The following is a 57,671-nucleotide window of genomic DNA, read 5'->3' on the forward strand; positions in this document are numbered from 1 at the left end:
TACCTGAATAAACGGGAAGACAAGAAGGTATTCTGCTTTACCAAGTGCAATACTAGCGATACAGATAAGTCCTAGTAAGAAGGAGTAAATCGTTTTGATGAGAAAGATAGGTGCGATATGGGCAATATTATTCACCACGCGCCGTCCTTCAAAGAGAATTTCAGGAATATCGCGAAACTCGGACTCTAGCAGAACTAGATTGGCGATTTGTCTAGTTGCAGGATCTCCTTCTGCCATGACAATGGAACAATCAGCCTCACGTAGAGCTAGAATATCGTTGACCCCATCTCCTGTCATCGCTGTTGTATGTCCCTGAGCTTTGAAGGTTTGGATGAGTAATTTCTTTTGATGAGGAGAAACCCGACCAAAAATAGCGGTTGCCTCAGCCTGAGCTACTAACTCCTCGTCGCTGACCTTAGAGCAATCAATATAGCTAGCGTAATCTGTAAAGCCGGCTTCTTTAGCAATATGTGATACTGTTACAGGATTATCTCCAGAGATGATTTTTAAGGTAACCTCTTGCGAGCGTAGGTAGGCGAGTGTTTCTGCTGCATCTTCTCGAATCGGATCGGCAATTTCTAGGAGGGCAAGTGGTTCAATATCTTGAGGTAATTCTCCTTTAGTCGAGTGGAGGTTTGTCTGGCTAAGGGCTAAAATCAATACACGAGATCCACGTGTCTGAGCCTCATGAACAGCCGGAGGGTTTTCTGTTAGCAGCATCTCAGGTGCGCCAAGAAAGACTTGACCGACTCCTTCAATCATCATAGCTCCCCATTTTCTATCACTAGAAAATGGAATAAGATGACTGGCTGTATAGGAGTGTTGCAACTGTCCGTAGGCATTCCGGATAGCCTGAGCGGTAGAATTGTTATCTTCACTGGTCTGGATGTAGGCTGCTAAGATGTGCTGGATTGTATCTAGGGAATAGCGATTGGCTAAGGGAAGGAGCTTGTCAACAGTCATTTTTCCTTGGGTAATGGTTCCAGTTTTATCCAGACAGAGTACATCAACTCGAGCCAACGTTTCTACAGAATACATTTCTTGAACGAGGATATTTTTCATCCCTAGCTTAATAACGGCTGTTAGGAGCGAGGTAATTGTCAATAAGGCAATTCCTTTTGGTAACATACCTAAGAGAGCGGTTGAACTGGTGACAACAGAGTCTTTTAGTGGGAGTAACTTGATGAAAAAGGCTTCTAGGAAAAGAGCGAGTCCGAAGGGAATGATAATTTTTCCTGTAAACTTGGCAATTTTATCCATATTGTAAAGGATACGAGAAACGATAGGTTTGTGGGTCTTCGCTTCTAGCATGAGTTTATTGGCGTAGTTATCTGCACCGACATGAGTTACTTGAGCATAAACCTGCCCACTGACTAGGTAGCTACCGGATAATAATTCGGTTCCTTGATTTTTTAGGATCAGATCGCTTTCTCCAGTTAGCATTGCTTCATTGGCTTCGGCAGTTCCTTGAATGACTAGAGCATCACTAGGCACTTGCTCCCCAGCAGATAGCAGGAGAAGATCATCTAAGACAATGTCTTCGGGATCTATGGAAACTATTTGTCCATCCCGTACTACTCGCACTAAATCTTTATTCATAAGATTGAGTTTGTCAATCATTCGTCGGGCACGCCATTCTGTTAAAATGCCTGAAAAGGCATTGAGGACGATAACCCCGAAAAAGAAGAGATTGGACCAAGCTTGAACAGCTAGTAGTGCCAAAAAAATAGCAAAGTTTAAGGCATTAAAGGATGTAAAGACATTTCTTCTAAATATTTCCCAGTTACTGGCGCTACTTTTGGTTTTAAAGTGATTGGTTTGCCGAGCCTGGATACGTTCTTGTACTTCTTTGTTTGATAAACCTTTTATATGCTTATTCATGATTCTCTAACTTTCCTTTTCTAAATACATGAAATGAATCTCTCATTTCTATTGTAGCATATTTATAATACAATAGCATAGTTCTTGGGACTGATTCTTCAATTGTTTGAAAAATTCCTTTATTTCCGATATAATAAGAAAGTTGTAGGAGTGGTCCTCTTTCTTTCCTTTCAAGATATGCGAAAGAGGAATTCCTTCTGCTAGAGATAAAAATGAAGAGTTTATAAGGAAAAGCAATGTCATTACAAGAAGAAATTAAAAAACGCCGCACTTTTGCCATTATTTCCCACCCGGATGCAGGTAAGACGACTATTACAGAGCAGTTGCTTTATTTTGGTGGTGAGATTCGTGAGGCAGGTACGGTTAAAGGTAAGAAAACAGGGAATTTTGCCAAATCTGACTGGATGGATATAGAGAAACAACGTGGGATTTCGGTGACATCGTCTGTCATGCAATTTGACTATGCAGGTAAGCGAGTCAATATCCTTGATACTCCGGGGCATGAGGATTTTTCGGAAGATACCTATCGGACCTTGATGGCGGTGGATGCGGCTGTTATGGTGGTAGATTCTGCCAAGGGGATTGAGGCTCAGACTAAAAAGCTTTTTGAGGTTGTTAAGCATCGCAATATTCCAGTCTTTACCTTTATAAATAAGTTGGATCGTGATGGTCGTGAGCCGTTGGAATTACTAGAAGAATTGGAAGAAGTCTTGGGCATTGCTAGCTATCCAATGAACTGGCCGATTGGTATGGGAAAATCCTTTGAAGGTCTCTATGATCTCCACAATCAACGTTTAGAACTCTATCGCAGTAAAGAGCGTTTTGCTAGCTTGGAGGAAGGGGATAGGCTGTTTGGGAATAACCCTTTTTACGCACAGGTATTAGAAGATATTGAGCTGCTATTAGAGGCTGGAAATGAGTTTTCAGAGAAAGCGATTTTAGCAGGTGATTTGACACCGGTATTTTTCGGATCAGCTTTGACCAACTTCGGTGTACAGACTTTTCTTGATACTTTCTTGGAATTTGCTCCAGAACCACATGGGCATAAGACAACAGATGGAGATGTTATTGATCCACTCAATAAAGATTTTTCAGGTTTTGTTTTCAAAATTCAAGCCAACATGGATCCTCGCCACCGTGATCGGATTGCGTTTGTTCGTGTAGTATCAGGCGAATTTGAACGTGGGATGGCAGTCAATCTTCCTCGTACAGGCAAGGGAGCTAAGCTGTCAAATGTGACTCAATTTATGGCCGAGTCACGTGAGAATGTGGAAAATGCAGTAGCGGGTGATATTATTGGTGTCTACGATACAGGTACCTATCAGGTTGGCGATACCTTGACTGTTGGTAAAAATAAGTTTGAATTTGAACCACTACCAACCTTTACTCCAGAGATCTTTATGAAGGTAGCTGCTAAGAATGTGATGAAGCAAAAATCCTTCCACAAAGGGATTGAGCAATTGGTCCAAGAGGGAGCTATCCAGCTCTACAAGAACTACCAGACTGGCGAGTATATGCTAGGAGCTGTTGGCCAACTCCAGTTTGAAGTCTTCAAACACCGTATGGAAGGGGAATACAACGCAGAAGTTGTTATGACACCGATGGGGAAAAAGACGGTTCGTTGGATTAGACCTGAAGATTTGGATGAACGGATGTCCTCAAGTCGCAATATCCTTGCGCGTGATCGGTTTGATCAACCAGTTTTCCTCTTTGAAAATGATTTTGCCCTTCGTTGGTTTGCGGACAAGTACCCCGATGTTGCGTTGGAAGAGAAGATGTAGTAAATATCTGAGACTTTTTACTAGTTGGAGATATGGAAAGTCGTAGAGTGTCAACCTTAAATATAAAAAGTGAACATACTGGGATTTGTTTGATAAACATGCCAATATGTTCACTTTTTAGTTCATTTAATGAGCTAATCAAGATGATAATAGGGGACTTTTAAACACTGAAAATCTTTTTGTACCGATATTTCAACTTCAAGCAGGGTGAGTTAACGGAGTAATAAAAGGTAAAATGCAAATACCACAAAAGCCCATTAGAGTAAATCTAAGGGCTTTTGTCTATCTCAAGAGAGTATTATTCTCTCAAGTTGTTTTGTTTATGAAAGTTGTTATGCCTATTTCCTCTTTCGGTAAATCGCTTGAGCACTGATAGTCGCGGCAAGTGCTAGTCCGACAAACGTCAGTCCTAGTCCGCTGAGACTTCCTGTTGATGGCAGTGGAGTCGATTTTTTCTTCTTAGGAGGAGTGGTTGGCTTGTAGGTGTTGGTAATGGTGACATTTCCGTTTTCAACTTTTCCTACAGATGCTGTGTATCCATCAACCACTGAAACCTCTTTGACCGTATAGACAATATCTTTCTGGTTTGCTTTCTTGTCAAGTCCTGTCCAAGTATGCGTCCACTTGTTATCAGCAGTCAGGGTTACAGGTTCGCCCAACTTTTCACCGTTGGCATAGAGTTGAACTTGGATAGCTTCAGGACGTTTACCGTCTTGATTATTGTTATCCTTCCAGACCTTGGTAACAGTGAGACTCGTCTGACCAGGTGTGTAACTGTTGGTAATGTTGTGACCATCAATGGTTGTTGTATAGTTATCAACGGCATTCTCAGTTACAGTGTAGACGATTTCCTTCCCGTTAGCGTACTTCGGTAGGTTAGTAAAGGTATAAGTCCAATTCGTATCGGCAGAGACTTTCTGACTTTGAACGACTTCACCGTTAGCCAAGAGGTTTACGGTAATAGATTTCGGACGTTTACCGTCTTGGTCGTTGTTGTCATTCCAGGTCTTAGCACCTGAAACTTCCGTTGTTTCTGGAGTGTGGGTGTTAGTGATGGTGGTTCCTTCTACAGATGAGGTATACCCGTTTGGTGTGTTCGCCTCTTCCACAGTGTAGGTAATTTTCTTGCCATTTTTGTATTCAGGCAAGTCTGTGAATGTGTAGTTCCAATCACCGTTGGCATCTGGTTTGATGGTTGTTGTAGAAACTACCTGACCATCTGCCAGAAGGTTGACGATAATAGAAGTTGGGCGTAGACCATCTTGGTTGTCCTTATCTTTCCACACCTTGTTTACCTTGACAGAGGTTGTACTTGGTGTGTAACTGTTTGTGATATTGTAGCCATCCACCTTCATCTCATACCCGTCTACTTTTTCTTCTGAAACAGTGTAGACGATTTCCTTCCCGTTAGCGTACTTCGGTAGGTCGGTGAAGGTATACTTCCAGTCGTTTTCAGCAGTGACTTGTTGGCTCTTGATGACCTTACCATCCGCCAAGAGGTTTACGGTAATAGATTTCGGACGTTTACCGTCTTGGTCATTGTTGTCATTCCAGGTCTTAGCACCTGCAACTTGCGTTGTTTCTGGAGTATGGGTATTGGTGATGTTGGTTCCTTCCACCTTCATCTCATACCCGTCTACTTTTTCTTCTGAAACAGTGTAGACGATTTCCTTCCCGTTAGCGTATTTCGGTAGGTTAGTAAAGGTATAGGTCCAATTCGTATCGGCAGAGACTTTCTGACTTTGAACGACCTCACCGTTAGCCAAGAGGTTGACGGTGATAGATTTCGGACGTTTACCGTCTTGGTCATTGTTGTCATTCCAGGTCTTAGCACCTGCAACTTGCGTTGTTTCTGGAGTATGGGTGTTGGTGATGGTAAAGTTATTGGTTGATGTTTGAGTTACTTTTGAAGTATAGCCATCAATAGCAGAGACTTCTTTGATGGTGTAGACGATGTCCTTTTTGTTTGCTTTCTTGGCAAGCCCTGTCCAGGTTGCTTTCCAGTTGTTCTCTTCAGAAAGGGTTTGAACCTGTCCAGTGGCAACACCGTCTGCGTAGAGTTCTAGTTTGATTTCCCTGCGCAGTCCGTCTTGGTTGTTGTTGTCTTCCCAAACTTTTGTGGCAGTGACACTTGTTTCTCCCGGTGTGTAGCTGTTAGTGATATTGTAGCCATCATAGGTTGTAGTGTAATCTGCGACTGCTTTTTCACTAATCGTGTAGGTAATGGCAGCTCCATTTTTCTTAGCAGGTAGGTTTGAGAACTTGTAAGCCCAGTTGTCGTCTGCGGTGACGATTTTGCTTGCGACCGGTTGACCGTCTGCCAAGAGGTTTACGGTAATGGATTTTGGACGTTTACCATCTTGGTCGTTGTTATCGTTCCAAGTCTTGGTACCTGCAACTTCTGTTGTTTCTGGAGTATGGGTGTTGGTGATGGTAGTTCCTTCTACCGTTGTTTCGTATCCCTCTACCTTTTCTTCTGAAACGGTGTAAGTGATTTTCTTGCCATTTTTGTATTCAGGCAAGTCTGTGAAGGTGTGGCTCCAATCGCCATCAGCATTTGGTGTGATCGTTTCCGTCTTAACAACTTCACCATCCGCCAAGAGGTTGACGGTAATGGAAGTTGGGCGCAGACCATCTTGGTTGTCCTTATCTTTCCAGACCTTGTTTACCTTGATAGAGGTTGTACTTGGTTTATAGGTATTGGTAATGGTGACATTTCCATTTTCAACAGTTCCTACAGTAGTGGTGTATCCCTCTACTTTTGAGACTTCTTTGACGGTGTAGACGATGTCTTTTTTGTTTGCCTTCTTAGCAAGTCCTGTCCAAGTGTGTGTCCATTTGTTGGCTGCTGTTAGTGTCACGACCTCGCCAGATTTCTGGTCGTTAGCATAGAGTTGAACTTGGATAGCTTCAGGCCGTTTACCGTCTTGATTGTCCTTGTCATCCCAAGCCTTGGTTACTGTGAGGCTAGTTTGACCAGGTGTGTAACTATTGGTGATATTGTACTTATCGTAGGTTGTGGTGTAGCCTTCAACAGCGTTTTCTGTCACAGTATAGACGATTTCTTTTCCGTTAGCGTACTTCGGTAGGTCGGTGAAGGTATACTTCCAGTCGTTTTCAGCAGTGACTTGTTGGCTCTTGATGACCTTACCATCAGCCAAGAGGTTTACGGTGATAGATTGTGGTCGTTTACCGTCTTGGTCGTTGTTGTCTACCCATTTTTTTGCAACAGGAATAGATAGTTTTTCCCTAGTATTTTTGATGGTACGAATGATACCGCTTTCGCCCAAAACCACTTCAATTGGAGTAGGGTCTAAAACATATCCTCTAGGTGCTTTAATCTCCACAATTTTAAACTTACCCTTAGCAGCTTCCGTGGCTGAGTACACTTTCGATTGACCAACGCCATCTTCTCCAATTGTGACAATCTCTTTTTCTCCACTTGGTGATGTGATTTCGAATTCTGCTCCATTAAGCAAATTACCTGTTTCAGCATCTTGTTTATATAGTGTGATACGATAGCCTGTTTCTAGCTGAATAGTACCACCTGTTGTAATTTTTGTGGAACGTGTCACACGATTTACGGTCGTTGTTCTTTCTGTACTAGTGGTTAAAACTTTTTCTCCACCAATCATTGATAATTCATTAATAACATTTGTTCCGTTTGCAGGAGAAGTGGTAGAGTAATAAACATTGTAGGCTGATGGCTTGCCATTAGATGCTAAGCGAGCGGAAGTGTTTAGTAGTTTTAACTCAAAGGTAGTATAAGCACTATTATATTCTATAACGTAATCTTCCCCTACTTTCAACTCCTGTTGATCTGTTAGGTTAAGATTCGAATTAAAATAGCCTGCATAGACCTTTAACTTCTCAGGAATGTACTGCATAGGAGCGGAATCATCTGGAATAACATCTTTAAGACTAATGGAATCATAAGTAGATTGGTTCGTATTTATTCGTAAACTCCAGTTATGAATGTATTCTCCACTTTTATTTAGAATCTCAGAACTCCAAGACTCTTTTGTCATAACGCCACGGAATTTCACAAAGTTCTCTTTTTTGATACCTTCGGTGTAATTTGATGAGCTTCGTTCTTTTATAGAGATACTATGCGTTATTTCTTTTGTAGTTTCTGCCTTTTGGTAAGTCAGTGTTTCACTTTCAGAGGCTTTAGTTACCTTGAATTCGGTATAAAAAGTTCCTTTTACACCTTGAATTTGACTTCCTCCCTTTTTGGTAAGATAATTTTCTAAGTTTTTTAGAGTAACGGTAACCGTCCCTCCTTGACTTTCTCCATTTGATGTAACAACAGCTGTCCCTACATCTACGTTTGTTTCCTTATCTCTTAAGTCGAAACTAGTATTTTCAACTGTAACTGGAGCTGGGATAGTAAATGTAAAATAATCTCCGTCCTTCAGCTTTCCATCATACTGAGATAAATCAAAAGTGGTTTCAAACCGATACCTATTATCCCTAACCAAAGTATGGATGCCTGCACCATTTGGTTGTAGGGTTTCTCCGTTATCAACATCCCATAATGAAATGTCTGTAATAACCTTGCTTAGTTCATTCCCGCCAACCGAATGAACAACTTGCCATGGTGTTAGTAATCCTACAAGCAAGACTACTGGAGTAAACAGTAATAGGAAATAATTTCTAATTTTTTTCATATCAGAAACTCCATTCTACATAATATTGAATGCTTAAATGTCCTAGTTTGATGAGAAAAAAATATCTCTCTATTTTTTTCTAGGTCATTACTTTTTTTTTTTAGCATTTACGATAAAATTTTACCACTTAAACTACAGGAAGTTAAGAACAATCGGTTGACACTGTGTGGACTTACTTTTTAGGGTTTTTAATCTTTAAAATGAGAGCCTCTTCTATATTTTTTATTGATTTAACTTATTTTTTAAGCAAAAAGAAAGACAAATATAAAGTTGTTATTTGGATGCGTAAGAAATTTTTATATTTTTCCTTGCCAAAAAGTTAAATAAACGATATACTAGTTAAATGTTAACTAGTTAATAAAAAGGAGAAATTGATGCAAAAGAAAACAACTCTGTTTGCTCTAACAGGTATTATCTTATCTTGCCACCTTTGTTTGGCAGCATGTCAGAAGGAGCAGAAACCAGCAAGTCCTCAGCAGGAGATGCAAAGTAGTGTAGTTGACGAAAAAATGGTCGTTGTCTCTGAGATTAAAGCTACTGGCTATATGCGTTTACATGGTGAGGAATCTTATTTTGTAGAGGGAGCTATTCCTTACACAGCATATTTTCTAAAGGACACTCTAGCTCCATCCAGCTACAAGTTTGATAAAAAAGATGTCCAATACCAGTTGGAAAATGGGTATATAGTCAAAATAAAAGACAATTACTTCTACTATCCCAATAAGAAAGATGCGAACGTTATCTCACTTACGGAAGCTAAGAAAATCACGAAAAACCAAAAGAAACCTGCTAAGCAGCAAGAAAAAGGCGTTGCAGGTGTTCATTTTCCGACAGATGATGGTTTCTTATTTGAAAATGAGAAACAAATTCTCTCCAGAACCTCTGATGGTTTGGTCTTAGAACACAATGGACATTCTCACTTTATCTTTTACAAAGATTTGAAAGAAAGTAAATGGGCATACCTAGTTCCTAAGGATAATGTAGATAAGAGTCAACCTGCTTCACAATCAAGCGAGAAAAAAGTAAATATTGTTCATTCTTTGGATGATGGCTATGTTTTTGATCCGAAGGATATTGTGGCTGAGGATGCGAATGGGTATACGGTACGACATGGTGATCACTATCACTATATCTGGAAATCTAGTTTGCAGAGGGGGAATCAACAGGCACGGACAGGGCATGCAGAGACCAGCCCACTTATAAATATCCCACAGGCCTCTCCTATCTATAGACCGAATATTGTAGAGCCTAGATTTGATGAGGAAGCAGGTGGAAGTTCAACTACTCCTACTAACAAGAAGCGTTTCCCAGGTGTTGACTATCCGACAAGTGATGGTTTCCTCTTTGATGGTAATCATGTACAAGGGACATCAGAATTAGGACTTATCGTTGGTCATGGTACCCACACCCACCTCATTCCGTATGCTCATCTAATCGCTAGTCCTTGGGAATCTTATATCCCAGCAGCTTATTTAGAGAAAGCTAGAGCAGAGTATCTGGCTCATTCTTCTGGTCAAGATGAATCAAAAAAACCGCAAGAAGATAAGAAGCCAGAAGTACCTTCTGAAGACGAAGCACTAGCAGCTAAAAAAGCCTATTTGGCAGAGAGCTTGCACGTGTCGCCAGAAGCTATCAAGGTGATTCAAACAGATGCAGGACCAGCTTTTGTCTATCCGCATGGAGATCATTCTCATACAATTTTAGTTGAAAAGGTAGAAATCGGTAAGCCAATCGAAGATCCTCATGGAGATCCTCATGCTCACCAAAAAGTTGGTAAGGCTACTCTCAAACAGTTGGGATTTGATGATGAGGTGATTGAGGATATTCTACACGCTACGGCTGACACACCTTTCCCAGCAGATGAGACAGATCCTGAAAAAATGAAAGAATGGCTCAAGACGGTTAAACACCTCAATATTGGCCAGCGAAAAGACCCTCTCAAGAGACCTGGTTTACATTTGATGCCAAATATTGAAGTCTTGGGAATTGGTTTTACACCGGTTAATGATGTAACACCAGTCCTTCAGTTTAAGAAATTGAAACAATTGTGGATGACTGGTACAGGCATCAAAGATTATTCGTTCTTGAAACAAATTCCAACTTTGGAAGGGATTGATATATCGCAAAATGAAATCTCTGATTTGAGTTTCTTGAAAGACTATCCTCATTTGAAAGTTGTATCGGCGGCAGGAAATGGCATTAAAGATATCAGTACACTAGCAACATTAAAAACATTAGAATCCTTAAACTTGGATCATAACGAGGTTTCAGATTTATCTCCGCTGTCAGATTTGTCTTATTTAACAGCTATCAGTCTTGACAATAACCGACTTTCAGACCTATCAGCGCTTCAGAACAAGAAGAACTTGACTCGTTTGTATTTGTCCAAGAACCCTGATTTAAATCTTTCAACCTTGAAGACTGAAAATCTGGAAGAACTGACAGCCAATGAGAGCAATGTCAAGGATGTTCAGTTCTTGAAAAATAATCCAAATCTAACCAATGTAACCCTGAAAGACAATAAGATTTCCAATCTAAAGGGAGTTGAAGGAGCTAAGAAGTTAGTAAACCTAGATGTTGAAAATAACCAAATAGACTCTCTGAAAATAGATGACAAGCAAGAATCTGTTGCGCATCTGAATGTTTCTGGTAATAAATTGAAGAATTTGGAAGGAATCAATGACTATAAAGCTTTAGAGAACATAAATGCTTCCAAAAATGAGATTGAAACTCTAGCTATTGAGAAGCCAAATACCACTCTAAAAACAATTGATGTCAGTGAGAACCATATTCCTAAAGAAGAATTGAAGTTTAACGAGAAAAATATACCAGTCGCTATTGCAGAACACTTCCCAGCTGTCGAAGGCGGAAGTATCGAAAATAATCATCCAAAAGATAAAGTTGTTGAAAAAGCTGCGGAGTAAGGTTGAGTGATCATAATCATTTAAATCTTGAGAAAAATTCAGACATTTTCGGATAAGTGAGTCCACTTTTATGCTATACTATTAGAAAACGAAGAAGGAGTGCATATATGGGTTTATTCTCGGGTTTACTGGGTAATGCCTCTCAGGTCGAAAATGATAAGATTGAGCGTGAACTGGAGCATATTCTATTGGATGAAGAACAGGTGGATATGGCGTTCAGTTTGGTAAGAGACCTAATCGTTTTTACAGCCTATCGCTTGATTCTGGTTGACAAACAAGGTTTATCTGGTAAAAAAGTATCCTATAAATCGATTCCTTATCCTTCCATTTCTCGTTTTACGATTGAAACTTCAGGCTATTTTGATTTGGATGCTGAACTAAAAATCTGGATTTCATCTGCTACAGAACCTGCTGAAGTCCTTCAATTTAAGAGTGATAAAAGTGTTATTGCTATTCAGAAGGCTCTAGCGGCAGCAGTTTTGGGAAGATAGGAAGAAGTAGAAAGTAGTTAGCTGCTTTCTACTTTTTTGATATACTAAGGTGGATTATCTGTTGAGGAGAATATATGTCAGAGATAAAATTGAGAGATTGTTTATTGATTTGTTTTGGAGCGGTTCTATATGCTCTCGTATTAAATATGCTCATTATTCCTCATGAATTTGGAGAAGGTGGCATTACTGGAGTTACTCTATTGTTGTATTATATGGCAGGGATAGAGACAAGCTTATCCAGTTTTGTTTTGAATGGTATTTTGATTATTTTAGCTTATCGTTTTTTGAGCAAGCTGACGGTTTTCTATACCTTCTTAGCGGTAGCGGTCATGTCCTTGACCATGCATTATACAACGTTTCTGCAAGCACAATGGCTACCGTTGGTTCCTTCTGCTTGTCTAGCGGGACTGGTGACAGGGCTATCTATGGCTCTAGTCATTTATGGGAATGGTTCAACAGCAGGTAGCGATATTATTGCCCTACTCTGCAATAAATATTTCAATTGGAAGATTTCTACGGTTATTCTTTTATTTGATCTTCTTGTTGTGACACCACTTTTCTTTAGAATAGGCCTTGTAAAAACCTTTTGGACTGTGGTGATGGTGGTTATCATCAGCAAGAGTTTGGAGTGGTTTTTGCAAAAATTGAAGCAAGCGGATATGTTATAAAAGAGAAGGTCTTCATACTAGAGGATTAGAATCTCTTTGAAGATGAAGTCTTTTGGATTTTACATTGAAAACATGGATATTTTAATGAAAACGTATTATTTAACCTTATTAAGATAAATACCTATCTTAATTTCCAGTTTGTGTTATACTAAAGGAGTTGCAAATTTACTGTCAGTGGTTCGACCCTGACAATCTTGTTACAAAAAAAGTTAGATAAGGTAGCTTCGTACTGCCTTGTAAAAGAAAGGAAATGCGTTAAGTATTTTAGTTGGGTTCATCGAGATTATACTTGAATCTACACTAAAAATAGTATGAAAAAAGTAGATACTAACACCTATAGAATGGGCATCGGTCTTCTCTTTTCATTTTGTTTTCTTAACGAATTTGGTATTATAATTGAAATTTACAGAATTACAGTTGTCGGAAGACATTTTACTCGCTGTTGAAAAGGCAGGTTTTGAAACGCCGTCACCTATTCAGGAACAGACGATTCCTCTCGCGTTGGAAGGAAAGGATGTTATTGGACAAGCTCAGACAGGTACTGGTAAAACCGCAGCTTTTGGTTTACCGACTCTCAATAAGATTGATACAAATAATCAAGCCATACAGGCACTTGTCATCGCGCCAACACGTGAGTTGGCTGTGCAGAGTCAGGAAGAATTATTTAAATTCGGACGTGAAAAAGGAGTGAAGGTACGCTCTGTTTACGGTGGTTCAAGCATTGAAAAACAAATCAAGGCTCTTCGTTCAGGCGCTCATATTGTTGTCGGTACACCAGGTCGTTTGTTGGATCTCATCAAACGCAAGGCCTTGAGATTAGAAGGCGTTGAGACGCTTATCCTTGATGAAGCAGATGAAATGCTCAATATGGGCTTCCTAGATGATATTGAGGCTATTATTGAGCGGGTACCAGTCACTCGTCAGACTTTGTTGTTCTCAGCAACTATGCCAGAACCAATCAAACGTATCGGTGTTAAGTTCATGAAAGAACCTGAGCATGTTAAGATTGCGGCTAAGGAACTAACGACAGAGTTGGTAGATCAGTACTATATTCGTGTTAAAGAACATGAAAAATTTGATACGATGACCCGTCTGATGGATGTTGAACAACCAGAATTATCCATCGTTTTTGGTCGTACAAAGCGTCGTGTAGATGAGTTGACACGTGGGCTGAAATTGCGTGGTTTCCGTGCAGAAGGAATCCATGGAGATTTAGATCAAGGCAAACGTCTCCGTGTTCTTCGTGACTTTAAAAATGATAATTTGGATGTGCTCGTTGCAACAGATGTTGCAGCACGTGGTCTAGATATTTCAGGAGTGACCCATGTCTACAACTACGACATTCCGCAAGATCCAGAAAGTTATGTGCATCGTATCGGTCGTACAGGTCGTGCAGGTCAATCAGGTCAGTCAATTACCTTTGTCTCACCAAATGAGATGGGCTACCTAGCCATTATCGAAAATTTGACAAAGAAACGCATGAAAGGGCTCAAACCAGCAACTGCACAGGAAGCCTTTGAAGCCAAGAAAAAGGTTGCTCTCAAGAAGATTGAACGTGAGATGGCTGATGAGACCATTCGTAGTAACTTTGATAAGTTCAAGAAAGATGCAATTCAGTTAGCAGCAGAATTTACTCCAGAAGAATTGGCGCTTTATATCCTGTCCCTGACTGTTCAAGATCCAGAAAGCTTGCCAGAAGTAGAAATTGCGCGTGAAAAGCCATTACCATTTAAATTTGCCCCAGGGCAAGTCAAGGGTAAAGGGGGACGTAGCGGACGTGATCGTGGTCGCCGTGATGGAGATCGTGGTGGACACCGTGGTGACCGCAACCGTCGTGATGATAAGTTTAGACGCGATAATCGTCGGCAAGATAATAAGAAACCACACCAGCGTACTTCAAGCGAGAAGAAAACAGGCTTTGTGATTCGCAATAAGGGCGAAAGATAAAGCATTTTATTACATTATTCAATCAGATCACAAGTAGTGGTCTGATTTTTTGTAAAGGATTTGGAAATACTGAAAAATTGCTAGATATGACGGGTATTTGATACGATGTCTTTCAGAGCATAGAAAATGTATCAGTTGTTTCACTCTCTTCTGATATAGGGCTTGAACGAAGATGGTGATAAACACCAAGTATTTATCGGATAATCAGGTAGCTTCCATACGATTATTTACTAAAAAAAGAATGTTGGATTACAATGATGTTATAGATTTCTGTACTTGCCTTGCTTGTTTTTACTTTTATCGTTATTTCCAAAATGTTTTGTGATGGAAGTTTAGTTTGTTATACTATGATTAGTGGAACAAGGAGGTAACACCATGGGTATTTTGACAATGGAAAAAGTCTTTGTATTCTAAAATTTGAACACAAAGGAGAACATCATGATTACTTATAAACAAAATCCTCAGCTTGATTTTCAAGCTATCTTAGAACTGTACGCCTCTGTTGGCTGGACAAATTATACATCTTGTCCAGAAATGTTAAAACAAGCCTTGGAAAAAAGTCTTTTTCTCTTAGTTGCCTTTGATGGCGATCGTTTAGCTGGCTTATTGCGAGCTGTTGGTGATGGATATTCCATTATTTTTATCCAAGATATTCTAGTAGCACCAACCTACCAGCGCCAAGGGATTGGTCGAACACTCTTGAAGCAGACACTGTCCCATTTTCCAGATGTTTACCAACTTCATCTCTTGACCGGTAATGAGGAAAAGACCAAGTCTTTCTATGAAGCACTTGGTTTTACAGAGGTGGGAGATTTGGATTGTGTCGCCTACACTTACTTTAAAAAGTAGGTGTTAAATGTAGAAAAGTACTTGAAGGTTTCAGAACAGTCTCTCAGCCATCACTGAATTTTTTATAAATGTTGATAAATCAATATTTCTGAGAGTTTCTCTTTTGGGACAAAAATAAAAAAATTGAAAATCTTGTTCAAAATAAACTTTTTCTTCCATCTGGGAGATTGGTTCCGTTTTTTACTTTGAGCAGATGAGTTGAAATTCAAAACAGATAGGATATAATACTTTTATCAATTATTAGTGAGGAGAAAAGACATGGCAACTCTATTGGTTGTAAAAGCTCATCCTCTTGACAGTCAAAAGTCCTATGCTTTGCGGGCTATGGAGGAGTTTCAAGTACGTTATGCCAATTTGCATCCTGAGGATGAAATAGAAATAGTGGATGTCTTTGAAGACAAGATACCTGTTTTGGATAAATCCTTGTTGGAAGCCATGACAGCCACTAAAAAAGGGATGGAAATCAGCTCAGAACAGGAAAGATGCTTAGAACACTACAATGCATTTACTCAGCAGTTTTTAAAAGCAGATAAGATTGTTATTGCCAATCCTCTCTGGAATCTCAATGTTCCTAGTCAGTTGGTATCCTGGATCAATACAATCAATGTGGCTGGTTTGACCTTCAAGTATGGACCAGAAGGTGCGATTGGCTTAGTGAAGGATAAAAAACTCTTACATATCCAGTCCAATGGCGGTGTCTATGCAGGTCAGGATCCTGCTGCCCAGTACATCAAGTCCATTTTTGAATTCCTCGGTTTTAAGGATCTGTATCAAGTCTTTATTGAGGGACAATCTGCCAATCCAGATCAAGCTCAGGCAATCTTTGACGAGGCGCTGGCTGAGATTGATAACATTTTAAAACTATTTTAAAAAATCAACCTTGCTCCAGATGAACAACCTCCAAGTGTTAGATTTTGTATCTAGTTTTTGGAGGTCATTCAAGTGGAACGAGGTTGTTTTATCATTTCTGCGATATAATCTAATTTACTTTGACGACTGCGTTTTTTAAAGAGAGCTTCGGCAGACATGGCTTCCTGCTTACTGTTAAAAGCTTCTTGATAGAGCAAGGTCACGGGTAAACGTCCGCGAGTGTACTTGGCTCCTTTACCGCGATTATGTGTCGCAATCCGCTTTTCCACGTTAGTCGTATAGCCTGTATAAAGACTTCCATCAGAGCACTCTAAAACATAAAAATAGGCTTTATTTTCCATAGTAAATCTCATGAATGGCAGGAGTGTAGTCGCCATTTTCCTCGTGGACAACCAGAGGTGGCAGGATTCGGAAACCATCAACTGCTCCATCCTTGATGGCCTCAATCAGGAGCATGTTAGCCTCTTTGCTAGCCTTAGGATAGACAAATTGAACACGTTTGGGCGCTAGTTTGTATTTTCTCAGTGTGTCTAAAATATCTAAAAATCGATCTGGTCTGTGAACCATGGCCAGGCGACCATTAGATTTGAGTACTTGCTGAGCAACGTGACAGATACTATCTAAATTGGTTGCAATCTCGTGCCTAGCTAGTAGGTAATGTTCGCTGTCATTGAGATTTGAAGTTTCGTCTACTTTGAAATAAGGAGGATTGCAGAGGATTAAATCCACCTTAGAACGTGGAATGTGATGGGTGAGATTGGCCAAATCATCATTGATGACTGATACCTGTTTTTCCAAATGATTGAGCAGGATAGACCGACGGTTCATGTCTGCTAAACGTTTTTGCAACTCTACTTGGATAATCTGTGCCTTTGTACGCGTTGATGCGAAGAGTCCAACTGCACCATTTCCACTACAAAGGTCAACAACAATACCTCTTTGTACGGGCATTTTGGGAAAGCGAGACAAAAGAACACTATCAACCGAGTAGCTAAAAACCTCACGATTTTGAATAATTTGTACATCTGTAGAGAAGAGCTGGTCAATTCGCTCTCCTTCATATAACTTTATTGTTTGCATGATACTATTATACCATCTTGTACACTATCTGTCTGTCCAATGTGATGAGAGAAGCTGGTATGGAGTTAAGAAAGATGGGAGATAGAACTCTGGATAGTGAGAGTGAATTTTTCTAAAACCTTCTATCAGAATACATAGGTGAGAAATTCTATCCAAATTCCTAAATTTAACAGAACGACACAGAGCCAAATTTTTCAATTTTCTTTGATATTTGACCTCTTACTTTAGAAAGCTTGATAGATGGTAAAGGGGAGAGGACAGATGAATAGGATAGTCCAGATGGATATACCTTTTCTTAAATACAGACTGAGATTAGTCAATAGAAAAAGAATCGTTTCATAAAAACTCAAACTTCGATAACATTTCTTATTACTTTCTCTAAACATAGGAATCTTCATTTTCCAAGTCAGTGAGACACTATCACATGGGATCCAGACTGCTCATCTTAAAAGGCGTAAATAGCTTACCAGCAAAATAAGCCCTATATGGAAGATAAAACCATACTTGGATAGCTCTTTTTCATCTTTATAAAAGAAGGCTCGGTAGGCATGGGTAAGTAGGATGGGGATAATCAAGATATCAAACCATAGATATTTTTTGTCAGAAAATGCACTTGATATGGGAAGGAGAAAAAGACTCCAAAAAAGAAATTGATAAAAATGAGAATAGCGGTAAAAGCGTCTATTAAATGAGAATTTCATAGGGTTCACCTCCTGAAATTATTATACAGAATCGCTGATAGCAAGTAAAGCAAGTATATGTAGTTTGTCTCAGTTAGGTATAGGAAATAACTATAACGGAGAAGGATAATTTTCTATAAGTCATTTAAGATATTTTCATCAAAAAATGAGCATTTTCATGCTAGACTAGAAACAAAGCAAAGGGGGATTTGTTATGATAGATTATAATTTGGATACGATTTTAGCCCATGCAGGCATTAACAATGATGAGAAAACAGGAGCACTTGTTTCTCCAATCCATCTATCTACCACCTACCAGCATCCTGAGTTTGGTCGGTCTACGGGGTTCGACTATACCCGAACCAAGAATCCGACCAGAACTAGTCTAGAAAAAACATTAGCAGCTATTGAAAAGGCTGACTATGCTATAGTGACTAGCTCTGGTATGGCTGCTTTAGTGTTACTATTTAATGGTTTTCCGGTGGGAAGTCACATTATTGCAGCCCGTGATCTTTATGGAGGTAGTTTTCGCTGGTTCAGTGAGCAAGAAAGTCTAGGGAGATTTCAGTTTACCTATGTCAATGACGAAGAAGAACTACTTGCTGCTATCACTAATCAGACGGATTATGTTTTCCTGGAGACACCAACCAATCCACTCATGGTAGAATTTGATATTGCAAAGATTTCGGCTATCGCCCATACCAAGGGTGCCAAGGTGATAGTTGATAACACCTTTTACAGTCCTATTTACCAAAATCCACTGATTCTGGGAGCAGATGTTGTTCTTCATTCTGCAACCAAGTACCTATCGGGGCATAATGATGTTCTGGCTGGGGTGCTTATGACAAATGATCAGATCCTTTATGACAGACTCTTCTATGATCAAAATACAACAGGTCCGACCTTGTCACCACTGGATGCTTATCTATTGATGCGTGGTTTGAAAACCCTATCTCTTCGCATGGAAAGAGCAACTCAGAATGCTCAGAAAATTGCTGCCTATCTAGAAACCAACTCAGCAGTGAAACAAGTTTATTACACCGGTAAAGGAGGAATGATTTCGTTCAAAGTGGTTGATGAAAGCAAGATTCCCCATATATTGAATAATCTACAAGTTTTCACTTTCGCAGAAAGTTTGGGAGGAGTGGAAAGTCTTATTACCTATCCTGCTACTCAGACCCACGTAGATATTCCAGTAGCAACCAGGCATTCTTACGGCTTGACAGATGACCTACTTCGTCTGTCTATTGGTATCGAGGATGTTAATGATTTGATTGCTGATCTGAGAGTCGCCTTGGAGGGAGAAGATGAATAGATATGATTTTACTCGTAGACCCAATCGCCTCAATCATCATGCTGAAAAGTGGAAAAAGACGGAAGGAGATTCGGAACTCTTGCCCTTGTGGGTAGCCGATATGGACTTTGAGCCTTTACCAGAAATTCGTCAGATTATCCGTGACTACGCAGATCAGCACATTTTTGGATATTCTTATGCTAGTGATAGCCTATATCAGTCAATTATTGATTGGGAGAATAAGCAGCATGGCTATAAGGTTACTAGAGAGTCTATTCTTCTTGTCGGGGGAGTCGTTCCTGCTCTGTCGATTGCTATTCAAGCACTGACCAAGGAGGGAGAGGCTGTTCTGATTAACACTCCAGTTTATCCACCATTCGCCCGTACGGTTAGGTTAAATAATCGTCATTTAGTGACAAATTCGCTCAAGCTTGAACAGGGGAGATTTGTAATTGATTTGGAAAAATTGGAGCGCGACATTGTAGAAAATAATGTTAAACTTTATATTTTTTGTAATCCCCATAATCCAGGTGGTCGGGTTTGGACGAAAGAAGAAGTTCTAGCCATTGGGCAATTGTGTCACAGGTATGGTGTTCTACTTGTCTCAGATGAAATTCATCAAGATTTAATCTTATATGATCATCGACACCGTTCGTTTAATACAGTTAATGAAGCTTTTAAGGATTTTTCTATCATTCTATCGTCTGCCACTAAGACCTTTAACATTGCTGGAACAAAGAACAGTTTTGCTATTATTGAAAATCCGGTCATTCGCAAAGCTTTCTACAAACGACAACTAGCCAACAATCAGCATGAAATTCCAACTATCGGCCTCTTGGCTACGGAGACGGCCTTTCGATATGGAGACGATTGGTTAAAAGAGTTGAAAATAGTTCTTGAAACCAATATTGATTTTGTCGAAGAATACTTGAGGCGCCACACCAAGATTCAAATGATGAAGCCGCAAGGTACCTACTTAGTATGGTTGGATTTTTCAGCCTACGATTTAGATCATTCTGAGCTAATTGACCTCTTACAAAATCAGGCTAAATTGATTTTAAACGATGGACTCAGTTTCGGTAAGGAAGGAAGGTATCATGTTCGTCTCAACGTAGCTGCCCCATTTGAAACGATTAAAACTGCCTGTGAACGAATTGGGAAAGTTTTTGGGCAGGGTGTCCAAATGGATGGACTTTCAGATGATGAGCTACGATATAGGAATCAAACAAAGTCATCTAATATAAATATTATAACAAGAATCTCAAGATAAATATTTATTTTGAAAACACTATTACAACAGTTCATTTTGATTTGTATAAAAAAGCAAACATACTTAAAATTCTGATAAACAGAAAGTTACAGTTGTTTGCTTTTTATAATTTAAAAGGTAGAACCTTTGAAATTGCTGAAGTAGAAGAGAGAAAAATCACAACTATTGAGTTATAATATAAACATAATGGAAAGAGGAGGTTCCTCTTTTTCTTGCGTAAGTACACATTGTGTAGAAAGGACACGAATTATGTCAGAACAAGTAAAAACAGATTGGTGGAAAAAATCCGTTATCTATCAAATATACCCACGTAGTTTTCAGGACTCCAATGGAGATGGTATTGGAGATATTAGAGGTATAGTGGATCGTCTCGATTATCTGAGTGAGTTAGGAATTGATGCTATCTGGCTTAGTCCAGTTTATCAATCTCCCATGGATGATAATGGCTATGACATTAGCGATTATCAGGCTATCTCACCTGAATTTGGTACCACGGAAGATATGGAAGAGTTGATTGCGGAAGGGCATAAGCGCAACATAAAGATTGTGATGGACTTGGTACTCAATCATACTTCGGATGAACATTTCTGGTTTCAAGAGGCTCTCAAAGGACCGGAGAACCCTTATTACGACTACTATGTATGGGCAGATGAGCCAAATCAGCTTCGTTCAACATTTTCAGGCTCAGCATGGGAATATGTACCTCACTTGAATAAGTATTACTTACACCAATTTTCTGTCAAGCAGCCAGACTTAAATTGGACAAATCCTAATCTCAAGCAAGAAATCTGGGACATGATTAACTTCTGGATTGCTAAAGGAGTAGGAGGCTTTCGACTAGATGTGATTGATTTGATAGGGAAAGAGCCAGATAAGCTAATCACAGCAGACGGACCGACCCTTCATCCTCTTATCCAAGAATTGAATCAAAAAACATTCGGAGCTCATGATCTTGTAACAGTCGGTGAAACATGGAGTGCCAATCCTGCTAGTGCTCAGCTTTACTCGCATCCAGATAGAAATGAATTTTCCATGATTTTCCAGTTTGAACATGTCTGCCTTGATCAGCAAGAAGGAAAGGAAAAATGGGATTTGGCTCCCCTAGATCCTGTTCGATTGCATCGTGTTCTTTCAAAGTGGCAAACAGAATTGATTGGCAAGGGGTGGAATTCCCTTTTCTGGAATAACCATGACCTACCACGCGCCATTTCTCGTTTTGGTAACGATAGTCCAGAGTTTCGTGAGTTGAGTGGAAAGATGTTAGCTATCTATCTTCATTTCATGTCGGGAACACCATACATTTATCAAGGTGAAGAGATCGGTATGATAAACACACCAATTCAGGATATTTCTCAAGCAGATGATATAGAAACACGTAGGATGTATGCAGAGAGGATAGAGTTAGGCTATACTAAAGAAGAGCTACTACAGTCTATCAATGTTAAAGGACGGGATAATGCACGTAGGCCTATGCAGTGGACTTCAGAAGAAGGAGCCGGCTTTACAACTGGCAAAGCTTGGTTGGCTCTTAGCGATACAACTGAGGAAATCAATGTTACTAAGGCTCTGGCTGATAAAAATTCTCTTTTTTATACTTATCAAAAGCTCATCTCTCTTCGCAAGCAGTATCCATGTATGTCCGAAGGAAAGTACAAAATAATAGAAACTGGAAATAATGGAGTGATGGGGTACCGTAAGTATGATGAAGCAGATGATTTTATAATCCTAGCAAACTTTACCAGTGAACTCCAAGTTTGTGATGTGTCTGTAGAAGATTACTTTATCTTTATGGGCAATTATGAAAATGAGGAGTCTAGCGCAGGGTTGCAATTACGACCTTTTGAAGCTATTGTTTTTAAAAAATGATGGAATCTACCATATTCGCGAGCATTTTTCAGGAATTTTTGGTAAAATAGAAAAAACAAAAAAGAGAGGTTTTATCATCATGGGGAAATTCCAAGTCATCTCACACCCACTCATCCAACACAAGTTATCTATCCTTCGTCGATCAGTAACTTCAACTAAGGACTTTCGTGAGTTGGTTAATGAAATCGCAATGCTAATGGGGTACGAAGTGTTGCGTGACTTGCCACTTGAAGATGTGGAAATTGAAACACCGATCACAAAAACTGTTCAAAAACAAATTGCAGGTAAAAAGTTGGCTATTGTTCCAATCTTGCGTGCGGGTGTCGGCATGGTTGATGGTTTGCTTAGCTTGGTACCAGCAGCTAAAGTCGGCCATATCGGTATGTATCGCGATGAAGAAACCCTTCAACCGGTTGAGTACCTTGTAAAATTGCCTGAGGATATTGATCAACGTCATATTTTTGTCGTTGATCCGATGTTGGCAACAGGTGGTTCTGCCATCCTTGCAGTTGATTCATTGAAGAAGCGTGGCGCATCAAATATCAAGTTTGTAGCCCTAGTTTCTGCGCCAGAAGGGGTGAAAGCTCTTCAAGAAGCGCACCCAGATATTGATATTTATACAGCAGCCTTGGATGAAAAACTCAATGAAAAAGGCTATATTGTACCAGGACTTGGTGATGCAGGTGACCGTTTGTTTGGTACGAAATAATACCCTACAAAAATGGTGTACCATGATTCCAAATAGAGGTTCATTTAATAGGTTGAAAAGAGGCAGGACTTTATCTTGTATTTATTGATCCAACTCCATCTATTTTATCTGCAATCTCAATTTGTCTTTTCATTAAGCATCTATTTTAAGGAGAAATCAGCTGGTCTGGTTTCTTTTTTTCGTTTGTGTTTTTTATTTGACCATTTTTGACTATTTCTATATAATGAGTACAGAAAATCTCGAAAAGGAGTAATTTTATGATTCCAGTAGTTATTGAACAAACCAGTCGAGGTGAGCGTTCGTATGATATTTATTCTCGCTTGCTGAAAGACCGAATTATCATGTTGACAGGACCAGTTGAAGACAATATGGCAAACTCAGTCATTGCTCAGTTGCTTTTCCTCGATGCTCAAGACCCTACAAAGGATATTTATTTGTATGTGAACACCCCAGGTGGATCTGTGTCAGCAGGACTTGCTATTGTAGACACGATGAATTTTATCAAGGCAGATGTCCAAACAATTGTGATGGGAACTGCTGCAAGTATGGGAACTGTTATCGCATCAAGTGGTGCTAAGGGTAAGCGTTTTATGCTTCCAAATGCAGAGTATATGATTCACCAGCCAATGGGTGGTACTGGTGGCGGTACTCAGCAGACAGATATGGCCATTGCTGCAGAACATTTGCTGAAAACACGCAATAAATTAGAGAAAATCTTAGCTGATAATTCGGGTAAAACAGTGAAGCAAATCCACAAGGATGCAGAACGTGATTATTGGATGTCAGCAGAAGAAACCTTGGCCTATGGCTTTATTGACCAAATTATGGATCATGCAAAGGTAAAATAAATAGCAAAAAAGAACGGTGGCAATGTAGTGAGTTGCCTTCTATTTCTTCTCGGCTCCAACTCTTTCAGATAGTTGGAGCTTTTCATTTTCTAATGAAAACGGTATAATATGGAAAGAGAACTTTCAGAGGAGGAGCCATGTTTGAGAAGAAAAATCGTACTTGTTTAACTGTCTACTTACACTACAACCGTGATGCGCGTAAGCTTAATCAATATGGGGATATTGTTTATCATTCCAAGCGATTGCGATATGTCCTGGTCTATATGAATCAAGAGCAAGTAGAGGAAGCCATGTTTAAATTAAGTAAGGAGAGATTTGTGAAAAAGGTCCTACCTTCTTATATAAAAGATTTAGACCAAAACTTTGTTGGTAATCTATGGAGAGAAGAAGGACAAACTGTTGTATGATAGCTAGAATTAACAGGCATTCAGGTGCTTGTTAATTTTTTTGTTTCAAGTAGAAAAAAATTTTTCTTTTTTGTTGACAATTTTCAGATAATTCAGTATATTAGATACATCGTAAAATTTAAGAAAGATTTAAGGTGTTTTCATGAAAATAAGAAAATTTGTAGTGGCATTTGCTACAGTCGCTTCCACAGCTTTACTTGCCGCATGTGGTACTGTTTCGACAACCAATACCGCCACAAAAGGTGTATCGATTGGTGGTACATTCAAGATCGGGTACAATTTGGAATTGTCAGGATCAGTTTCTTCTTATGGTCAAACCGAGGAAAAAGGTGCCAACCTTGCTGTAAAAGAAATCAACGCAGCAGGCGGTATTGACGGGAAAAAGATAGAAGTCATCACCAAAGATAACAAATCTGAAACGGCTGAAGCAGCAACAGTAGCAACAAGCTTGGCAAGCGAAGGTGCAAATGTCGTGATTGGTGCAGCCACATCAGGAGCTTCTGCAGCTTCTATTCCAGCTTTGACTTCGGCGGGAGTACCGATGATTACCCCTTCAGGAACTCAGACCAACTTAGTTGTCAATGATAAAGGCGAAGTTCAAGATTATTTCTTCCGTGCAACTTTTACGGATGGATATCAAGGGCAGATTATGGCCAAGTATGCGACTGAAAATTTATCAGCTAAGAAGGTTGTTCTTTACTATGATAATTCATCTGACTATGGTAAAGGGGTAGCGGAAGCATTTAAGAAAGCTTATAGAGGAGAAATCGTCTCAGAAATCACATTTGCTTCTGGAGATAAGGATTTCCAAGCAGCTCTTACTAAATTGAAAGGCAAAGAGTTTGACACTATTATCATGCCTGGATACTACAATGAAACAGGTACAATCGTGAAGCAGGCGCGTGGTCTTGGCATTGACAAACCTATCCTTGGTTCAGACGGTTTTGATTCGCCACAATTTACAGAACTAGCGACAGCCTCAGCAGCTTCAAATGTTTACTACCTTTCAGCATTTGTAACATCAGCAAGCGAAAAAGCAAAAGCATTCTACGATGCTTATAAAAAAGAATACAACGAAGAGCCATCCATGTTCTCAGCTCTTGCTTATGATTCTGTTTACATGGCAGCAAAAGCTGCAAAAGGTGCTTCTGACTCGATAGCAGTAAAAGATAATCTTGCTAGCTTGAAAGATTTTGAAGGTGTGACAGGAACAATGTCAATCGATAAAGAACACAATGTTGTTAAATCCGTCTACGTTGTAGGTTTGACAAATGGTAAGCAAGCATCTGTTGATACTATTTCTGTTGACAAATAGAGAACAAGCAAAAAGAGGGTGCACCCTCTTTTTGCTTTGTACAATTACTATGTTACATGGAAATCAATAGGCTAGGTGTTACTTGAGCTAACTTCCTAGATCTGTTTTCTCGTTTATTTTAGATTTTTATCCAGTATTTGTTTGACTAAATAAATCATCTTTTAAATATTAGAAAAATTCTATTTAGCTTGCCTATTTTCAGAAAATTTTGTATAATGTAATAATGCTTATAGAGCTTGAAAAATAGTTAGAAAGATTGGTGAACCTATGCTTCAACAACTTGTCAATGGTTTGATTCTTGGTTCTGTTTATGCCCTTTTAGCCCTTGGTTATACCATGGTGTACGGAATTATCAAACTCATTAACTTCGCCCATGGAGATCTTTATATGATGGGTGCCTTTATGGGATATTTCCTATTAAATCATTTAACTTTTATTGCAGATGGAGGGATACGTTTCTTCGTAGCACTTATTCTTGCTATGTTGGGAACAGCTATTCTTGGTGTCTTTATTGAGTTTTTGGCCTATCGTCCTTTGCGTAATTCAACGCGTATTGCAGCCTTGATTACAGCTATTGGTGTGTCCTTCTTTCTAGAGTACACGATGATTAAGTTCTTTACAGCAGATGTTAAGGCTTTCCCTCAAGCGATTGAGGCTGTAACCTTTCAGTTGGGGCCGATTTCTATCACGAATATCCAGTTGATTATTCTTGGAGTATCGCTTGCTTTAATGGTAGCTCTGCAACTGATTGTGAAACGAACTAAAATGGGAAAAGCCATGCGTGCTGTTTCAGTGGATAGCGATGCGGCGCAGCTCATGGGAATCAATGTAAACCGTACAATTAGCTTTACATTTGCACTTGGTTCTGCACTTGCTGGTGCAGCCGGTGTCCTTCTTGGCCTTTACTATAACCAAATCGAACCACTCATGGGGATGACACCTGGTCTTAAGGCCTTTGTGGCGGCTGTATTGGGGGGAATTGGTATTATTCCAGGTGCAGCACTTGGCGGATTTGTTATCGGAATTATCGAAACCCTCACTTATGTGATTAGTTTGGATACATTCCGTGATGCGGTTGTATATACTGTCTTGATTATCATCCTCTTGGTACGTCCGAGTGGTATCCTTGGTAAGAACGTGAAAGAGAAGGTGTAGACATGAAGCAACATCTTAAAGTTAATGCGATTTGGTTGGCTATCTTGCTAGCTGGTTTTGGTCTTATTCAGGGCCTTGTATCCGCAGGAATTCTGAACTTTTACTATATCCAGATTGTTCAACAAATCGGTATTCAAATTATTCTGGCAGTCGGCTTGAACTTGATCGTTGGTTTCTCAGGTCAATTTTCGCTTGGTCATGCTGGTTTTATGGCTATCGGTGCCTATGTAGTAGCTATTCTTGGTAAAATGATGCCATCTTATGGTGGATTTGCTATTGCTTTGATTATTGGTATGTTTATCGCAGGCGCAGTAGCTCTTTTGGTTGGCATTCCAACTCTTCGCTTGAAGGGGGACTATCTTGCTATTGCGACACTTGGCGTTGCAGAAATTATCCGGATCCTGATCATCAATGGTGGTCCTTTGACAAATGGTGCAGCAGGGATTACCTCAATCCCACTCTTTACGAGTTGGCCTATGGTTTATATTTTCGTCATTGTTACAACCCTGCTGACGGTAAACTTTTTACGTAGTCCGATGGGACGTGTGACGATTTCTGTTCGCGAAGATGAGATTGCGGCAGAGTCAGTTGGTGTCAATCCTACGTTTGTGAAAGTTTCGGCTTTTGTATTTGGAGCGATGACGGCAGCTATTGCCGGTGGTCTTCATGCAGGTTATGTTGGAACAATCGTTCCAAAGGATTTTGCCTTCATGACATCTGTTAATGTTTTGATTATCATTGTATTGGGTGGGTTAGGGTCAATCACTGGTACGTTTGTAGCGGCGATTGTTCTTGGAATTTTGAATGTACTTCTCAAGAGTTACTCAGATATTTCTATGATTATCTATTCGCTGGCACTCATTCTCTTGATGATTTTCCGTCCAGGTGGTCTTCTGGGAACGAAAGAATTTAGTATGGCAGCTTTGTTTAAGAAGAAGGAGGTTAAGTAATGGCCTTGCTTGAAGTAAAAAATTTAACCAAAAACTTCGGTGGATTGACAGCTGTTGGTGATGTGACCATGGAACTTCATGAAGGGGAGCTGGTTGGTCTTATTGGACCAAACGGTGCTGGTAAAACAACCCTTTTCAACCTTTTAACGGGTGTTTATGAGCCAAGTGAAGGTAGTATCACACTTGCGGGTACTCTCTTGAATGGTAAAGCCCCTTCGAAAATTGCTTCACTGGGACTTGGTCGCACATTCCAAAATATTCGCTTGTTCAAAAATATGACCGTCTTGGAAAATGTTTTGATCGGTCTCAGCAATCATGGCAAAGCTAAAATCTTTGCAAGTTTCTTCCGCCTACCAGCATTTTATAGAAACGAAGAAACCTTGAAAACAAAAGCTATTGAACTTTTAAAAATCTTTGATTTGGATAGTGATGCGGATACGCTAGCAAAAAATCTTCCTTACGGACAACAACGCCGCTTGGAAATCGTTCGTGCCCTTGCGACCGAACCGAAAATTCTCTTCTTAGATGAGCCAGCGGCGGGTATGAATCCACAGGAAACGACAGAATTGACTCAACTTATCCGTAAAATCAAAGAAGAGTTCAATATCACCATTATGCTAATTGAACACGATATGAGCTTGGTTATGGAAGTGACAGAGCGTATCTATGTCTTAGAATATGGTCGTTTGATCGCCCATGGAACACCTGAGGAAGTCCGTAGCGATAAGCGTGTTATTGAAGCATACCTTGGAGGTGAGGCCTAATGCCAATGTTGAAAGTTGAAAATCTATCGGTACATTATGGTGTCATTGAGGCGGTTAAAAATGTATCATTTGAAGTTAACGAAGGAGAAGTAGTGACGTTGATCGGTGCCAATGGTGCTGGTAAAACCTCAATCCTTCGTACGATTTCTGGTCTTGTTCGCCCATCGTTAGGGACAATTTCATTTCTTGGAAACGAAATACAAAAAATTCCTGCTCGTAAAATTGTGGCAGATGGATTATCGCAAGTTCCAGAAGGTCGCCATATTTTTTCTGGGTTGACCGTTATGGAAAACCTAGAAATGGGTGCCTTCCTCCGAAATAACCGTGAGGAAAATCAAGCTAACTTGAAGAAGATTTTTTCCCGTTTTCCACGTTTGGAAGAGCGTAAAAATCAAGATGCAGCTACTCTTTCAGGTGGTGAACAACAGATGTTGGCAATGGGGCGTGCCCTGATGAGTCAGCCCAAACTCCTACTTCTTGATGAACCATCTATGGGGCTGGCCCCAATTTTCATTCAAGAAATCTTTGACATCATCCAAGACATTCAAAAGCAAGGTACAACAGTACTCTTGATTGAGCAGAATGCTAATAAAGCTCTCGCTATTGCAGATCGCGGCTATGTCTTGGAAACAGGGAAAATCGTCCTCACAGGAACAGGAAAAGAACTTCTCACCTCAGAAGAAGTCAAGAAGGCTTATCTGGGTGGTTAAAACAGCCTACGGATAGGATGTTTTAATCGAGAAATGGGAAACGCCGGCAGGCGTTTTTCATTGGTTCAAGGTCCGGGGGACCTTTTTAGGTTGGAAATTGAAACTGCCGGCAGGCAGTTTTCTTTTTGATAGTTTTATTCTATGTATTAGGAAAAGCAAAAGGTAAACATGTCCTTTTCTCAGCTTTATTTAGATAGCAGATAAGTACCAATAAGCGCTCTCCTCTGTCTAAATACTGGGAACAAGTTCTCCTACCTATACAGTGAGCTTCAAATATAGTATAATACTTTACGAAAATCAAAACCATATTTTGTCAACTTGCTTTGATGAGCTTCAGTTCTATCTACAGCTTCGTGTATTTTTTGATTTTCATTGAATATATTATTCCTATTTGGAGGTCTGTGTGATTAAAGTTGAAGAGATTTTGTCCAAGTTGTCACCCAATCAAAAGGTCAACTACGATAAGGTATTTCAAAAGATGGCTGCTTCCTGGCAGTCGACTGGTATTCGACCTAAGATTCTCATGCACGTCTGTTGTGCCCCATGTTCTACCTATACTTTGGAATACCTGACACAGTATGCTCAGGTAACTATTTATTTTGCTAATTCCAATATACACCCCAAGGCGGAATACCAACGGCGAGCGGCCGTAACGGCTCAGTTTGTCAGAGAATTTAATCAAAATACAGGTCAAAATGTAGGCTATTTGGAGGCGGACTATAGCCCTCAGGAATTTTTCAAGAAAACCCAACATCTGGCCAATGAGCCAGAAGGGGGAGATCGATGTAAAGTTTGTTATGATTATCGATTAGATAAGACGGCAGCAAAGGCAGTGGAGCTGGGGTTTGACTACTTTGGCTCTGCCCTAACAATCAGCCCTCATAAGAATTCTCAGACCATCAATGCTGTTGGAATTGAGGTGCAAAAACTATATGACACCCAATATCTTCCCAGTGATTTCAAGAAGAATGGCGGCTATCAGCGTTCGGTTCAGATGTGTGAAGAGTATGATATTTATCGTCAGTGTTACTGTGGTTGTGTCTACGGAGCCAATGCCCAAGGGATCAACCTGATACAGGTCAAAAAGGAAGCCTTGGAATTTCTGAAGGAGCATAAAGATTATTCTCACATCCCCTTTAAGGTCGTAGGAAAGGATTGATTTTTCATTTCCTTTCATAAAACATTGAAATCGTTTTCGGATTTGTGGTATAATTAAAGTAGGATCTACTAAGGAGGAAGTTCTATGTCTGTTAAAGATTTTATGACCCGTAAAGTCGTCTATATTTCCCCAGACACAACCGTTGCACATGCAGCTGACATCATGCGTGAACAGGATTTGCATCGTCTGCCAGTTATTGAAAATGATAAGTTGGTCGGTTTGGTGACAGAAGGAACCATTGCCGAGGCGAGCCCTTCTAAAGCAACTAGTCTATCAATCTATGAAATGAACTATCTACTCAATAAGACCAAGGTTAGGGATGTGATGATTAAGAATGTTATCACTGTTTCGGGTTACGCTAGTCTGGAAGATGCGACCTATCTTATGTATAAGAATAAAGTCGGGATTCTTCCAGTTGTAGACAATGGTCAGCTCTACGGAGTCATCACAGATCGGGATATTTTTGCGGCTTTTCTCCATGTTTCAGGTTATGGAGAAGAAGGAGTTCGTGCTCGTTTCCTTGTAGAAAATAAGGCAGGAGAATTAGAAAAAATTATCCGACTGGTGGCAGATAAGGATTACAATATCATATCAACTGTTCAACTTGCGACCAAATCTGGAAAGGTTGTTATTGAAGTCCAGATTGAGGGTAAGGTGGATGTTGCTGAAGTCCGTACCCTTTTTGAAAGTGCGGGCATCCAAGTTGACAGCTTAGTTCCAACCGTTGCCAAAAAGATTTAATAGCTGAGCTTTCTCAGATTTTTCTCCGGCTATTCTATTTCTAGCAAAGTAGTTTTAGATATATAAAGACATGCATCTCTGACTAGGGATGCATGTTCGCTATTTTTATGGAGGAGACTAAGGCATCAAGCGTTGCTCCAGAATGGTACAAAAAACACAGAAGAGGTTGGGGCTTGAACTCCCTCAAGTCAACTTCTTCTGTGTTTTATTCTCTGTTCGTTTTTGTCTGTATCCCTTTTACAAGGTGACCGAATAAGGAAATAGAATCGTAGATAAACTGAATAGCCATCCCCTTAGTGGCGTTCGAGCGGCTCTTTATTCCGGTCTAACGTAAAGCCTTCACCGAGGACCTCATGAGCATCAGTGATGGTGATAAAAGCGTGTGGATCTATTCTCCGAATGAGTTCTTTCATCTCTTGGAGCTGACTCTTGTAGATGACGGAGTAGATCATATTGACATCTGTTTTGCTATAAAATCCCTGAGCTTTTATCAGGGTAACACCGCGCTCAATTTCATTATCAATAGCTTGGGCTAGTTGTTCGGATTTTTGAGAAACAATCATGACCCCCTTGCTACCGTACCCACCTTCTGTTACAAAGTCAATGACCTTAGAGGCAACGGCAACCATCATTAAGGTATAAAGGACCGTGCGAAGGTCTTTAAAAACAATGACAATCAGCGTTAGAACGAGTATATCAACTGCTAAGATAATCTGTCCGATTGAGAAGGAAGTGTATTTATGACCGATACGGGCAATAATGTCGCTTCCGCCAGTCGTTCCACCAGCTCGGAAGATAATTCCCAGTCCCAGCCCCATAAGGATACCACCTAAAATACTAACTAAAATTAAATCTTGTTGAAGATTGATTGAAAAATGAATTTTTTCAAAAATAGCCAGCCAAACAGTGACGCTAAGTGTTCCTAGAAGACTGAGATAGAGAGTCTTTTTGCCTAGGATTTTCCAACCTAGGATGAAGAGAGGAATATTAAATACAATATTCATTATCCAAGGTTGGATACGAAAGAGATAGTAGATGATGAGAGTTAGACCAGTTGCACCACCCTCAAATAAGCGATTGGGCATAATCAAGTAGTTGAGACCAAAAGCAAAAAGACCTGCACCAAGTAAAATGAATAAACTATTTTTCAAGCGAACCATAAGCACCTCCCTATATGTGTATATTTCAATTGTAAAAGATTTTCTCCTGAAAAACAAGTCAATTTTCAAGTGATTTTTTGGTTGAATTTTGGTAAAATGAGATGACTATCTATGAGTGAGGAAAAGATGACAAAAGGTTTTTTTATTACATTTGAAGGTCCAGATGGAGCGGGGAAAACAACTGTTTTGCAGGAACTTCTACCAGCCTTGAGGGAGTTTGGATTAGAAGTGGTTACAACTAGAGAGCCAGGCGGGGTAGCTATTGCAGAGGAAATCCGCAACATTATTCTCAATCCAGCAAATACTGAGATGGATGACAAGACAGAGCTTTTGCTTTTTATAGCTGCTCGTCGTCAGCATTTAAAGGAGAAAATATTACCACCATTGACTCAGGGGAAGTTACTCCTAATCGACCGTTTTATTGACTCATCCATTGCTTATCAAGGATTTGGTCGTGGTTTGGATGTGGCAGATATTAACTGGCTCAATCAGTTTGCAACGGATGGTCTGAAACCTGATTTGACCCTCTATTTTGATATTGATACGGAGGAGGGCTTGGCTCGTATCGCTCGAAATGCAAATCGAGACGTGAACCGCTTGGATATGGAAAAAGTGGATATGCATAAAAGAGTTCGTCGAGGTTATCTGTCGATTTTAGAACAAGAACCAGAGCGGTTTGTTAAAATTGATGCTAGCCAGCCGTTAGAAGCTGTGATTGCAGATGCCCTTGCAGTGATTAAGAAACGGTTGTTAATGAGATAATGAATATTCAGGAATTAAAAGACTTGCAACCAGCCGTATTTCAGCGTTTTATTACCGCTTTGGAGCAAAAACGTTTGGCTCATGCTTATCTGTTTTCTGGTGCTTTTGCTAGTTTTGATATGGCTCTTTTTCTCAGTCAGGCTCTTTTTTGTCAGGAAAAAGATGGCATCTTACCCTGTGGTCATTGCCGCACCTGCCACCTGATTGCAGCAAATGAATTTTCAGATGTGACCATTGTGTCTCCTCAGGGAAATCTTATCAAGACAGAAACTGTGCGCGAGATAGTTAAAAATTTTTCTCGGTCAGGTTTTGAGTCTGACAAACAAGTCTTCATCATCCGTGATGCTGAGAAAATGCATGCTAATGCTGCCAATTCGCTCTTAAAAGTGATTGAGGAGCCACAGTCTGCTATCCATATTTTTTTGTTGACCAATCAAGAAGAGGCAGTTCTTCCAACTATTAAGAGTCGGACTCAGATTATTGGTTTTCCTAAAAATCTTCCTGCTCTGGAGAGAATGTTGGAAGCAGAGGGCTTGTTAAAAACGCAGGCCAGTCTTTTGGCTCAGCTTACTTCTAGTCATGAAGAAGTCAAGAAATTAGTAGAAAATAAGAGTTTTTTAGAACTGACAGTTCAGGCTAGAAAATTTACTGATTTGCTTTTGACCGATGCAAACAAAGCTTACCTGCAAGTCAGTTTCTTAGCTGGTCTTGCTGTAGAAAAAGCAGAGCAGGAGCGATTGTTCGACCTCCTCAGCTTGTTATTAGCTGAAAAGATGACGGATGCCTTAGCCCGTGAAAAAATGGATGCGGTCCTTGAGGCAAAAAAAATGTGGCAGGCCAATGTCAGTTTACAGAATAGCCTAGAATATATAACACTCATATAGTTGTTTAGTTTGTTTTTGATGATATTTGATAAGTCAACTTATTTTTCTTTTCCACTCTTAGATCGTGGTGCCAAAAGCAAACTAGAAAGCTCTCAAGATAAATAGATAGAAAGGAAGACAATGGATAAAAAAGAAATTTTTGATGCTCTGGATGATTTTTCGCAGAATCTTTTGACAACACTGGCAGAAGTAGATGCCATTAAAAAACATTTGCAGGGCATTATTGATGAGAATACAGCCTTGCGTTTGGAAAATTCTAAATTGCGAGAGCGTCTGGAAAAAGAAGATAAAACAGGCCATAAGTCTTCCAACTTTGGTAAGGAAAATTTGGAAAATATCTACGAAGATGGTTTCCATATTTGTACTTTCTCTTACGGACAACGCAGGGATAATGATGAGCCTTGTATGTTCTGTGTTGAATTATTGAATCGAGACTAGGATGAAATTACAAAAATCATACAAGGGGCAGACAGGTTTTGGCACTCTTTATTTGGTTCCGACCCCTATTGGAAATTTACAAGATATGACCTTTCGGGCTATCCAAACTTTAAAAGAGGTCGATGTGATTGCAGCGGAGGATACTAGAAATACCGGACTCTTGCTCAAACATTTTGAAGTTGAGACCAGGCAGATATCCTTCCATGAACATAATGCTCATGAAAAAATTCCTCATTTGCTTGATTTGCTCCGGTCAGGTCACTCTATTGCTCAGGTATCGGATGCTGGCTTACCTTCCATCTCTGATCCTGGTCACGATTTAGTTTGTGCAGCGATTGAAGAAGGCGTCCCCGTTGTATCGCTTCCTGGTGCATCAGCAGGGATTACAGCCTTAATCGCATCTGGACTTGCTCCTCAACCTCATATTTTTTATGGTTTTTTGCCACGAAAAGCAGGGCAGCAAAGAGAGTTTTTCCGTGAAAAGCTAGCCTATCCTGAGACGCAAATCTTTTATGAATCGCCTTATCGAGTGGTGGATACGCTAGAAAATATGTTGGCGGTATATGGAGATCGTCAGATAGCAGTTGTACGTGAATTGACTAAGCTTTATGAAGAGTACCAGCGAGGAAAGATTTCGGAGATTTTGGTCTATTTAAAAGAGCACCCTCTCAAAGGAGAATGCTTGGTGATCGTTGCTGGTGCAGATGCTGAATCGCCCCTATCCATTGATGAGGTGGATTTGAAGGCTGAGGTTGAAAAAGAGATAGCTGGTGGTTGCAAACCAAATCAAGCCATCAAAGAAGTGGCCAAGCGCTATCAACTTAAAAAGCAAGAGGTATATGACATCTACCATGGACTAGGCTAAGCCTAGTTTTTTTGTATTTTTATGCAGGTAAGTATTGAGGGACAATGGACGAGAAACCTCCTAGTGTAGAATTCTATTTGCTAACTTCAATATATCCGTACTTGTTGTCCTAATTTGGCCATACTTATTTCTGATTTTTGTCTCAAAGTGAGTTTTCCTGATTCTATATGTAGAATAAAAACATAAGATTTTATTGAATAATCTGAATATTTATGTTAAAATGAATAGGATATTTTAATGGAGGGATTTTATGACAATCTACAACTTTTCTGCAGGTCCTGCAGTTTTGCCAAAATCAGTGCTTGAAAAAGCCCAAGCGGAATTTTTGAACTATAATGGTTCGGGAATGAGCGTTTTGGAGATGTCGCACCGTTCCAAGGACTTTGAAGAAATTATCAAAGGTGCTGAGACAACCCTTCGTGAACTGATGTGTATTCCTGATAACTATAAGGTTATTTTTTTACAAGGTGGGGCTTCATTGGAATTTACTATGATTCCACTCAACTTTGCTCAAGGAAAGAAAGCTTACTATCTTGTGGGTGGTTCTTGGGGAAAAAAAGCCTATACTGAGGCTGTTAAATTATCAAAGACAATCGCTTTTGAGCCTATTTTGTTGGCTTCTACAGAGGAAATCACCTATACAGAATTGCCAACATTCGATCCAAATGACATTGATCCAAGTGCGGCCTATGTGCATTTGACGACCAATAATACGATTGAAGGTACGTCAGTTTATAAACTCCCAGATACCAATGGAGTACCAATTATTGCTGATATGTCTTCAAATATTTTGGCGGCTCGTTACAATGTAGAAGATTTTGCCATGATTTATGCTGGGGCGCAGAAAAATATCGGTCCAGCGGGTGTGACAGTTGTGATTGTACGTGAGGATTTTCTGAATGATCAACCAGTGCTCTCAAGTATGTTAGATTACCGCATTCAAGCTGAAAATGACTCTCTCTATAATACACCACCAGCTTACTCAATCTACATTTCTAAGTTGGTTTTTGAATGGGTCAAAGAAATTGGTGGTGTTGATGAGATGGAAAAAATCAACCGTGAGAAATCTAGTCTACTTTATGATTATATTGACCAGTCTCACTTTTATAGCAATCCTGTTCGCAAGAAAGAAGAACGTTCGGTAGCTAATATCCCATTCGTATCACCGAGCGAGGAGTTGGATGCAAAGTTTGTCAAGGAGGCAACAGCGGCAGGTTTTAAAAATATCAAGGGTCATCGCTCAGTAGGTGGTATGCGTGCCTCACTTTACAATGCCTTCCCACGTCAAGGTGTGGTAGAATTGATTGCTTTCATGAAGAAGTTCGCAGAGGAGAATGCCTAAGATGGAAATTAGATTGGCCCATCCAAATGAAATTGCATTAATCACTCAGATTTTTAAGGAGGCCAAGGCATTTTTAGCGGCTTCTGGAAGTGATCAGTGGCAGGGATCCTACCCTGACCATGAAACGATTTTTGAAGATATTTTGACCGGGAAAGGTTATGTCGGTCTGGTTGATGGGGAGATTGCTACCTATGCAGCTGTTTTCCGAGGGACGGAAGCAGCCTATGAGGCTATTTATGATGGCAAATGGCGGCACAATCATCCTCTTTATACCACCATTCACCGAGTGGCAGTAGCAGCCGAATTTCGTGGCAAAGGCCATATTTTAACCTTCTTGCAAGGAATCATTGAAGGACAAAAGGGACCAGATTTTCGTTGTGATACGCATGATAAAAATCTCCCTATGCAGCATATTCTAGAAAAATTAGGCTTCATCTATTGTGGCAAAGTGCCTTTAGATGGAGAGCGTCTAGCCTATCAAAAAATCAAGCAAAAGAATGAGCGCAGTCTCTATCAGGAAGTGAACGAGGACGACCGTTGGATGCTTGGAAATAACTAACACTCTTTGAAAACCAGGTGTACACTTGATTACTTGATTTAAGAAAATCGTAGTTAGTTCTTGATTTTCATTGAGTATTCAATAAACTAAACGAAAGAAAGGTGACAGGCTATTTTCGCCTTTTTAGGTAAAAAACAAATGGTATTTAGCGTACGAACATTTAATAATATCAACCAAGTTGGACTTAAAGAATTGGGCAATAGGTTTCAGATTGATGGTGACTATGCAGCAAATCCAGATGCTTTTATTATCCGTTCTGAGAACTTACATGGTTTTGACTTCCCAGAAAATCTAAAAGCGATTGCTCGTGCGGGTGCTGGGACGAATAACATTCCTATTGACCGGGCGACAGAGAAGGGAATTGTTGTTTTCAATACTCCCGGAGCCAATGCCAATGCAGTAAAGGAAGCAGTACTTGCCTCTATCCTCTTATCTGCTCGAGATTATATCGGAGCAAGAGCTTGGACAAATACTCTTTCGGGTGTTGATGTACCTAAGCAAGTAGAAGCTGGTAAAAAACAATTTGCAGGTACAGAGATTGCTGGTAAAACCTTAGGTGTCATTGGACTAGGCGCTATCGGTGCCCGCATTGCCAATGATGCTCGTCGTCTAGGCATGAATGTGCTTGGCTACGATCCATATGTTTCTATTGAGACAGCTTGGAATATATCTAGTCATGTTAAGCGTGTTGATGATCTGAAGGAAATCTTCGCCCATTCGGATTACATCACTATTCATGTTCCTTTGACAGATAAGACACGGGGACTTTTCAATGTAGATAGCTTCGGTCAAATGAAAAAAGGAACGACCTTGATTAACTTTGCTCGTGGTGAATTGGTTAACCATGCAGATTTGTTTGAAGCGATTGATGCGGGTGTTATCAAAACCTATATTACAGATTTTGGTACGGAGGAAGTGCTCAATAAGGAGCATATCATTGTTTTTCCACATGTTGGAGGTTCCACCGAGGAAGCAGAACTCAACTGTGCCATTGCATCTGGTCAGACTATTCGTCGTTTCATGGAAACGGGAGAAATCATCAACTCTGTCAACTTTCCAAATGTCAAGCAACCTTTGGATGCGCCTTATCGTATCACCCTGATTAACAAGAATATTCCAAACATGGTTGCAAAAATTTCAACAGCTGTGTCAGAATTGGGGATCAATATTGATAATATCATCAATAAGTCTAAGGGAGACTACGCTTATACCCTTCTTGATTTGGATGAAGCGGATAAGGCTAAAATTGATCAGTTGGTGACTAAATTTGAGGCAACAGATGCTATTGTCAAGGTACGTGTGATTCAAAATAAAAACTAATGTATTACAAATCCATTTATACCAGCCCGATTGGGGCAATGTCTTTGGTAGCTAGTGATAAAGGGCTACGTGGAGTCTGGTTTGAGGGGCAGAAATACTTCGAGAGAGGTCTAGAAGGTCAGGTTCGGATTGCTGCTCATCCTGTTCTAGACCAGGTGATTCAGCTCTTGGATGCCTATTTTTCAGGACAGATAGTTGATTTTTCCAGTTTAACCTTGGAATGTGTTGGAACAGTATTTCAGAAAAGGGTTTGGAAAATCTTGCAAAATATACCAACTGGACAGACGATTACCTATGGGCAGATTGCTAAGCAATTGGATATTCGTTCAGGACAGGCAGTTGGTGGAGCTGTGGGTCGAAATCCTTATTCGATTATTGTTCCCTGCCATAGGGTTATCGGTCAGAAAGGACAACTGACTGGCTATGCAGGTGGGGTGGATAGGAAAATCTGGCTTTTGCGGCATGAAAATTCAACCTATAGTACATTATAAATATCAAAAATAGATGCTTTACAAGTTATCAAGCTATTTGAGAGTGGTGCTGATCATGTTGATTTCTAAAGAGAAAGAGGTAAAGAAATGATTTTATTTTATGAGTATCCCAAATGTACGACCTGTCGGGCAGCAAAGGCAGAGCTGAAAAGTTTGGGACTGGATTTTGAAGCAATTGATATAAAGGCGACTCCGCCCAGTGTAGACCAGCTAAAGACTTGGATGGAGGCAACAGGTTTGGAATTAAAAAAATATTTCAATACCTCAGGCAATAGCTACCGTCAACTTGGTTTGAAAGATCGGTTTGGGAGTCTGACATTGGAGGAAGCTCTCAGTCTTTTAGCCAATGATGGTATGTTAATCAAGCGTCCTTTGCTGATTAAGGATGGAAAAATTTTACAGATTGGCTATCGGATAAAATATGAAAATCTCGGTTTATAAAAGCCGAGATTTTTATTGTTTTATAGAGCATATTCAACAGAAATATACTCATGCTGTTTTCTTAGGAGATAGAGCATTTGAGGCTTGTTTTCTAAGAGTTTCTGGACAATTTCATGCTGAACATTATGGAGGTTTATCTTGACACGGATATTCATCCCTTGTTTGAAAATATGAATCTCAACATCATTTGCTTCTTCGTTTAAATAGGGTTCAAGTATCTGATAGATAGAGTCGTGAATTTCAGGGAAATGAACAGTACCATTAGCCAATTCTTTAAAGGATGCTACTAATACGCTCCAAGGTTCTTTGAACGAAATGAGAGCTAAGATGAGCGTTAAAAAGAAATCTCCGGTGTAATGAAGAAAGCCTAGCCATGAGTTGATTGGAATGAGATAGAGAAGAAGTACTGCGATACCAATCGCTCCAGAGATTAGACCATCAATTAAATTCCCTTTTGCTTCTGCTAGGATGATGGTCGATAGATGGTTGACTTTGGCACTCATGTAGCGATTATAGAGGTAGAGTCCGATATAAATAAGGAACATGGTAATCGTGTAGGGAACCGCAGGACCGATTGTCATTTGCTGACCATTTCCATGCACGAAATAGGCAAAGGCTGTTGCACTCGTTTCTAGTACAGCAAAAATCAATAGTAGTAAGGTTGCCAGAGACTTCATAATCGCATAAAGCGGCTCTAGAAAGTAAAGGCCTTGGGGAAAGGTTTCTGTTTTTTTATGGCTATTTTTGGAGATGTAGACTGCCACTAGAGATGATACAAATGCTATCAGAGAAAAGACTCCATCCAGAAGAAGAGCATTTAAATCTGTCATGATATAAACAGCTACTCCTGCTAAACCGGATAATCCATTCACGATAGAAGAAATGGTAAGTGACTTGCGTTCGATTGCTTTGTGATTCATAATCCCTCTCTTATACAGTATATTTATATTTTTATTATACCATAAAATGATAGCGGTTTCAAATCTAGGGAACTATAAAGGCTGGAAGAAAAATCCAGCCTCACTTTTTAGACTTTGTGTTACCGCCTCAAGGCAGGACTTGAAGATAGCATTTACAAAGCGATTCTTAGTAATTTATGCTTTCTACCTCAAGTCTGACTTATATGAAATGAAAAACATTAAATCGTAATTTCCATCACAATTGGTGTGTGATCTTGGCGAGCTCCGGAGTCAATCATAGCAGACTTAGTCACCTTGTCTGCAATTCGATTGCTGACTAGCCAATAGTCGATTCTCCATCCAGTATTATTTATCTTGCTGGTACGGCTACGCTGTGCCCACCATGTGTAAGCGCTGGGAATATCACCGTGTAAGAAACGAAACGTATCGGTGAAGCCCTTTGCAAGTAAATTTGTAAAGCCTTGACGTTCTTCATCCGTAAATCCTGGCGATTGACGGTTACTTGCAGGATTAGCAAGGTCGATTTCCTTATGGGCAACGTTGTAATCGCCTGTAGCCAAAACAGGTTTTTGGTTATCTAGTTGTGAGAGGTAGTCTGCGTAGCAGGCATCCCAGATTTGGCGGTCCGCTAATCTCTTTAAGCCATCTCCAGCATTTGGTGTATAAACTTGTGTGACATAAAAGTGATCGAATTCCAGCGTGATGATACGTCCTTCAGCATCCATAGTAGATGGAGCACCGATTTCTGGGAAGGAGATGACTGGTGTCAGGTGATTTTTATAAAGAAAAAGGGTACCAGCATAGCCTTTACGGGCAGGCTCTACAGAAGAGCGCCACGTGTTCTTATAGTCTGGGAAGTAGCTTTCCAAGATTTCTAGGTGTTTTTTGGTAGGTCCCTTATCAGATAATTTGGTTTCCTGAATGGCGATAATATCTGCATCTTCTGCTACAAGCGTATCAATGACCGCACGCGATAGCATGGCACGTGGAGATTCTGCGGTTAGAGCAGCATTGAGGGAATCAATATTCCATGAAATGAGTTTCATAATTTGTCCTTTTCTAGTCTTTGCTGTTTTTCATTATACCAAAAATCGCTGTTTCAGACGAATATAGAAGCCTGAAGAATTTTTAGTTTTTCTGACTACTTGGCCTGTCTTTTCTGACTTCAGAAAATGAGAATATTTTGTTTCCGTAGTTGTTGAAGTAACAAGTATATTAAATGACTTAAAAGGTTAAAAATATGATACAATATAACCAATAAATCTTTGTTTGTGGAGGTTGCTATGAAAAAGAGGATGATTATTTTTGCAGGAGTATTTTTCATTTTAGAAGTACTAGTCTATTACTGGTATCAATTACCTGCTCTTAATATTTGGAGTTTGGATTTTTGGATATTCTTCCTTCAATCAGCAGGACTGGCTTGGATACTATTAGCTCTTTTTAGTCCTAAAAGTGCCGTCCAAAAGGTGACGAAGGTGTCAGGTCGTCAACGCCAAGTGGAGACCTATCACTTTTCAGCAATTAGATTACCAACCTATTTGACATGGTTAGGACGTATCTGGCTATTGATTGTTGTAGCCCTTATGGGACTTACTGTCATCAATTCTCACATTTTCCGCGCTAAGGACTACGCACAGGTCATTACGGTTAAGGATGCTGATTTTAAGGCAGATTTCCCTAATACAGATGTTTCTAAATTAGCTCTTTTGGACCGTGCTTCTGCAGAGAAGATTGGAGATACCTATCTTGGTACGATTGACAAAGTTTCTCAATTTGGTATCTCAGACGACTATCGTCAGATTACTATCGGTCAGCAACCTTTCCGTGTTTCTCCCTTAGAATACAAAAATTTTTGGAAATGGCTAAGCAACCATAAAGATGGAATTGGCTACTATGTCAAGGTCAATCAGACGACAGGGAAGGCAGAACTTGCTAAGTTAAGCAAGGCTATGCACTATTCGGATTCAGAGTATTTGATGAATGATACTATGCGCCATCTTCGTTTTCAATACCCAACGACTATTTTTGGGAAACCGTCCTTTGAGGTTGATGATGAAGGAAATCCTTATTATATCGCAACCATTTATCAGCCTAGATTTGGACTATCTTCCAATGATCCGATTGGAGCCATCGTATTGGATGCGGTGACGGGTGAAAGTAAGAAATATGATTTAGCGAATATTCCTGACTGGGTGGATCGAGTTTATTCTGCTTCAAATGTTATCAGTCGTGTGGATGACCATTATACCTATCAGAATGGTTTTTGGAACACTGTTTTTAGTCAGACAGGTGTTAAGAATACAACAGATAGTTATAATTACATTTCTATAGGTTCTGATATTTATCTTTATACAGGAATTACCTCAGCTACAGCTGATTCTTCTAACCTTGGTTTTATTCTCGTCAATATGCGAACCAGAGAAATTACTAACTACAAGTTAGCCTCTGCGACTGAAACAGCAGCTCAAAAATCAGCAGAAGGAGAAGTTCAAGAAAAAGGATACAAAGCAACAGCTCCAAGTCTAGTAAAGTTAGCAGATAAAGCTTACTATTTGGTCTCCCTAAAAGATGATGCTGGTTTGGTAAAATCTTATGCTTTGGTTGATGCGGAAGACTATCAACAGGTATTAGTCAATAATGATATTGCAACCTTGATTTCACAAGTATCCGGTGTAGATGCTTCTAGTCTTACTGGTTTGGCAAATACCTCTAATGGAGAAGGAACTGAACAGACTGAAAACATTACAGGAAAGGTAGAAGCTTTGGGAAGTCAGATGATTGGTGGATCAACTATCTATTATATCCAATCAGGAGGTAAGATTTATAAGGTCAAAGCAACAGAAGACAGCATAGACCAATTGCCATTTATTAAAGTGGGAGACAGGTTTGCCGGCCAATTGGATAAGAAAAACTATCTTAAAAACTTTACGATTATCCATGAATAAGAAAGGAAGCTGGATTTTAATCTGGCTTCTTTATCCTATTTCATGGTTTATAGTAAGCCCATCTTGACACGGTGGATGATTTCTTCTGTAATTTAGTTTACATATCAGGTTTGATGAGAAAAAACTTGTGGAAGATATTTACTCTATCTCCCTCCACACTTGTTTTCTTTTATCCGCCACTTTTCATGCGTATCAGCTGTGTTTATGGTATAATATGAAGGTGCGATTCTTTGGAACTCAAACGAACAATAGCCATCAGTTTTGGTTTTGCTGAGTATCGTTATTTTTACTAAAAAGGAGTAATTTGTGAATTTATTTAGAAAGAAACAAGCAGCGGCTCGAAGTAGCCAGATGCGTCGTCATCTGGGGTTAATAGATTTGGTATTACTAGGGATCGGTTCTATGGTTGGAACAGGGATTTTCACCGTGACTGGTCTAGCAGCGGCTCAGTATGCAGGACCAGCTCTGGTTATTTCTATTGTCATTGCAGCAATTTCTGTTGGGCTTACAGCGCTGTTTTATGCGGAGTTTGCTTCTCGTATCCCGACGAATGGGGGGGCCTATGGATACCTTTATGCTGTTTTCGGTGAATTTCCTGCCTGGATAGCTGGTTGGTTGACCATTATGGAGTTTTTGACAGCAGTATCTAGTGTTGCATCTGGTTGGGGGTCTTATCTAAAAGGTCTTTTGGCTAACTTTGGCCTTGCTATGCCAACAGCTTTAAATGGAACCTTCAACCCGCAAGCAGGAACCTATATTGACCTCCTACCAGTCTTGGTCCTAATCTTTGTAGTTGGAGTAGTTTTGCTTAATTCCAAGGCGGCTCTTCGCTTCAATTCAGCTTTGGTTGTTTTGAAATTCTCTGCTTTGGCTCTCTTTGTTTTAGCCGGTATCTTTTTTATAAAAGCTGAAAATTGGTCTAATTTTGCTCCATTTGGCTTTGGTGCAATCTACGGAGGAAAAGCTGGAATCATGGCTGGTGCTTCGTTGATGTTCTTTGCCTTTCTTGGTTTTGAATCTATTTCATTGGCGATTGATGAGGTCAAACGACCAGAGAAAAATGTTCCTAAGGGTGTTGTATTATCCTTATCCATTGTAACTATTCTTTATATTGTTGTGACGCTAGTCTTGACAGGTATGGTTCATTACACTAAGCTTGATGTCGCTGATGCAGTTGCCTTTGCTCTTCGTGAAGTTGGCTTAGGCTGGGCAGCGAGCTATGTGTCTGTTGTAGCCATCTTGACATTGATTACTGTATGTATTTCAATGACCTATGCACTTTCTCGTATGGTTTATTCTATCAGTCGAGATGGTCTTTTGCCAAAATCACTGAGTCAGTTGACACAAACGAGCAAGGTTCCAAAAAATGCGACTATTTTAGTTGGAATCTTTGCAGCTATCTGTGCAGGAGTTTTTCCACTGGCAAGTATCGCTTCCTTCCTAAACATCTGCACTCTGGCTTATCTCATCATGTTGGCTCTTGGCATCATCCGCTTGCGTCAAGTGGAAGGTCTACCTAAGCAGGGACAATTTAAGACACCGCTGGTACCTCTCTTACCGATTTTGTCTATCGTCATCTGTCTTTCTTTCATGTTTCAATATGATTTGAACACATGGATGGCATTTGGTTTTGCTTTGGTCGTTGGGATACTTATTTATATCCTTTATGGCTACAAGCATTCGGAAGCTAAGTGATGCAACTCCCAGTGTTGAATAGCAAAAAAGACTGTCAGCTATTTTCAGTAGCGAACAGTCTTTTTAGGGCTCTTTGTCAACCGTAGTGGGTAGATGAAAAGCTAACACCTAGAGAGGACGAACTTCGTTCTCTCTTTCTTTATGTTCAAAGCGATTAAGATACGTTTCTTGAAATTATCAAAGTTCTTGTAACCAAAGGCATTGCGCTTGATGTCTTTGATGAGTTTGTTAGTGGCCTCAAGTTTAGCGTTAGAGTAAGGCAATTCAATGGCGTTAGTGATGTAGTTTTTATAGCGAATAAATGTGCTCAAAGCGGTTTTAAAGGTGCGATTGAGATGAGGTAAAGCGTCTTGAATTAAGCCCCAAAACTGCTCAGTATTCTTCTCTTGCAGGTGGAAAAGGAGTAACTGGTACAGGTCATAGTAATCTTTAAGCTCAGGGACTAGTTTGAAAATCTTATTGAGACATTCTCTAGGAGTTAATGTTTCTCTAAAGGTTCGAGCATAGAACGCCTTAAGAGACAGTTTCCGACTATCTTTTTGAACAAGTTTCCAGTAGTACTTAAGAGCTCTGTATTCAAGAGATTTATCGTCAAATTGCTTCATGATTTCAATACGTGTTTGCTTGAGAGCTCTATTGATGTGCTGGACAATGTGGAAACGATCGAGAACAATTTTAGCTTGAGGAAATAGAACCTTGATGAGAGGAATATAACTTCCAGACATATCGACAGTGACGACTTTAACTTTTTTTCTAGCTTCTTTCGAGTACTTGAAGAAATGATTTCGGATGGTTGTTTGACGTCTGTCAACAAGGATGGTAATGATTTTCTTGGTGTTAAAATCCTGAGCAATGAAGGCCAGTTTTCCCTTCTGGTAGGAGAACTCATCCCAGGAAAGCCCTTCTGGCAAAGTAGTGTACTCCTCTTGGAAATGAAATTGCTTGAACTTGCGATAGACAGTAGAGGTAGAGATAGCGAGCTTAGCAGCGATATGGGTAAGAGCCTCTCTGTTGAGCAATAGGTGAGCGATTTTCTGTCTCACTATTTCAGAAATTTGGCAATTTTTCTGAACGAGAGATGTTTCAGAAACAGTTACTTTTCGACAGGACTTGCACTGAAATCGTCTCTTTTTCAAACGAATGAGGCTAGGGAATCCAGCAATCTCAATAAAAGGAATTTTAGAAGGTTTCTGGAAGTCGTATTTGATTTGTTTTCCTTTACAGTGTTTACATTTGGGAGGGTGATAATCAAGTGTAGCGGTGACTTCGATATGGGTATCGTGTTGAATGGCTTTATTTAAGATGATATTTTTGTCTTTAATTCCGATGAGTAATGTGGTATTATTGATGTGTTCCATAAGATACTTTCTAATGAGTTGTTTAAGCGCTTTTCATTATAAGTCTTATGGGACTTTTTTGATACTCAAAAAGCCCTATAATCTCCACAGTGGGGTTTACCCACTACAGAAATTATAGAGCCCTTTTTAGTTATTCAATTTTCTTTACCGTAAAAATGAGTTGTAGCGGTGTTTTATTTTGCTTTATTTTTGAAATAGAGATCGTAAATCAGCCAAGCGATCATCACACCTTGTACAAGAAGACTAATAACAGAACCTTCCACTCCAAACTGCCCACCGGATAGCCACTCAGGACCTTTGGTATTGACTTCCAAAAAGGCTGCACCAGTATCCGATCCGCTAACTGGAAAGGCAAAGACATTCCCTTGGAAACAATTCCAAGCAGCGTGAATACCACTGATAACCCAGATATTACCTGTTTTTAGCATGATTAGGCAGGTTAGAACCCCAAATAAGAACAGATCCACTAGGGAGATGAAGGAGATAGCGTTGTTACCGAGGTGTATAGCAGCGAAAAAGAGTGAGGAGGCTATTATTCCGACAGGGATATTATGTTTGGCTGAAAGGGATGGAAACATCCAACCGCGAACGAGGATCTCTTCTGTCGTACCTTGGATAGACCAAGCTATCATGATGATGAGGAATTGGGCGAGAAGAGTCGGAGTAAAGTTGACCTTACTGATGGTAACAGCACCGACTGCCATGAGTAAGAAGGTACAGGTTATCAGCATAGCCGCTCCAATTCCCCAGCCTTTAAGAAAGTCACGAGAAGCTCCCTTTTTGCGGAATCCTAGTCCTAGCCAGGGACTTCTTTCAATGGCTCTCGCCCAAAGTAGAACTGCTAGGCTGATAAAGATAAAGCTAAATAATTCGAGAACATGACCCGTAAATGCGCTAGACGGTAGCAATCTTCTTATAGGAGTAAATACCATGCTACCGACAGTTTCGCCGATAATGAGTAAGATGAATCCTACGATTGGTGAGAAAATCAAGTTGAGATTAAAGTACGACTTATTTTTTTCATGTATAAATTCTGCTTTCATTCGTTTTTCCTTTCAGATACAATTTAACCTAGTCTACCATATTTTCTTTTGAAACACTAGTTTGCTGCTAGAGTGCAAAATAAAAATCAAGGAAAAACGATAAAATAAAGTGGAAGATAGAATGGAGATTTGTCATAGCAAGCTCATATTCATCGTTTTGATTTTTCTAAGAATATGAGGAAATATGGTACAATAGTAAAAAAGGATGGAGGAAACAGATGCAAATGAACGAGTGGATTAAGCAATTTCAATTGGAAAACAATCACTTACTAGGTCCATTTTTTTATGGTACGCCTCTTGCTCTGCGTTTTGAGATTGGGCCATCTGGTGAGATGTCTCATCCACTTTACCTGGATAGAGCTTATGAGCGAGCAATAAGACTTTTGGAACAGGCTAGCTCTAATTATGATTACTTACTGTTATCTTTATTGCGGGAGGAAGATAGAAATGTGGAGGTCTCTCTTCGGCATTTTACATCAAGGTTTGGCTTTGAGGCACCACCTCAGCCAGAACTGTTTGAGATAGTGGGTCCAGTGGGAGAACTGCTCATCTTTGAACGCTACCTTTTTCCAATCTCCACTCAAAACCTAAAAGATATAATCAAAGAAATTGTTTGGGCAGATTTTGGTGGTTTTGCCTATCTATCAGCATCTGTCCTCTTGCTTTCGACTTGTGATAATGTCATCTACCATTGCTATGATGATAGGGGAGTTGATATTGCAGTGCTAAATCATCAAAAGCGTCACGAGCTTTTTCATGGTTGTCATGATCTGCTCTTTGATTATGATATGGAGGAAATGATGAGAAGGATGGATAGCAATATGTGAAGGGTGAGATTCAAGTTTTTGAGGGTCTAGTTTGGAGCGCTACCTGCTGTCTTATCTAGCAGTATTAGAAAATAGAACAGCTGGTTTACTCTATCAAGAACTAGGATATTTTAATATAAGCAGAGCAGGCTAAGATTGAATGTGCTAAAGCTCATTTTAGGGCATTGAAGGAGCAGGAGTTGATAGCTGATGACCGAATTTATGATGTAGTTGACTCCTATGAGAAACTTCTTGAGATAGTGAAAGGATAGGATGAACTGGTACCAAGCATACTACTAGAACATTTGGTTTTCGACAGTCTTTAGACATACAGTTCATACCCTTTGAAAGTCAAACTTGGATTTTGTTAACTCGGTCTGGCGCATTTCTATTCTATCAGTACCCGTTCTCCATTTTATTTGAATTTTTGCTATCTATATTATGTAATTATTCATCGGAAAGCGCTATCGTTTTTAATGAAGATGGAGATAGTGTGTTAAGACCAAACTTAAATAGACTAAATATCGAATGGAAAAACGGATTAAAATGGGGTACACCAGATGGTAATATGCTGGTTCATATACTGTAAGAAATTTTGTTTCTAACTGGTATGCTCCTGTTTACTGGTAAGGTATCCCATAAGATAGCGTTTATTATGGAATAACCAAATAATAAGAGGCTAGAATAAAAGTCTAAGTTCATATACAAAAAAACGAATAAGATTAGATTTCTGTTACTCAGAGGTCAAACTTATTCGTTTTTTTATTTAAAAGGAATTATAAAATGTTCCAAGCTCTTTTCTTCAATCTGAACAGTTATTTGAACTGTTTCCTTTTAATATTCATCAGCAGAAAAGACTAGAACCATAATTTGAAGGATGGTGAATCCTGAGATGAAAGGAAGAGCTGCCCAAGATATAGCCGCTATCATTTCATTGACAACTGTTATTGGTCGGGTAAAGATGTCCCAAGAATTTAATCTGGCATAGCGACCGATATGGATAGCAATACTGGATAGGAGGGATAGCGTACAAAATATGAGTAGGCGTATCCAGTAGGCCTTGATGGAAAATGCAGAAAAGATCAGTTTTAGACTTTCTACACCAGCCATTACTCCAAAGAGAATACTAGGAACATAGAGCATGAAGAGAATCATGCTTTCACGTTCCCATAGGACAGTACTGGTGAAGTGCATGTGTGTAATATCTGTTACCATATAGAATGTGTTAGGATAAAAGAAGAGCCATAGGATGGCAGCGAACAATTTTAGGATATTTTGTTTGCTACAGTTGGTAAGGACAGCCAAATCAAAGGCAACCAAAGCCAAAAACATATTCCAAATTAAATTTGGTCTTTGCAGATTATAACGAATCATACCTGCCGATAAGACTAGGAAAAAGAAGTGGATGAAAAGATTCTTTTTTGTGAACATTGGTTACCTTCTTTCTTTTTTATTGAGTGTCTAGTATAGCATATTTTGACGGAATGTAGTACTTGTAAGCATTTTGTGATTTTATTAAAATGTGATAGAATAGGACAATGGAAATAGAAGGTTTCACTAGTCGAGAAAGAAATTCAGGAGTCCTGAGCTAGTCAGGTCTATCGTCGTGCGACGAGGCTATTGATGGGACACAAGAAAATCTATACACCGATAGGTAGCTATTTTGAAAGGAAGATAAATACATGACAAAAAGACCATTTTACATTACAACGCCGATTTACTATCCATCCGGCAAGCTCCACATTGGCTCTGCCTACACGACTATTGCCTGTGATGTTTTAGCTCGTTATAAGCGCTTGATGGGTCATGAAGTCTTCTACTTGACCGGTCTTGATGAGCATGGTCAAAAAATAGAAACCAAGGCTGCTGAGGCCGGTTTGAGTCCGCAGTCTTATGTTGATGGCATGGCAGAGGGTGTTAAGGAACTTTGGAAGCTCCTTGATATTTCCTATGACAAATTTATCCGTACAACAGATGATTACCATGAAAAAGTTGTTGCAGACGTTTTTGAACAATTATTGGCACAAGATGATATTTACTTGGGTGAGTACTCAGGCTGGTATTCTGTATCAGACGAAGAGTTTTTCACTGAAAGCCAATTAGCAGAGGTCTTTCGAGATGAATCCGGCAAGGTAACAGGTGGTATTGCTCCGAGCGGCCATGAGGTAGCCTGGGTATCAGAAGAGTCTTACTTCCTCCGCCTTAGCAAGTATCAAGATAAGCTAGTAGAGTTCTTTGAGAAGCATCCAGACTTTATCCAGCCTGATGGTCGTCTCAATGAAATCATGAAGAACTTTATCGAGCCAGGTCTGGAAGATTTGGCTGTTTCCCGAACGACCTTCAGTTGGGGAGTGCCAGTGCTGAGCGACCCTAAGCATGTAGTCTATGTTTGGATTGATGCCCTGCTCAACTATGCGACTGCCCTTGGCTATGGTCAGGACGACCACGCCAACTACGATAAGTTCTGGAATGGTACGGTCTTCCATATGGTTGGTAAGGATATTCTCCGTTTCCACTCTATCTACTGGCCAGTCCTCCTGATGATGTTGGATATGAAGTTACCCGATCGTCTGATTGCTCACGGTTGGTTCGTCATGAAAGATGGCAAGATGTCTAAGTCCAAAGGCAATGTGGTTTATCCAGAAATGTTGGTTGAGCGCTTTGGTCTTGACCCCCTCCGCTACTACCTCATGCGCAGTTTACCTGTCGGATCTGACGGGACTTTCACGCCTGAGGACTATGTTGGTCGAATCAATTATGAACTAGCAAATGATCTCGGCAATCTCCTCAATCGCACAGTTGCCATGATTAACAAGTACTTCGGTGGTAGCCTGCCTAACTTCAAGGCTGGTGTAACAGCTTTTGATGCTGATTTGGAAGAAATGGCAGAGCAGTCTATCCAAGACTATCATAAACACATGGACTCTGTTGATTATCCACGTGCCTTGGAGGCTGTTTGGAATATCATTTCTCGTACGAATAAATACATAGACGAAACCGCTCCTTGGGTATTGGCAAAAGATGAGGCCAACCGTGACAAATTGGCAGCAGTTATGGCACATTTGGCGGCAAGTCTTCGTGTGGTGGCGCACCTCATTCAACCATTTATGATGGCGACGTCACATGCAATCATGGAACAACTAGGCATGGGTAATGTGACCTCGCTTGAAACTCTTAAATTTGCTGATCTTCCAAATGACTTGACAGTGATTGCCAAGGGAACCCCTATCTTCCCACGTCTTGATATGGAAGAAGAAATCGCCTATATCAAAGCTCAAATGGGTGGAAGCTCAGCTATTTCCCAAGAGGAGAAAAAAGACTGGGATCCAGCTAGCGTGGAACTCAAAAATCAGAAAGAAACGATCCAATTTGAAGACTTTGACAAGGTAGAAATCCGCGTAGCAGAGGTCAAAGAAGTTTCAAAAGTTAAGGGCTCAGATAAATTGCTTAAATTCCGCCTAGATGCTGGTGACGGTGAAGATCGCCAAATCCTGTCTGGTATTGCCAAATATTATCCAAATGAGCAAGAATTAGTCGGTAAAAAAGTTCAAATCGTAGCTAACCTAAAGCCGCGCAAGATGATGGGGTTGCTCAGTCAAGGGATGATCCTTTCAGCAGAGTACAATGATCATTTAACCCTTTTGACAGTGGATTCATCTGTACCAAATGGCAGTCAAATTGGATAAACTATGGAACACTCAGATTAACTGGGTGTTTTTTTACGAACTAATAGAGAAAGGAGGTCGTCTTATGCTTGTTGCTATCAATGAAAACGGCTTGTTGTTTAATCTTTTAGAAAATCCTGCGCCGCAAGGCTCATTCAACTGTCCAGGCTGTGGTGGTCCTGTACGATATAAATCCGGAAAAGTTCTGCGTTCGCACTTTGCTCACGTTACCCTGCGGGATTGTCATTACTTCTCCGAGAATGAGTCCGCCCAGCACCTATCGCTCAAGTCTTATCTGTATAACTGGTTGATTGAACACAATAAGGTAGAGCTTGAAAAATGTTTACCAAACTTGGGACAGGTCGCAGATCTATTTGTCAATAATCATCTGGCCCTAGAAGTCCAGTGTTCTAGTCTATCTCTTTCACGTTTGCAAGAACGAACAAGTTCTTATCATAAGTCAGGTTTTCAGGTATTGTGGCTGCTAGGAAAAGACCTCTGGCTTAAAGACAGGCTTTCCAAACTACATAAGCAATTTCTCTCCTTCAGTCTTAATATGGGGTTTTACTTATGGGAATTGGATGATGAAAAGCAGGAATTGCGACTTCATTATCTCATTCATGAAGATCTGCGTGGTAGGGTGCATTCCCTGACCAAGAGATTTGCATTTGGTCAGGGAAACCTGTTAGATATTTTGCGGCTACCTTTCACCAAGCAGAGTCTATCTAGGATGACCTGTCCGATAGACAATCATCTACCTCAATATATCGCCCAGCAGCTTTATTATAAATCTCCTAAATGGTTGACTCTACAGGCTGAAGCTTATTGTCAAGGTGACAATCTATTAACCAAGACTGCTCTGGATTGGTATCCCCATGTCCGCCTTCCAAGCTCTGCTATTGGCTTTGCCCAAATCAGAAAAAATCTAGCTCCTATCTACCAAGCTTTTGATAGATTTTATAAAAAAACGAAAGCTCAGAAGGAACAAGTCCTGTATTCACCGGCCTACTACTGCCAGAAATAGGGCATTCTCTCTTACTTTCCGTTGGAAAGGGGGACTTTTTTGTGTTAGAATAGGATTCACGGAGGAATTACTATGTCAAAACAACGTCATGAGATTGAAGAAAAATATCAGTGGGATCTAACCACTATTTTCCCAACCGATGAAGCTTGGGAGGAAGAATATATTGCCCTACAGGCTGAAACAGAAAAGACAAAAGATTTTGCAGGACATTTGTTGGACTCTGCTAAAAATCTTTTAGAGATTAGCGAGACCCAGCTTGGTTTGATGCGCCGTATCGAAAAACTGTATGTTTATGCTTCTATGAAGAACGACCAAGATACTCGTGAAGGGAAATACCAAGAATTTCAAGCCAAAGCTATCAGCCTCTATTCTGCTTTTTCACAAGCCTTTGCCTTTTACGAGCCAGAATTTATGGCGATTACAGAAGAGCAGTTGAAGGCTTTCAAGACTAAGGAACCAGCCTTGATTCAATACAATCACCAATTTGAAAAGTTGTTAGCCGCAAAAGATCATGTTCTATCTCAAGAAGTAGAAGAAGTTCTAGCTGCAACCAGTGAAATTTTTGAATCCCCAGCAGAAACCTTCTCGGTCTTAGATAATGCCAGTTTGCGTTTCCCTGAAATTGCAGATGAAGATGGCAATCTAGTGCCTCTGTCGCACGGTAATTACATCCATTTTATGGAGTCTAAAAATCGTGAAGTTCGTCAGGAAGCCTATGAAGCCATGTACGGAACCTATGAGCAATTCCAGCATACCTATGCAAAGACACTTCAGTCCAATGTTAAGGTCAATAACTTGAAAGCTCGTTTGCGTAAGTACGATTCGGCTCGCCACGCAGCACTTGCAGCTAATTTTATTCCAGAATCTGTCTATGATACATTGGTATCAGCTGTCAATAAGCACCTGCCTCTACTTCATCGTTATATCAACTTGCGTAAGAAACTCTTGGGAATTGATGACCTCAAAATGTACGACATGTACGCCCCCTTGTCCGATTTTAGTACAAAGATTTCTTATGAGGATGCACTCAAAAAATGTCAAGAAACGTTGGAAATTTTTGGTGAAGACTACTCAACTATTGTTAAAGAAGCCTTTGAAAATCGCTGGATTGATGTTCATGTTAACGAAGGAAAGCGTTCAGGAGCTTATTCAGGTGGCGCCTATGATACCAATGCCTTCATGTTGCTCAACTGGCAGGACAACTTGGATAACATGTTTACTTTGATTCACGAAACAGGTCACTCCCTTCATTCCATGCTGACTCGTAGAACCCAGCCTTATGTCTATGGACATTACACTCTCTTCTTGGCAGAAATTGCCTCAACTACAAACGAGAACCTCCTCACTGAAAAGCTCTTGGCAGAAGTGAAGGACGATAAGGAGCGCTTTGCAATCCTCAACCACTATTTGGATGGTTTCCGTGGCACGGTATTCCGTCAGACTCAATTTGCTGAGTTTGAACAAGCTATCTATAAAGCCGACCAAGAAGGGCAGGTTTTGACCGCTGACTTCCTCAATGAGTTGTACGGTAAGATGAATGAGAAATATTATGGACTTTCTGCGGAAGACAATCCTGAAATCCAGTATGAATGGGCACGCATTCCGCACTTCTATTACAATTTCTATGTTTACCAGTATGCGACGGGCTTTGCAGCGGCATCAGCCCTTGCCAATAAGATTGTCAATGGAAGCCCAGAAGACAAGGAAAACTACCTAAACTATCTGAAGGCTGGTAGTTCCGATTATTCTCTAAATGTTATCGCCAAAGCTGGTGTGGATATGACTAAAGAAGACTACCTAAATGACGCTTTCAAGGTCTTTGAAGCTCGCTTGGAGGAACTTGAAGAGCTTGTCGAAAGAGGAGTACATCTCTAAGTCATACTCTCCTAAACGCTTGAGTGTGATTCCTACTCTGTTTAGTCTAGTTTTGGTACTGATTGGTATCGGAAGTTTGATAAAGTCGGAGCTATCAATAGAAAATGTTGTTTTTTTACTACTGATGTAACCACTCCTAATCGATTCTTACGTGTTGAGAAAACCAAATGCAGTCTTTGGCTTAACAACTGAATATTTAGAACTACAAAGTCAGATTTGGGACCAAGGCAACGTATTCCCTTGGGAGAGATCGGAAAGATTCGTCACTGTGCGTATCCCCTCTATCGTGGATACCAATCAAGAAGGTTGCGTCTTGTAGGAAATACAGGAACTCTACTTGTGGAAGTCAATTTGAACAAACTGGATAGAGCAGACTTCAATGAAATCTATCATTTTATAGAGCGGGCAGCCCCGCATGTGCAATGGGATTTTTTAAATCAATAAATTAGGAGGTAGTATGCTGACAGAAGAGCAATTACAGGATATTTTTGAACTAGCTGATCTGCTGTCAAATGGCAATAGAGATTTATTTATCCAACTAAGAGAAATCGTTTTTTCTAAGGATCCGAATGCTATCCTTGACTCTATCGAGCAGACTCTTGAACCAGATTCATTTGACGATTTTTTGGATCGTGTTGGAGAGTCTGAAACAGAGAACCTTTGGCTGATTTTGACAAAGTTGCTAGAACACTTAAACTATATCTGTGTTTACAATCATCGCGATGAATTGCAAGAGTTTGTCCACTCGTTTGACCGTCTTCAGCAGGTCCGTAATACAGGGATTTCCCTTCAGCTTGATTCGGAGGGATTGAATGTAGCAGACTCTATGCCTAAATGGGCAGCAGTTATTGATCGTAAATATGCTAGTGAAGGCTACTGTCTCGGAGCGATTGATATGGATACAGAGAGTCATTATCTATTCTTTGCTAAAGTTTCTATTTTCAATCGTCTGCGAGAGTTGGCGAATAATATCGGTTATCGAATAGATTATGCAAAATATATGTAAACTAAAAGGCAGGGGATTCCTGTCTTTTTGGTATGTATGAGAAGAAATTATTAGTAGCTTATGTTATAATGAAACTTATGGTTCAATCATATTCTAAGAACGCAAACCACAACATGCGCCGTCCTATTGTCAAAGAGGAAATTGTGGAATTTATGCGGACACGTCAGGCGCAGAATACAGGATTTTTAAAGGAATTAGAAGAATTTGCACGTAGAGAGAATATCCCGGTCATCCCTCACGAAACAGTTGCCTACTTTCGCTTGCTTATGCAGACCCTGCAACCCAAACGTATTTTAGAAATTGGTACAGCTATCGGTTTTTCAGCCTTGTTAATGGCTGAAAATAGTCCTCACTCACAGATTACGACCATTGATCGCAATGAAGAAATGATTGGGTTTGCCAAGGAAAACTTTGCTAAGTATGACAGCCGGCAACAGATTGAGTTGCTAGAAGGTGAAGCGATGGATATTTTACCAAGCCTATCAGATGACACTTATGATTTTGTCTTTATGGATTCTGCTAAATCTAAATACATCGTATTCTTGCCAGAAGTTCTAAAAAAGGTGAAGGTGGGTGGTTTGATTGTAGTGGATGATATTTTCCAAGGAGGAGATATTGCCAAGGAGATAACGGAAGTGCGACGTGGGCAACGGACTATTTATAAAGGCTTGCAGCGCTTGTTCAATGCGACCTTAGATAATCCGGGTTTGACTGCTAGTCTGGTTTCTATGAGTGATGGTCTTCTTATGTTGCGAAAAAATATTGACAATGTTGTTTTAAATATTGAAGAATTTTAAGAAGTTTTTAAGCTTTTGTGTTATAATGAAAGGGTTAATTAAGAAAAGGAGAGAGTTTCTAATGAAGAAAACTAAAAAGATTCTTGCAGGCGCAGCAACCCTTTTTGCGGCTGTAACACTTGCTGCTTGTTCAAGTGCAGCAGATAAAGACATTATTACCATGAAAGGAAAACGAATCACTGTATCTCAGTTTTATGAGAAGGTAAAAACAAATCCTCAGGCTCAACAAGTTTTGCTATCAATGATTATTAGTAATGTGTTTGAGAATCAATATGGTGATAAGGTTTCTGCTGATGAAGTCAATAAAGAATACGAAGCAAAGGCAGCGCAGTTTGGAGATTCATTTGCAAACGCTCTTTCTTCTGCTGGGCTAACGACAGAAACATATAAGGCACAATTGCGTACAGATAAGTTGGTTAAGTATGCTATCCAACAAGCGACTGAAAAAGAACTAACGGATGAAGTTTATAAAAAGGCTTATGACGCTTACACTCCGGAAGTTACTGCGCGTATCATCAAGTTGACAGATGAGGCTAAGGCAAAGGAAGTTTTAGCAGCAGCACAAGCTCAGGGAGCAGATTTTGCTAAGTTGGCGAAAGAAAATTCAACTGATACTGCTACGAAGGACAATGGTGGTGAAATTAAGTTTGATTCAACATCAACAACAGTCCCTGCTGAAGTCCAAAAAGCGGTTTTTGCTCTTGATGCAGGTCAGGTGGGTGCTTCAGTCGTTTCATCAGTTGATATGAAAACATATAAAACTAGCTACTATGTTGTGAAGTTAGAAGCTAAAACAGAAAAATCTGCTAAATGGGAAGATTACAAGGATAAGTTGAAAGAAATCGTTTTGACTCAAAACCAAAATAATCCGACCTTTGTTGCAAAAGTTTTGAAAGAAGGACTACAAAGTGCGAATGTTAAAGTGAAGGATCCTGCTTTCCAAAGTCTCCTTTCAAAATACGTGACAACAGAAGGAAGTAGTTCTTCATCAACTCAAAGTTCTTCATCAACTCAAAGTTCTTCGTCAACTCAGAGTTCTTCATCAACAAAAGAATCTTCTAGTTCATCAGGCCAGTAATTGGACGTTTATTAAGAATGGGTATTTCATCACTTAGTTTCAGAAAATTGGCGGTTGCTGCGAGCCATCTAAGCGAAATATCCTGCTACTTAATATCTACAACAGAATACAAAATGAGAATGACAAGTCATTGAATGAAGGTGGTACCGCGGTTTTTCGCCCTTCGTT

The 57,671-nt window shown here is 40.0% G+C and carries 48 protein-coding genes (1 of these 48 cut by a window edge); 38 read left to right on the forward strand and 10 right to left on the reverse strand.

The annotated features are described in order from the left end of the window. A protein-coding gene (locus tag BZG42_RS03140; protein ID WP_155995709.1) for a cation-translocating P-type ATPase crosses the window boundary here: on the reverse strand, positions 1-1,881 show its 5' portion. 459 nt of this gene lie to the left of the window's left edge; only the first 1,881 of its 2,340 coding nucleotides appear in the window; it begins with the start codon at positions 1,879-1,881; its stop codon lies off the left edge, out of view. 236 nt (positions 1,882-2,117) lie between these two features. Between BZG42_RS03140 and BZG42_RS03145 the strand changes: the two genes are divergently transcribed. Then, complete coding sequence (locus BZG42_RS03145; RefSeq protein WP_120171465.1) at positions 2,118-3,662, forward strand: peptide chain release factor 3; 1,545 nt, start codon at positions 2,118-2,120, stop codon at positions 3,660-3,662. Between the two features lie 338 nt (positions 3,663-4,000). Here the strand turns inward: BZG42_RS03145 and BZG42_RS03150 are convergent, their stop codons facing one another. Next, entirely contained in the window at positions 4,001-8,332 is a 4,332-nt protein-coding gene (locus BZG42_RS03150; protein WP_159780088.1) for a Cna B-type domain-containing protein, read from the reverse strand. Between the two features lie 374 nt (positions 8,333-8,706). On the opposite strand from BZG42_RS03150, the gene BZG42_RS03155 reads away from it, so the two are divergent. The 6 genes from BZG42_RS03155 to BZG42_RS03180 all read left to right on the forward strand — a co-directional run bounded on the left by BZG42_RS03155 (position 8,707) and on the right by BZG42_RS03180 (position 16,081). Beyond that, the gene (locus tag BZG42_RS03155) at positions 8,707-11,256 is read left to right on the forward strand and encodes a pneumococcal-type histidine triad protein (RefSeq protein ID WP_120171467.1); all 2,550 of its coding nucleotides are present in this window, start codon (positions 8,707-8,709) and stop codon (positions 11,254-11,256) included. Between the two features lie 107 nt (positions 11,257-11,363). Then, on the forward strand, positions 11,364-11,747 hold the full coding sequence (locus BZG42_RS03160) for a PH domain-containing protein (RefSeq protein WP_155995325.1): 384 nt from the start codon (positions 11,364-11,366) through the stop codon (positions 11,745-11,747). A gap of 74 nt (positions 11,748-11,821) precedes the next feature. Next, a complete protein-coding gene (locus BZG42_RS03165) occupies positions 11,822-12,415 on the forward strand; it encodes a YitT family protein (protein ID WP_155965894.1) in 594 nt (197 codons plus the stop codon). Positions 12,416-12,811: 396 nt separating this feature from the next. Continuing rightward, a complete protein-coding gene (locus BZG42_RS03170; RefSeq protein WP_155995326.1) occupies positions 12,812-14,362 on the forward strand; it encodes a DEAD/DEAH box helicase in 1,551 nt (516 codons plus the stop codon). A gap of 438 nt (positions 14,363-14,800) precedes the next feature. Beyond that, on the forward strand, positions 14,801-15,211 hold the full coding sequence (locus tag BZG42_RS03175) for a GNAT family N-acetyltransferase (protein WP_155995327.1): 411 nt from the start codon (positions 14,801-14,803) through the stop codon (positions 15,209-15,211). A gap of 258 nt (positions 15,212-15,469) precedes the next feature. Then, on the forward strand, positions 15,470-16,081 hold the full coding sequence (locus BZG42_RS03180; RefSeq protein WP_155969868.1) for an FMN-dependent NADH-azoreductase: 612 nt from the start codon (positions 15,470-15,472) through the stop codon (positions 16,079-16,081). Between the two features lie 68 nt (positions 16,082-16,149). Here the strand turns inward: BZG42_RS03180 and BZG42_RS03185 are convergent, their stop codons facing one another. Further along, positions 16,150-16,422, reverse strand: a complete 273-nt coding sequence (locus BZG42_RS03185; RefSeq protein ID WP_024533014.1) for a GIY-YIG nuclease family protein — start codon at positions 16,420-16,422, stop codon at positions 16,150-16,152. Continuing rightward, positions 16,412-17,161, reverse strand: coding sequence for a tRNA1(Val) (adenine(37)-N6)-methyltransferase (locus tag BZG42_RS03190; protein ID WP_024533015.1), 750 nt, complete (start codon positions 17,159-17,161; stop codon positions 16,412-16,414). Before BZG42_RS03190 ends, BZG42_RS03185 begins: the two co-directional genes overlap by 11 nt. Before the next feature lie 894 nt (positions 17,162-18,055). Between BZG42_RS03190 and BZG42_RS03195 the strand changes: the two genes are divergently transcribed. The 13 genes from BZG42_RS03195 to BZG42_RS03255 all read left to right on the forward strand — a co-directional run bounded on the left by BZG42_RS03195 (position 18,056) and on the right by BZG42_RS03255 (position 31,029). Continuing rightward, on the forward strand, positions 18,056-19,156 hold the full coding sequence (locus BZG42_RS03195) for a cystathionine gamma-synthase (RefSeq protein ID WP_155962614.1): 1,101 nt from the start codon (positions 18,056-18,058) through the stop codon (positions 19,154-19,156). Next, positions 19,149-20,405, forward strand: a complete 1,257-nt coding sequence (locus tag BZG42_RS03200) for a MalY/PatB family protein (protein ID WP_155995328.1) — start codon at positions 19,149-19,151, stop codon at positions 20,403-20,405. Before BZG42_RS03195 ends, BZG42_RS03200 begins: the two co-directional genes overlap by 8 nt. 249 nt (positions 20,406-20,654) lie before the next feature. Continuing rightward, positions 20,655-22,271 carry an alpha-glucosidase gene (locus BZG42_RS03205; RefSeq protein WP_155995329.1) on the forward strand — a complete coding sequence of 539 codons (1,617 nt, stop codon included), beginning with the start codon at positions 20,655-20,657 and terminating at the stop codon, positions 22,269-22,271. Between the two features lie 79 nt (positions 22,272-22,350). Further along, the gene (gene upp / locus BZG42_RS03210; protein WP_024533020.1) at positions 22,351-22,980 is read left to right on the forward strand and encodes a uracil phosphoribosyltransferase; all 630 of its coding nucleotides are present in this window, start codon (positions 22,351-22,353) and stop codon (positions 22,978-22,980) included. Positions 22,981-23,237: 257 nt separating this feature from the next. Next, on the forward strand, positions 23,238-23,828 hold the full coding sequence (locus tag BZG42_RS03215; protein WP_024533021.1) for an ATP-dependent Clp protease proteolytic subunit: 591 nt from the start codon (positions 23,238-23,240) through the stop codon (positions 23,826-23,828). Between the two features lie 137 nt (positions 23,829-23,965). Then, a complete protein-coding gene (locus BZG42_RS03220; RefSeq protein ID WP_155995330.1) occupies positions 23,966-24,235 on the forward strand; it encodes a YlbG family protein in 270 nt (89 codons plus the stop codon). A 142-nt stretch (positions 24,236-24,377) separates the two neighbouring features. Then, positions 24,378-25,550, forward strand: coding sequence for an ABC transporter substrate-binding protein (locus tag BZG42_RS03225; protein ID WP_155995331.1), 1,173 nt, complete (start codon positions 24,378-24,380; stop codon positions 25,548-25,550). Between the two features lie 267 nt (positions 25,551-25,817). Continuing rightward, on the forward strand, positions 25,818-26,705 hold the full coding sequence (locus BZG42_RS03230) for a branched-chain amino acid ABC transporter permease (protein WP_024533024.1): 888 nt from the start codon (positions 25,818-25,820) through the stop codon (positions 26,703-26,705). Between the two features lie 2 nt (positions 26,706-26,707). After that, on the forward strand, positions 26,708-27,655 hold the full coding sequence (locus BZG42_RS03235; protein WP_155995332.1) for a branched-chain amino acid ABC transporter permease: 948 nt from the start codon (positions 26,708-26,710) through the stop codon (positions 27,653-27,655). Further along, positions 27,655-28,419 carry an ABC transporter ATP-binding protein gene (locus BZG42_RS03240; RefSeq protein ID WP_024533026.1) on the forward strand — a complete coding sequence of 255 codons (765 nt, stop codon included), beginning with the start codon at positions 27,655-27,657 and terminating at the stop codon, positions 28,417-28,419. Before BZG42_RS03235 ends, BZG42_RS03240 begins: the two co-directional genes overlap by 1 nt. Then, positions 28,419-29,129, forward strand: a complete 711-nt coding sequence (locus BZG42_RS03245; RefSeq protein ID WP_024533027.1) for an ABC transporter ATP-binding protein — start codon at positions 28,419-28,421, stop codon at positions 29,127-29,129. Before BZG42_RS03240 ends, BZG42_RS03245 begins: the two co-directional genes overlap by 1 nt. A 403-nt stretch (positions 29,130-29,532) precedes the next feature. Continuing rightward, a complete protein-coding gene (locus BZG42_RS03250) occupies positions 29,533-30,288 on the forward strand; it encodes an epoxyqueuosine reductase QueH (RefSeq protein WP_155995333.1) in 756 nt (251 codons plus the stop codon). 84 nt (positions 30,289-30,372) lie between these two features. Beyond that, positions 30,373-31,029, forward strand: a complete 657-nt coding sequence (locus BZG42_RS03255) for a CBS domain-containing protein (protein ID WP_024533029.1) — start codon at positions 30,373-30,375, stop codon at positions 31,027-31,029. A gap of 293 nt (positions 31,030-31,322) precedes the next feature. On the opposite strand, the gene BZG42_RS03260 is transcribed toward BZG42_RS03255, so the two are convergent. Beyond that, positions 31,323-32,189 carry a YitT family protein gene (locus tag BZG42_RS03260; protein ID WP_120171476.1) on the reverse strand — a complete coding sequence of 289 codons (867 nt, stop codon included), beginning with the start codon at positions 32,187-32,189 and terminating at the stop codon, positions 31,323-31,325. A 126-nt stretch (positions 32,190-32,315) separates the two neighbouring features. Here BZG42_RS03260 and tmk point away from each other — a divergent pair, with 126 nt between their 5' ends. The 9 genes from tmk to BZG42_RS03305 all read left to right on the forward strand — a co-directional run bounded on the left by tmk (position 32,316) and on the right by BZG42_RS03305 (position 39,291). Beyond that, positions 32,316-32,951 carry a dTMP kinase gene (gene tmk, locus BZG42_RS03265; protein WP_120172462.1) on the forward strand — a complete coding sequence of 212 codons (636 nt, stop codon included), beginning with the start codon at positions 32,316-32,318 and terminating at the stop codon, positions 32,949-32,951. After that, a complete protein-coding gene (locus BZG42_RS03270; protein ID WP_155995334.1) occupies positions 32,951-33,835 on the forward strand; it encodes a DNA polymerase III subunit delta' in 885 nt (294 codons plus the stop codon). Before tmk ends, BZG42_RS03270 begins: the two co-directional genes overlap by 1 nt. 120 nt (positions 33,836-33,955) lie before the next feature. Continuing rightward, entirely contained in the window at positions 33,956-34,273 is a 318-nt protein-coding gene (gene yabA / locus BZG42_RS03275) for a DNA replication initiation control protein YabA (RefSeq protein ID WP_120171478.1), read from the forward strand. A 1-nt stretch (position 34,274) separates the two neighbouring features. Beyond that, on the forward strand, positions 34,275-35,138 hold the full coding sequence (gene rsmI / locus BZG42_RS03280; RefSeq protein ID WP_155973503.1) for a 16S rRNA (cytidine(1402)-2'-O)-methyltransferase: 864 nt from the start codon (positions 34,275-34,277) through the stop codon (positions 35,136-35,138). Positions 35,139-35,388: 250 nt separating this feature from the next. Further along, positions 35,389-36,480, forward strand: a complete 1,092-nt coding sequence (gene serC / locus BZG42_RS03285) for a 3-phosphoserine/phosphohydroxythreonine transaminase (RefSeq protein ID WP_155973501.1) — start codon at positions 35,389-35,391, stop codon at positions 36,478-36,480. Between the two features lies 1 nt (position 36,481). Continuing rightward, positions 36,482-37,039 carry a GNAT family N-acetyltransferase gene (locus BZG42_RS03290; RefSeq protein ID WP_155973499.1) on the forward strand — a complete coding sequence of 186 codons (558 nt, stop codon included), beginning with the start codon at positions 36,482-36,484 and terminating at the stop codon, positions 37,037-37,039. A 138-nt stretch (positions 37,040-37,177) separates the two neighbouring features. After that, entirely contained in the window at positions 37,178-38,359 is a 1,182-nt protein-coding gene (locus BZG42_RS03295) for a 3-phosphoglycerate dehydrogenase family protein (protein ID WP_155973497.1), read from the forward strand. Next, positions 38,359-38,850, forward strand: coding sequence for a methylated-DNA--[protein]-cysteine S-methyltransferase (locus BZG42_RS03300; protein ID WP_155995335.1), 492 nt, complete (start codon positions 38,359-38,361; stop codon positions 38,848-38,850). Before BZG42_RS03295 ends, BZG42_RS03300 begins: the two co-directional genes overlap by 1 nt. A gap of 87 nt (positions 38,851-38,937) precedes the next feature. Beyond that, a complete protein-coding gene (locus BZG42_RS03305) occupies positions 38,938-39,291 on the forward strand; it encodes an arsenate reductase family protein (RefSeq protein WP_155995336.1) in 354 nt (117 codons plus the stop codon). A 20-nt stretch (positions 39,292-39,311) separates the two neighbouring features. Here BZG42_RS03305 and BZG42_RS03310 read toward each other — a convergent pair whose 3' ends face one another. Both BZG42_RS03310 and BZG42_RS03315 read right to left on the reverse strand, forming a co-directional pair. Further along, positions 39,312-40,211 (reverse strand): cation transporter, encoded by a 900-nt coding sequence (locus BZG42_RS03310; protein ID WP_024533040.1) that lies wholly within the window; start codon positions 40,209-40,211, stop codon positions 39,312-39,314. A gap of 218 nt (positions 40,212-40,429) precedes the next feature. Continuing rightward, positions 40,430-41,257: an exodeoxyribonuclease III gene (locus BZG42_RS03315; protein ID WP_024533041.1), complete on the reverse strand. Its 828-nt coding sequence runs from the start codon at positions 41,255-41,257 to the stop codon at positions 40,430-40,432. A gap of 237 nt (positions 41,258-41,494) precedes the next feature. Between BZG42_RS03315 and BZG42_RS03320 the strand changes: the two genes are divergently transcribed. Both BZG42_RS03320 and BZG42_RS03325 read left to right on the forward strand, forming a co-directional pair. Further along, on the forward strand, positions 41,495-43,156 hold the full coding sequence (locus BZG42_RS03320) for a hypothetical protein (protein ID WP_155995337.1): 1,662 nt from the start codon (positions 41,495-41,497) through the stop codon (positions 43,154-43,156). A 306-nt stretch (positions 43,157-43,462) separates the two neighbouring features. Beyond that, positions 43,463-44,851 carry an amino acid permease gene (locus tag BZG42_RS03325; RefSeq protein ID WP_024533043.1) on the forward strand — a complete coding sequence of 463 codons (1,389 nt, stop codon included), beginning with the start codon at positions 43,463-43,465 and terminating at the stop codon, positions 44,849-44,851. A 101-nt stretch (positions 44,852-44,952) separates the two neighbouring features. Here BZG42_RS03325 and BZG42_RS03330 read toward each other — a convergent pair whose 3' ends face one another. Further along, a complete protein-coding gene (locus BZG42_RS03330; RefSeq protein WP_159780090.1) occupies positions 44,953-46,209 on the reverse strand; it encodes an ISL3 family transposase in 1,257 nt (418 codons plus the stop codon). A 173-nt stretch (positions 46,210-46,382) separates the two neighbouring features. Next, the gene (locus BZG42_RS03335) at positions 46,383-47,252 is read right to left on the reverse strand and encodes a CPBP family intramembrane glutamic endopeptidase (RefSeq protein WP_120171487.1); all 870 of its coding nucleotides are present in this window, start codon (positions 47,250-47,252) and stop codon (positions 46,383-46,385) included. Positions 47,253-47,476: 224 nt separating this feature from the next. Here BZG42_RS03335 and BZG42_RS03340 point away from each other — a divergent pair, with 224 nt between their 5' ends. Continuing rightward, entirely contained in the window at positions 47,477-48,079 is a 603-nt protein-coding gene (locus BZG42_RS03340; RefSeq protein ID WP_227985557.1) for a DUF3885 domain-containing protein, read from the forward strand. Between the two features lie 813 nt (positions 48,080-48,892). Here the strand turns inward: BZG42_RS03340 and BZG42_RS03345 are convergent. Next, a complete protein-coding gene (locus BZG42_RS03345; protein WP_155995490.1) occupies positions 48,893-49,489 on the reverse strand; it encodes a DUF1361 domain-containing protein in 597 nt (198 codons plus the stop codon). Positions 49,490-49,740: 251 nt separating this feature from the next. On the opposite strand from BZG42_RS03345, the gene metG reads away from it, so the two are divergent. From metG to BZG42_RS03375, 6 genes are all read left to right on the forward strand, one after another. Continuing rightward, positions 49,741-51,744 (forward strand): methionine--tRNA ligase, encoded by a 2,004-nt coding sequence (gene metG, locus BZG42_RS03350; RefSeq protein WP_155995488.1) that lies wholly within the window; start codon positions 49,741-49,743, stop codon positions 51,742-51,744. 64 nt (positions 51,745-51,808) lie between these two features. Then, complete coding sequence (locus BZG42_RS03355; RefSeq protein ID WP_155995498.1) at positions 51,809-52,747, forward strand: competence protein CoiA; 939 nt, start codon at positions 51,809-51,811, stop codon at positions 52,745-52,747. 72 nt (positions 52,748-52,819) lie between these two features. After that, positions 52,820-54,622, forward strand: a complete 1,803-nt coding sequence (gene pepF, locus BZG42_RS03360; protein WP_155995486.1) for an oligoendopeptidase F — start codon at positions 52,820-52,822, stop codon at positions 54,620-54,622. Between the two features lie 457 nt (positions 54,623-55,079). Further along, positions 55,080-55,628: a DUF6630 family protein gene (locus BZG42_RS03365; RefSeq protein ID WP_155995483.1), complete on the forward strand. Its 549-nt coding sequence runs from the start codon at positions 55,080-55,082 to the stop codon at positions 55,626-55,628. Between the two features lie 77 nt (positions 55,629-55,705). After that, on the forward strand, positions 55,706-56,425 hold the full coding sequence (locus BZG42_RS03370) for an O-methyltransferase (protein ID WP_155995482.1): 720 nt from the start codon (positions 55,706-55,708) through the stop codon (positions 56,423-56,425). A gap of 61 nt (positions 56,426-56,486) precedes the next feature. Continuing rightward, positions 56,487-57,503 (forward strand): peptidylprolyl isomerase, encoded by a 1,017-nt coding sequence (locus BZG42_RS03375; protein WP_120171491.1) that lies wholly within the window; start codon positions 56,487-56,489, stop codon positions 57,501-57,503. The last annotated feature ends 168 nt before the right edge of the window (positions 57,504-57,671 follow it).

The sequence above is a fragment of the Streptococcus sp. DAT741 genome (genome assembly GCF_009866825.1).
Taxonomy (GTDB): Bacteria; Bacillota; Bacilli; order Lactobacillales; family Streptococcaceae; genus Streptococcus; species Streptococcus ruminantium.

Bases quoted from the DNA above. Each gene is read 5' to 3' on its own strand.
- BZG42_RS03355 (WP_155995498.1), top strand. From the start codon at position 51,809: ATGCTTGTTGCTATCAATGAAAACGGCTTGTTGTTTAATCTTTTAGAA.
- BZG42_RS03305 (WP_155995336.1), top strand. From the start codon at position 38,938: ATGATTTTATTTTATGAGTATCCCAAATGTACGACCTGTCGGGCAGCA.
- BZG42_RS03180 (WP_155969868.1), top strand. From the start codon at position 15,470: ATGGCAACTCTATTGGTTGTAAAAGCTCATCCTCTTGACAGTCAAAAG.
- BZG42_RS03375 (WP_120171491.1), top strand. From the start codon at position 56,487: ATGAAGAAAACTAAAAAGATTCTTGCAGGCGCAGCAACCCTTTTTGCG.
- pepF (WP_155995486.1), top strand. From the start codon at position 52,820: ATGTCAAAACAACGTCATGAGATTGAAGAAAAATATCAGTGGGATCTA.
- BZG42_RS03270 (WP_155995334.1), top strand. From the start codon at position 32,951: ATGAATATTCAGGAATTAAAAGACTTGCAACCAGCCGTATTTCAGCGT.
- BZG42_RS03145 (WP_120171465.1), top strand. From the start codon at position 2,118: ATGTCATTACAAGAAGAAATTAAAAAACGCCGCACTTTTGCCATTATT.
- BZG42_RS03200 (WP_155995328.1), top strand. From the start codon at position 19,149: ATGAATAGATATGATTTTACTCGTAGACCCAATCGCCTCAATCATCAT.
- BZG42_RS03160 (WP_155995325.1), top strand. From the start codon at position 11,364: ATGGGTTTATTCTCGGGTTTACTGGGTAATGCCTCTCAGGTCGAAAAT.
- BZG42_RS03340 (WP_227985557.1), top strand. From the start codon at position 47,477: ATGAACGAGTGGATTAAGCAATTTCAATTGGAAAACAATCACTTACTA.
- BZG42_RS03300 (WP_155995335.1), top strand. From the start codon at position 38,359: ATGTATTACAAATCCATTTATACCAGCCCGATTGGGGCAATGTCTTTG.
- BZG42_RS03315 (WP_024533041.1), bottom strand. From the start codon at position 41,257: ATGAAACTCATTTCATGGAATATTGATTCCCTCAATGCTGCTCTAACC.
- serC (WP_155973501.1), top strand. From the start codon at position 35,389: ATGACAATCTACAACTTTTCTGCAGGTCCTGCAGTTTTGCCAAAATCA.
- upp (WP_024533020.1), top strand. From the start codon at position 22,351: ATGGGGAAATTCCAAGTCATCTCACACCCACTCATCCAACACAAGTTA.
- BZG42_RS03255 (WP_024533029.1), top strand. From the start codon at position 30,373: ATGTCTGTTAAAGATTTTATGACCCGTAAAGTCGTCTATATTTCCCCA.
- rsmI (WP_155973503.1), top strand. From the start codon at position 34,275: ATGAAATTACAAAAATCATACAAGGGGCAGACAGGTTTTGGCACTCTT.
- BZG42_RS03190 (WP_024533015.1), bottom strand. From the start codon at position 17,161: ATGCAAACAATAAAGTTATATGAAGGAGAGCGAATTGACCAGCTCTTC.
- metG (WP_155995488.1), top strand. From the start codon at position 49,741: ATGACAAAAAGACCATTTTACATTACAACGCCGATTTACTATCCATCC.
- BZG42_RS03225 (WP_155995331.1), top strand. From the start codon at position 24,378: ATGAAAATAAGAAAATTTGTAGTGGCATTTGCTACAGTCGCTTCCACA.
- BZG42_RS03205 (WP_155995329.1), top strand. From the start codon at position 20,655: ATGTCAGAACAAGTAAAAACAGATTGGTGGAAAAAATCCGTTATCTAT.
- BZG42_RS03175 (WP_155995327.1), top strand. From the start codon at position 14,801: ATGATTACTTATAAACAAAATCCTCAGCTTGATTTTCAAGCTATCTTA.
- BZG42_RS03345 (WP_155995490.1), bottom strand. From the start codon at position 49,489: ATGTTCACAAAAAAGAATCTTTTCATCCACTTCTTTTTCCTAGTCTTA.
- BZG42_RS03260 (WP_120171476.1), bottom strand. From the start codon at position 32,189: ATGGTTCGCTTGAAAAATAGTTTATTCATTTTACTTGGTGCAGGTCTT.
- tmk (WP_120172462.1), top strand. From the start codon at position 32,316: ATGACAAAAGGTTTTTTTATTACATTTGAAGGTCCAGATGGAGCGGGG.
- BZG42_RS03310 (WP_024533040.1), bottom strand. From the start codon at position 40,211: ATGAATCACAAAGCAATCGAACGCAAGTCACTTACCATTTCTTCTATC.
- BZG42_RS03150 (WP_159780088.1), bottom strand. From the start codon at position 8,332: ATGAAAAAAATTAGAAATTATTTCCTATTACTGTTTACTCCAGTAGTC.
- BZG42_RS03245 (WP_024533027.1), top strand. From the start codon at position 28,419: ATGCCAATGTTGAAAGTTGAAAATCTATCGGTACATTATGGTGTCATT.
- BZG42_RS03235 (WP_155995332.1), top strand. From the start codon at position 26,708: ATGAAGCAACATCTTAAAGTTAATGCGATTTGGTTGGCTATCTTGCTA.
- BZG42_RS03295 (WP_155973497.1), top strand. From the start codon at position 37,178: ATGGTATTTAGCGTACGAACATTTAATAATATCAACCAAGTTGGACTT.
- BZG42_RS03185 (WP_024533014.1), bottom strand. From the start codon at position 16,422: ATGGAAAATAAAGCCTATTTTTATGTTTTAGAGTGCTCTGATGGAAGT.
- BZG42_RS03230 (WP_024533024.1), top strand. From the start codon at position 25,818: ATGCTTCAACAACTTGTCAATGGTTTGATTCTTGGTTCTGTTTATGCC.
- BZG42_RS03155 (WP_120171467.1), top strand. From the start codon at position 8,707: ATGCAAAAGAAAACAACTCTGTTTGCTCTAACAGGTATTATCTTATCT.
- BZG42_RS03215 (WP_024533021.1), top strand. From the start codon at position 23,238: ATGATTCCAGTAGTTATTGAACAAACCAGTCGAGGTGAGCGTTCGTAT.
- BZG42_RS03165 (WP_155965894.1), top strand. From the start codon at position 11,822: ATGTCAGAGATAAAATTGAGAGATTGTTTATTGATTTGTTTTGGAGCG.
- BZG42_RS03220 (WP_155995330.1), top strand. From the start codon at position 23,966: ATGTTTGAGAAGAAAAATCGTACTTGTTTAACTGTCTACTTACACTAC.
- BZG42_RS03290 (WP_155973499.1), top strand. From the start codon at position 36,482: ATGGAAATTAGATTGGCCCATCCAAATGAAATTGCATTAATCACTCAG.
- BZG42_RS03335 (WP_120171487.1), bottom strand. From the start codon at position 47,252: ATGAAAGCAGAATTTATACATGAAAAAAATAAGTCGTACTTTAATCTC.
- BZG42_RS03365 (WP_155995483.1), top strand. From the start codon at position 55,080: ATGCTGACAGAAGAGCAATTACAGGATATTTTTGAACTAGCTGATCTG.
- yabA (WP_120171478.1), top strand. From the start codon at position 33,956: ATGGATAAAAAAGAAATTTTTGATGCTCTGGATGATTTTTCGCAGAAT.
- BZG42_RS03320 (WP_155995337.1), top strand. From the start codon at position 41,495: ATGAAAAAGAGGATGATTATTTTTGCAGGAGTATTTTTCATTTTAGAA.
- BZG42_RS03330 (WP_159780090.1), bottom strand. From the start codon at position 46,209: ATGGAACACATCAATAATACCACATTACTCATCGGAATTAAAGACAAA.
- BZG42_RS03240 (WP_024533026.1), top strand. From the start codon at position 27,655: ATGGCCTTGCTTGAAGTAAAAAATTTAACCAAAAACTTCGGTGGATTG.
- BZG42_RS03195 (WP_155962614.1), top strand. From the start codon at position 18,056: ATGATAGATTATAATTTGGATACGATTTTAGCCCATGCAGGCATTAAC.
- BZG42_RS03370 (WP_155995482.1), top strand. From the start codon at position 55,706: ATGGTTCAATCATATTCTAAGAACGCAAACCACAACATGCGCCGTCCT.